The sequence below is a fragment of the Stenotrophomonas sp. S49 genome (assembly GCF_016624905.1).
Taxonomy (GTDB): Bacteria; Pseudomonadota; Gammaproteobacteria; order Xanthomonadales; family Xanthomonadaceae; genus Stenotrophomonas.
In genome coordinates, this window is sequence record NZ_JACVUD010000021.1 from 1 (window position 1) to 52,307 (window position 52,307).

Annotated in this window: 40 protein-coding genes; 20 read left to right on the forward strand and 20 right to left on the reverse strand. The window is 67.8% G+C overall.

From position 1 onward, the window contains the following. The first annotated feature begins 100 nt into the window (after positions 1-100). Positions 101-499: a hypothetical protein gene (locus IAE58_RS06740; protein WP_199933659.1), complete on the forward strand. Its 399-nt coding sequence runs from the start codon at positions 101-103 to the stop codon at positions 497-499. A 217-nt stretch (positions 500-716) separates the two neighbouring features. Here the strand turns inward: IAE58_RS06740 and recD are convergent, their stop codons facing one another. Genes recD through recC form a run of 3 tightly spaced genes read right to left on the reverse strand, consistent with a single transcriptional unit; the run spans position 717 to position 9,522 of the window. Continuing rightward, the gene (gene recD, locus IAE58_RS06745; RefSeq protein ID WP_199933660.1) at positions 717-2,543 is read right to left on the reverse strand and encodes an exodeoxyribonuclease V subunit alpha; all 1,827 of its coding nucleotides are present in this window, start codon (positions 2,541-2,543) and stop codon (positions 717-719) included. Beyond that, complete coding sequence (recB, locus tag IAE58_RS06750; RefSeq protein WP_199933661.1) at positions 2,540-6,184, reverse strand: exodeoxyribonuclease V subunit beta; 3,645 nt, start codon at positions 6,182-6,184, stop codon at positions 2,540-2,542. The genes recD and recB overlap by 4 nt, the downstream gene beginning before the upstream one ends. Continuing rightward, complete coding sequence (gene recC, locus IAE58_RS06755) at positions 6,181-9,522, reverse strand: exodeoxyribonuclease V subunit gamma (protein ID WP_199933662.1); 3,342 nt, start codon at positions 9,520-9,522, stop codon at positions 6,181-6,183. Before recC ends, recB begins: the two co-directional genes overlap by 4 nt. A 194-nt stretch (positions 9,523-9,716) precedes the next feature. On the opposite strand from recC, the gene IAE58_RS06760 reads away from it, so the two are divergent. Genes IAE58_RS06760 through IAE58_RS06785 form a run of 6 tightly spaced genes read left to right on the forward strand, consistent with a single transcriptional unit; the run spans position 9,717 to position 13,807 of the window. Further along, positions 9,717-10,505, forward strand: a complete 789-nt coding sequence (locus IAE58_RS06760) for an ATP-binding cassette domain-containing protein (protein WP_108754905.1) — start codon at positions 9,717-9,719, stop codon at positions 10,503-10,505. Then, positions 10,505-11,254 carry an MlaE family lipid ABC transporter permease subunit gene (locus IAE58_RS06765; RefSeq protein WP_108751406.1) on the forward strand — a complete coding sequence of 250 codons (750 nt, stop codon included), beginning with the start codon at positions 10,505-10,507 and terminating at the stop codon, positions 11,252-11,254. The genes IAE58_RS06760 and IAE58_RS06765 overlap by 1 nt, the downstream gene beginning before the upstream one ends. A gap of 59 nt (positions 11,255-11,313) precedes the next feature. After that, positions 11,314-11,838 (forward strand): outer membrane lipid asymmetry maintenance protein MlaD, encoded by a 525-nt coding sequence (gene mlaD / locus IAE58_RS06770; RefSeq protein ID WP_199933663.1) that lies wholly within the window; start codon positions 11,314-11,316, stop codon positions 11,836-11,838. Continuing rightward, positions 11,835-12,500: an ABC transporter substrate-binding protein gene (locus IAE58_RS06775; RefSeq protein WP_108754656.1), complete on the forward strand. Its 666-nt coding sequence runs from the start codon at positions 11,835-11,837 to the stop codon at positions 12,498-12,500. Before mlaD ends, IAE58_RS06775 begins: the two co-directional genes overlap by 4 nt. Beyond that, on the forward strand, positions 12,490-12,801 hold the full coding sequence (locus IAE58_RS06780; RefSeq protein ID WP_199933664.1) for an STAS domain-containing protein: 312 nt from the start codon (positions 12,490-12,492) through the stop codon (positions 12,799-12,801). Before IAE58_RS06775 ends, IAE58_RS06780 begins: the two co-directional genes overlap by 11 nt. Position 12,802: 1 nt before the next feature. Then, complete coding sequence (locus IAE58_RS06785; protein ID WP_108754657.1) at positions 12,803-13,807, forward strand: VacJ family lipoprotein; 1,005 nt, start codon at positions 12,803-12,805, stop codon at positions 13,805-13,807. Between the two features lie 66 nt (positions 13,808-13,873). On the opposite strand, the gene IAE58_RS06790 is transcribed toward IAE58_RS06785, so the two are convergent. The 3 genes from IAE58_RS06790 to rmuC all read right to left on the reverse strand — a co-directional run bounded on the left by IAE58_RS06790 (position 13,874) and on the right by rmuC (position 16,490). Further along, complete coding sequence (locus IAE58_RS06790; RefSeq protein WP_108754658.1) at positions 13,874-14,419, reverse strand: glutathione peroxidase; 546 nt, start codon at positions 14,417-14,419, stop codon at positions 13,874-13,876. Between the two features lie 64 nt (positions 14,420-14,483). After that, entirely contained in the window at positions 14,484-14,882 is a 399-nt protein-coding gene (locus IAE58_RS06795; protein ID WP_199933665.1) for a hypothetical protein, read from the reverse strand. A 63-nt stretch (positions 14,883-14,945) separates the two neighbouring features. Continuing rightward, positions 14,946-16,490: a DNA recombination protein RmuC gene (gene rmuC / locus IAE58_RS06800; protein ID WP_199933666.1), complete on the reverse strand. Its 1,545-nt coding sequence runs from the start codon at positions 16,488-16,490 to the stop codon at positions 14,946-14,948. A gap of 44 nt (positions 16,491-16,534) precedes the next feature. Between rmuC and IAE58_RS06805 the strand changes: the two genes are divergently transcribed. Beyond that, positions 16,535-17,137 carry a glutathione S-transferase N-terminal domain-containing protein gene (locus IAE58_RS06805; protein WP_199933667.1) on the forward strand — a complete coding sequence of 201 codons (603 nt, stop codon included), beginning with the start codon at positions 16,535-16,537 and terminating at the stop codon, positions 17,135-17,137. A 425-nt stretch (positions 17,138-17,562) separates the two neighbouring features. On the opposite strand, the gene purB is transcribed toward IAE58_RS06805, so the two are convergent. Beyond that, the gene (gene purB / locus IAE58_RS06810) at positions 17,563-18,930 is read right to left on the reverse strand and encodes an adenylosuccinate lyase (RefSeq protein ID WP_199932466.1); all 1,368 of its coding nucleotides are present in this window, start codon (positions 18,928-18,930) and stop codon (positions 17,563-17,565) included. Positions 18,931-19,219: 289 nt separating this feature from the next. On the opposite strand from purB, the gene IAE58_RS06815 reads away from it, so the two are divergent. Next, the gene (locus tag IAE58_RS06815) at positions 19,220-20,659 is read left to right on the forward strand and encodes a class II fumarate hydratase (protein WP_108753557.1); all 1,440 of its coding nucleotides are present in this window, start codon (positions 19,220-19,222) and stop codon (positions 20,657-20,659) included. A 55-nt stretch (positions 20,660-20,714) separates the two neighbouring features. Here the strand turns inward: IAE58_RS06815 and IAE58_RS06820 are convergent, their stop codons facing one another. From IAE58_RS06820 to IAE58_RS06845, 6 genes are all read right to left on the reverse strand, one after another. Next, entirely contained in the window at positions 20,715-21,140 is a 426-nt protein-coding gene (locus tag IAE58_RS06820; protein ID WP_199932467.1) for a hypothetical protein, read from the reverse strand. Positions 21,141-21,281: 141 nt separating this feature from the next. After that, positions 21,282-21,896, reverse strand: a complete 615-nt coding sequence (locus IAE58_RS06825; RefSeq protein WP_199932468.1) for a hypothetical protein — start codon at positions 21,894-21,896, stop codon at positions 21,282-21,284. Between the two features lie 30 nt (positions 21,897-21,926). Continuing rightward, positions 21,927-22,811 carry a DUF2807 domain-containing protein gene (locus tag IAE58_RS06830; RefSeq protein WP_108750042.1) on the reverse strand — a complete coding sequence of 295 codons (885 nt, stop codon included), beginning with the start codon at positions 22,809-22,811 and terminating at the stop codon, positions 21,927-21,929. 32 nt (positions 22,812-22,843) lie between these two features. After that, a complete protein-coding gene (locus IAE58_RS06835; RefSeq protein WP_108756607.1) occupies positions 22,844-23,869 on the reverse strand; it encodes a hypothetical protein in 1,026 nt (341 codons plus the stop codon). Beyond that, a complete protein-coding gene (locus tag IAE58_RS06840) occupies positions 23,866-24,756 on the reverse strand; it encodes an ABC transporter ATP-binding protein (RefSeq protein ID WP_108756606.1) in 891 nt (296 codons plus the stop codon). The genes IAE58_RS06835 and IAE58_RS06840 overlap by 4 nt, the downstream gene beginning before the upstream one ends. Further along, positions 24,753-25,115 (reverse strand): GntR family transcriptional regulator, encoded by a 363-nt coding sequence (locus IAE58_RS06845; RefSeq protein WP_108756605.1) that lies wholly within the window; start codon positions 25,113-25,115, stop codon positions 24,753-24,755. Before IAE58_RS06845 ends, IAE58_RS06840 begins: the two co-directional genes overlap by 4 nt. 608 nt (positions 25,116-25,723) lie before the next feature. Here IAE58_RS06845 and IAE58_RS06850 point away from each other — a divergent pair. From IAE58_RS06850 to IAE58_RS06875, 6 genes are all read left to right on the forward strand, one after another. Continuing rightward, the gene (locus IAE58_RS06850) at positions 25,724-26,311 is read left to right on the forward strand and encodes a glutathione peroxidase (protein ID WP_108757754.1); all 588 of its coding nucleotides are present in this window, start codon (positions 25,724-25,726) and stop codon (positions 26,309-26,311) included. Between the two features lie 96 nt (positions 26,312-26,407). Beyond that, positions 26,408-27,385 (forward strand): FKBP-type peptidyl-prolyl cis-trans isomerase, encoded by a 978-nt coding sequence (locus IAE58_RS06855; protein WP_108753551.1) that lies wholly within the window; start codon positions 26,408-26,410, stop codon positions 27,383-27,385. Positions 27,386-27,408: 23 nt separating this feature from the next. Beyond that, positions 27,409-28,758, forward strand: coding sequence for a UDP-glucose/GDP-mannose dehydrogenase family protein (locus IAE58_RS06860; RefSeq protein WP_108753550.1), 1,350 nt, complete (start codon positions 27,409-27,411; stop codon positions 28,756-28,758). Next, positions 28,751-28,990, forward strand: coding sequence for a SlyX family protein (locus IAE58_RS06865; protein WP_053515402.1), 240 nt, complete (start codon positions 28,751-28,753; stop codon positions 28,988-28,990). Before IAE58_RS06860 ends, IAE58_RS06865 begins: the two co-directional genes overlap by 8 nt. An 11-nt stretch (positions 28,991-29,001) precedes the next feature. Next, positions 29,002-29,685, forward strand: a complete 684-nt coding sequence (locus IAE58_RS06870; protein WP_108756602.1) for a DUF2058 family protein — start codon at positions 29,002-29,004, stop codon at positions 29,683-29,685. A 51-nt stretch (positions 29,686-29,736) separates the two neighbouring features. Next, a complete protein-coding gene (locus IAE58_RS06875) occupies positions 29,737-31,806 on the forward strand; it encodes an acyltransferase family protein (protein WP_199932469.1) in 2,070 nt (689 codons plus the stop codon). A gap of 36 nt (positions 31,807-31,842) precedes the next feature. Here the strand turns inward: IAE58_RS06875 and IAE58_RS06880 are convergent, their stop codons facing one another. The 4 genes from IAE58_RS06880 to IAE58_RS06895 all read right to left on the reverse strand — a co-directional run bounded on the left by IAE58_RS06880 (position 31,843) and on the right by IAE58_RS06895 (position 37,948). Next, positions 31,843-33,168: an amidohydrolase family protein gene (locus IAE58_RS06880; RefSeq protein ID WP_199932470.1), complete on the reverse strand. Its 1,326-nt coding sequence runs from the start codon at positions 33,166-33,168 to the stop codon at positions 31,843-31,845. A 67-nt stretch (positions 33,169-33,235) separates the two neighbouring features. Then, complete coding sequence (metH, locus tag IAE58_RS06885; protein ID WP_199932471.1) at positions 33,236-35,920, reverse strand: methionine synthase; 2,685 nt, start codon at positions 35,918-35,920, stop codon at positions 33,236-33,238. Then, on the reverse strand, positions 35,917-37,011 hold the full coding sequence (locus IAE58_RS06890; protein ID WP_199932472.1) for a homocysteine S-methyltransferase family protein: 1,095 nt from the start codon (positions 37,009-37,011) through the stop codon (positions 35,917-35,919). The genes metH and IAE58_RS06890 overlap by 4 nt, the downstream gene beginning before the upstream one ends. A gap of 7 nt (positions 37,012-37,018) precedes the next feature. After that, the gene (locus IAE58_RS06895; RefSeq protein WP_108750029.1) at positions 37,019-37,948 is read right to left on the reverse strand and encodes a metalloregulator ArsR/SmtB family transcription factor; all 930 of its coding nucleotides are present in this window, start codon (positions 37,946-37,948) and stop codon (positions 37,019-37,021) included. A gap of 163 nt (positions 37,949-38,111) precedes the next feature. On the opposite strand from IAE58_RS06895, the gene IAE58_RS06900 reads away from it, so the two are divergent. Next, positions 38,112-39,260, forward strand: a complete 1,149-nt coding sequence (locus tag IAE58_RS06900; protein WP_199932473.1) for an acyl-CoA dehydrogenase family protein — start codon at positions 38,112-38,114, stop codon at positions 39,258-39,260. A 236-nt stretch (positions 39,261-39,496) separates the two neighbouring features. Then, positions 39,497-39,784, forward strand: a complete 288-nt coding sequence (locus IAE58_RS06905; protein WP_199932474.1) for a hypothetical protein — start codon at positions 39,497-39,499, stop codon at positions 39,782-39,784. A gap of 147 nt (positions 39,785-39,931) precedes the next feature. Here the strand turns inward: IAE58_RS06905 and IAE58_RS06910 are convergent, their stop codons facing one another. The 3 genes from IAE58_RS06910 to IAE58_RS06920 are packed head-to-tail and all read right to left on the reverse strand — an operon-like array spanning position 39,932 to position 45,018. Beyond that, positions 39,932-43,102 carry a multidrug efflux RND transporter permease subunit gene (locus tag IAE58_RS06910; RefSeq protein ID WP_108750025.1) on the reverse strand — a complete coding sequence of 1,057 codons (3,171 nt, stop codon included), beginning with the start codon at positions 43,100-43,102 and terminating at the stop codon, positions 39,932-39,934. Positions 43,103-43,117: 15 nt separating this feature from the next. After that, positions 43,118-44,362: an efflux RND transporter periplasmic adaptor subunit gene (locus IAE58_RS06915; protein ID WP_199932475.1), complete on the reverse strand. Its 1,245-nt coding sequence runs from the start codon at positions 44,360-44,362 to the stop codon at positions 43,118-43,120. Continuing rightward, positions 44,362-45,018: a TetR/AcrR family transcriptional regulator gene (locus tag IAE58_RS06920; protein WP_199932476.1), complete on the reverse strand. Its 657-nt coding sequence runs from the start codon at positions 45,016-45,018 to the stop codon at positions 44,362-44,364. The genes IAE58_RS06915 and IAE58_RS06920 overlap by 1 nt, the downstream gene beginning before the upstream one ends. Before the next feature lie 262 nt (positions 45,019-45,280). Between IAE58_RS06920 and IAE58_RS06925 the strand changes: the two genes are divergently transcribed. From IAE58_RS06925 to IAE58_RS06935, 3 genes are all read left to right on the forward strand, one after another. Beyond that, positions 45,281-50,257, forward strand: coding sequence for an NAD-glutamate dehydrogenase domain-containing protein (locus IAE58_RS06925; protein ID WP_108753540.1), 4,977 nt, complete (start codon positions 45,281-45,283; stop codon positions 50,255-50,257). A gap of 197 nt (positions 50,258-50,454) precedes the next feature. Continuing rightward, on the forward strand, positions 50,455-51,228 hold the full coding sequence (locus IAE58_RS06930) for an NAD kinase (protein ID WP_199932477.1): 774 nt from the start codon (positions 50,455-50,457) through the stop codon (positions 51,226-51,228). A gap of 49 nt (positions 51,229-51,277) precedes the next feature. Further along, complete coding sequence (locus IAE58_RS06935) at positions 51,278-52,225, forward strand: 5'-nucleotidase (protein WP_108750020.1); 948 nt, start codon at positions 51,278-51,280, stop codon at positions 52,223-52,225. Positions 52,226-52,307: the final 82 nt, after the last annotated feature.

The window sequence follows — 52,307 nt, forward strand, 5'->3', positions numbered from 1 at the left end:
CCCCCCCCCCCCCCCCCCCCCCCCCCCCCCCCCCCCCCCCCCCCCCGGGGCCCGGGCCCCCCCCCCCGGCGGCCTTTCGCCCCGACAACAGGACGGTTCAATGAGTTACGACATGATGGTCTTCGAGGCCAGCGCGGCGCCACGCGAGGCGGCGGCCTTCATCGCCTGGTTCGAGAAGCAGGTGCAATGGGGCGAGAAGCACGAGTACGACGACCCGGCGGTCAGCAGCCCGGCGCTGCAGGCCTGGTTTGCGGACATGGCGCGGGAGTTCCCGCCGATGAACGGCCCGCTGAGCAACGATGATGACGACCGCGCCGAAGTGACTGATTACAGCATCGGCCGGCAGGTGATCTACGGTGCCTTCGCCTACTCGGTGGCCGAGCGCGCGCATGGCCGCGTGCAGGACCTGGCCGAGCAGCACGGCGTGGGCTTCTTCGATCTCAGCGCCGATGAAGCCGCGATCGTCTTCCCCGATGGCCTGGTGCTGATCGCGGAATGAACGTGGCGGCAGGGCGGCGCCCTGCACCGGCCGAATCAACATCATCGTCATCGGCGCAATGGGGTCAGAGCCCTTTCCCTGTGGCAAAGGGATCCGACCCCGCCTTGGTAGATCCACGCCATGCGTGGATGCGCTTGTAGAGTCGAGCCATGCTCGACTCAGATCCATCAGCCGAGCATGGCTCGGCTCTACAGGGTATGCGCCGGCGCAACCCCGGTCATGCGCCCAGCCGCCAGGCCAGGCCGCCCAGGCGGCTGGCGTGGCGCTTCAGCGCCGCCACCAGCACGTCTTCGCTGCCGGCCAGGTGCAGGCGCTGGCGGGCGCGGGTCAGGCCGGTGTAGACCAGTTCGCGCGAGAGCACGCGGCTGTCCTGCCGCGGCAACTGCAGCCAGACCTCATCGAATTCCGAGCCCTGTGCCTTGTGCACCGTCATCGCGAAGGCGCTTTCGTGCGCCGGCAGTGCGGCCGGATGGAAGGCGCGGGGCTGGTCGAGCGTGTCGCCGGGGAACCAGGCCGCCATCGCGCCCTGCGGGTCGCGCAGGCAGATGCCGATATCACCGTTGAACAGCCGGTGCCGATAGCTGTTTTCGGTGATCAGCAGCAGACGGCCCTGGAAGTAGCCGGGCGTGTTGCCGGCCAGCAGCTGTTCAATGCGGCTGTTGAGACCGCGCGCGCCCTGCGGGCCTTCGCGCAGCGCGGTGAGCACGCGCAGGCGACCGGCCTGCTGCAGCGCGCGGCCGGGGTCGGCGGCGTCGGCCAGCGCGCGCCAGTGTGACAGCAGGTGCTCGCGTTGGCCGCGCAGCGGATCGGCATCGTGTTCGTGGAAGCTGACGCCCGACAGGCTGCCGTCGCGCAGCAGCGACAACGCGGTGCAGGCATCGCCCTCGCGCACGGCCTGGGCCAGCGGTGCCAGCTGCAGCGCATCACTCTGCCGATAGCCGCGCTGCAACTGCACGCGGCGGCCGGCGAAGGCGCTTGGCGGCGCCTGCGGCTGCAGGGTGGGCGCGGCCAGCAGGCCGTGCAGGGCCTGCGCGTCGTCGGCACGGGTGCCGCTGCCATCACCACTGGCGCGCAGGATCGCGCTGAGCACATCGCCGGCTTCCACCGAGGGCAACTGGTCCGGATCGCCCAGCAGGATCAACCGCGTACCGCTGGCAATGGCATCGACCAGCTTGGCCATCAGCGGCAGATCGATCATCGAGGCTTCGTCCACCACCACTACATCCACCGGCAGCGGATTGTCGGCGTGGTGGCGGAAGCGCGGCGAATCGGGAATGACGCCGAGCAGGCGATGCAGGGTCGTGCCGGTGCTCGGCAATGCCGCACACAGCGCCGGGTCCAGCCCTGCTTCCTGCAGCCGCTGCACGGCCAGGCGCAGGCTTTCGGCCATGCGCTCGGCGGCACGCCCGGTGGGCGCGGCCAGGGCCACCTGAGGTGCCGGTTGCCCCGCCTGCAGGGCCTGCGCGGCCAGCAGCAGCAACAGGCGGGCGATGGTGGTGGTCTTGCCGGTACCTGGGCCGCCGGTGACCAACGCCAGCGGGTGGCGCAGGGTCACCCCGGCCGCACGTGCCTGGTGGTCTTCCTGCGTGGCGGCGGCGGGGAACAGACGCGCGAACAAGGGCGCCAGCGCGGCCATGTCCGGCGCCGGCAGCGGGTGCCGGCCGATGCGCTGCAGCCCGGCGGCCAGCTGCCGCTCGTATTCGCGGTAGCGGCGCAGGTACAGCAGGCCGTTTTCCAGCACCAGCGGAGCCTCATCGGCAGCGGCATCCGGGTCATCGGGCTGTGCCACCCAGGGCGAGGCCTGCAGCTGGGCCAGCCACTGCGGCGGCGGCGGCCACGCGGTCACACCCTCGATCAGGCGACCGGGCTGCGCCGGATCGAAACCGGCATGGCCCTGCGATACCGCCAGCGAGGCCAGCGCCGCAGCCACCGCCACGGCATCGGGCGTATCGTCGCGCAACCGCACCAGGCTGGTGGCCAGGGCATGGTCGAGCGTTCGCAGGTGGCGGCCCACGTACAGCTGTTTCAGCAGGCTGGTGCTCATGCGCTGGCTCCGATGGCACGCGCGGCCAGTGCGGCATGGGCGGCGTCGCCACCGGCAAACAGCGCGTCCAACCCATGCACCAGCTCCGGTGCGAAGCGGTCGACATGGACCCCGTTGCCATTGCCGTCCAGGCCGCGGCAGAACAGGTAGCGGATGCCGCCCATGTCACGCGCGTAGTCGTAGGCGCGGCCCAGGCGGAAGCGCAGCCAGCGGTGCAGGGCCACGGTGTAGATCAGCGCCTGCAGGTCATATTCGCTGTGGCGCATGGCGATCTGCAGCAGGTCCGGACTGTAGCCCGGCAATCGATTGGATTTGTAGTCGAGCACGTACCAGCGCCCATCGCGCACATAGGTCAGGTCGATCTTGCCGGTCATCAGCCCTTCCAGCCTGCGGCGCAGGCCGAAGCCACGGCGTGCGCTGGCAATGCCATGGGCGTGCAGCAGCTGCAGCAGCGCCGGCACACTGGTCGGTTCAATGGCGAAGTGGAACTCGATTTCTGCGCGGCGTTCGCCCTGGCCCAGGCTGTGCAGGGCACCACCCTCGGGAAGGCCAACGGTGAGCGTGTGGCCCACCAGCGGCACCAGCACGGCCACGCCATCGTCCAGGTCCTGATCGGCATAGCCTTCATCGTGCAGCGCCTTGCGCAGCAGCGCGGCCTGCCCTTCGGGCGCGGGCTGGTCTGGCGTCCAGCTACCCCACGCAGCGAAATCGACGTTTTCCAGCGCCTCATGCAGCACGTTGCCAAAACGACTGCCCATGAAGCGCGGGTCCGGCGGCACGCTATCGGCATCGACGGCGGCCGCTTCGGGTAGAGCCGGTTCCAGCGGCAGTTCGGCGCCGGCCGGTTCATCGGCGGCCGGTGCCGGCAGTTCAGTGGCGGCCGCTTCGACATCGTTGCCGGCATCGGCGTGCGCCAGCTGGGTGAAGCTGTAGACCCACCAGTCGTGTGGTACGCGCCGGGTCAGGCTGCGCACGGCCGGCAGGTCGCCTTCCTGTTCGGTCGGCAACTGCGGCAGCCGCAGCACCGGCGCGCTGTCGTCGATGCAGACATCGGCATGCGTGCGCAGGGTCTGCAGATCGCCCAGCAGCGGCGCCAGGCGGGTCTTGCCCAACCCGGCAAGGTCGCCGATGGCGATCCACAGCGCGTGCTCGGCGCGGGTCAGGCCCACGTACAGCAGGCGGGCGTCCTCGGCGCGCTGTTCGCGTTCGCGCTGGCCGCTGGCGGCCTCCCAGGCCTCGTCCTTGTCCAGCTTCCAGTGCAGCTGGCGCTGGCCGTCCAGGTGCACGGTGCAATGCGCCGCGTTATTGGGCGCGCCGCCGTCGATGCCAACGAACGGCAGGTACACCAGCGGGTATTCCAGGCCCTTGCTCTTGTGCAGGGTGATGATCTGCACCCGCCGCGCATCCGATTCCAAGCGCAGCAGCTGCTGTTCGTCGTTCTGGTCGGCATGGACCATCTGCGCCTGCAGCCAGTCCAGCAGACCATGCATGCCCAGTGCCTGCGCCGAGGCTTCCTGCAGCAGTTCGCCCAGCTGCAGATAGTTGGTCAGCCGGCGCTCGCCATCGATCAGCGCCAGCAGGCGTTCGCCCTGCGCGGCACAGACATCGGCCACCACGGCGAAGGGGCCGCCGCGTTGCCAACGCTCGCGCCAATGCAGCAGCTGGGTCTGGAAGCCACGCTGCAGGTCGCCTTCGCGCTCCATGCTGGCGATAGCGCTGGCGGGCTGGCCCAGCAGCACGGTCGCCAGCGCGGCGCGCAGCCGCCCTTCGTCGGCCGGCTGCAGCAAGGCCAGCAGCAACGCGCGCAGATCGCGGGCCTCTCGGGTGGCGAACAGGCTCTGCTTGCCGGCGGCCACGGCGGGAATACCCACCGCGGCCAGCGCGCGCTGCACCAGCGTTGCCTCGCGGTGCGAACGCACCAGCACGGCGATATCGCCGGGCTGCACCGGGCGGCCACGCAGCAACGCCGCGCCCGCGCGGGCGTCGGCCAGGGTCTGATGGATGGCGGCCACGCAGGCCTGGGTGGCCGCCGCGCGCGAAGCGTCGGCGCCCATCGCCTTGTCGCCGTCACTGCGCAGCACGCGAAGGGTCAGCGCTGGCGCCGCTGCACCATCACGCAGGTAATCGTCATCGCTGCGCACGCCACCGGGGCGCACCGGCTCGAAGCCGATACCCGGCTCCAGGAAGGCCTCGTCGCCGCCGTTGTCATACAGCGCCTCCAGTGCGCGCAGCACCGAGGGCCGCGAGCGGAAGTTCTGATCCAGCGGCGGCGCCGGCTGCGCGGCCTGCTTGGCCTTCAGATAGGTGTGGATGTCACCGCCGCGGAAACCGTAGATGGCCTGTTTCGGGTCGCCGATCAGGAACAGCGCCGGTGCCAGGCCCAGGGTCTGCACCTCGGCCGAATCACCGAACACCGTGTGGAAGATGCCCCACTGGCGATCGTCGGTGTCCTGGAATTCATCGACCAGGGCGATGCGGTACTGCTGGCGCAGCTTGCGCACCAGGTCCAGCCGCTGCGGCCCCTCCAGCGCCTGGGCCACGCCGTCGATCAGGTCGTCGTAGGTCTGTACCCGGCGCGTGCGCTTGAGTGCGGCCAGGCGCTGGGCGGCCTCCTCGCGCAGGGCATGCAGGAAGTTCAGCGCGGTGCCGCGCAGCCATTGCTCACGCTGGTCCAGCAGCGCCACGTAGCGCTGCAGCGGTGCCTGCAGCGGCGAAGACGGCGTGCGATCGACGAACTTCTTGTTGGTCTTGGCCGCCAGCGCATCGGGCAGCAGGGCCGGCAGACGCTCGCTGGACAGCAGTTCGGTGGCATCGCCGCGCTCGCCCCAGGCCAGCAGCTGCCGGCCCAGCGGGTGCAGCCAGCCCAGCTTGTAGGACACGCCGTTGATCCATTTGTTGTCGACCGCTTCGCACAGATCCAGGAAGAACTGTTCGCCATGCTCGCGCACGGCAAGCGACAGTTCTGCCGCCGCGCTCTGCAGGGCCGGGCGCGGGTCGTCCACCGCCACCACCTGCGGGCGCGGGTGCAGCGGTGGCGAGGCCAGCAGCGCACGCAGGTCCGACGCCAGCGCATCGGGGTGCGACCACAGCCAGGTCAACGGCTCCAGCGTGGCCGGGTCGTTGGCATGCACGCGCCACAGGTCCGCGGCCAGTTCCTCCAGCAGTTCGCGGTCGCTGGCCAGCAGTTCCGGCGGATCGAAGGTATGCCCGCTTTCCAGTGCGTATTCGCGCAGTACGCGCGTGCAGAAGCCATGGATGGTGAAGATCGAGGCCAGGTCGATCTCGTCGGCGGCGACCTGCAGGCGGCGTTGCAGGGCGGCCGCACTTTCGCTGCCGCCATCAAGATGCCGCTGCAGCACCTGCCGGGTCAGCAGCGCGTCGGGGGCCTCGTCGGCGGCCGGCGGCAGGTCCACCAGCCGCGCGGCCAGGGCCAGGCGCTCGCGGATTCGCTTGCGCAGTTCCTGGGTGGCCGCATCGGTGAAGGTCACCGCCAGGATCTGGCCGATGCGCAGGCGCTGTTCCACCACCAGGCGGGTGAACAGGGTGGCCAGGGTGAAGGTCTTGCCGGTGCCGGCGCTGGCCTCGATCAGGCCGATACCGTGCAGCGGCAGCAGCAGGTAGGGATCAACGGGGGCATTCATGCGTCGGCCTCCTTGCTGGTGCCAGCGGGACCGCGCCCGTCACGTACCGCACCGAACACGATCTGGCTGTTGCGCAGCAGATCGGCATAGCTGTCGTCATCGGCAAAGGGATCGGCACCCCGCAACAGCAGTTGCCAGGCATCGCTGTTCGCTTCGCCCCAACTGCGGTCGCTGCCGTGCCATTGCTTCCAGCCTTCGCTGCGCTGTTTTTCCACGGGCGCGGTGAACAGCACCCAGCCGGTGTACGGGGCGAAGCGCAGCGGCTCGCGCAGGCCGCGCTGGCGCAGCTGCAGCAGCGCACGCAGGGCAGCGCGGGCCGAGGACACGCTGAGCGCGGGCAGCAGGTGCGGGCCGGGGCCGGCGTCACCGCCATCGTGGAACTGCACCAGCGGCAGCGCATCGCCGGCGGCGTTGGCCAGCAGCCAATCCAGCCCCTGGCGGATGACCGCATTGCCGTTGAGCGTGCCGGCACGCAGGCGCACCAGTCCCTCCGGGTGGCGGTCGGCCACCCGGCCGTGCAGGCGCACGCCATCGATATCCACGTCGTAGCGGCGGCTTTCCAGCGGCTGCCCCCGCATCCAGCCCAGCATCGCGCTGGCATAGGGGCGGGTCTTGAGCTGTTCGGCTTCGAACTGGCGTTCGCCCAGCGCACCAGACGGCAGCAGGCCACGCGCGCGCAGGCGCGGGTACAGCGGCTCGGCATCGCCGCTGAGGGTGGCGCGCACGACGGCGGCCTGCACGCTGCGCTTGTCCGGCCCGCGCGAGGACAGCACCAGCGGTTCCAGGTCATCCACCTCGTCGACCTCGTCGGCCAGGCGCAGGCCCAGTGCCTGGGCCAGGAACTGTCCGGCCGGGTCGCACAGGAAGCGGCGCAGCGCATCCAGTGGCACCTCCGCTTCCACCGTATCGTCCAGCGGCGGTGGCAGCGGCGCGTCGAACCACGCGGGCAACCCGCTGCGCTGGCCGGACAGGCGCCCGGCGGCGGGGTGCCACTGCCGGCGGTAACTGAAGCGACGCCCATCGCCTTCACCGAACGCGGCCGGCGAGAACGGCTGCAGCGCGTGGCGCACGGTGAAGTCACGCGTGACCGTGGCGGGGTCCTGGTGGTAGGCGGCCGCGGCGTCGATCAGTTCACTGACCAGCACCGAAGGTTCACGCACGCTGCCATCGCGCGGGTCCGCACCCAGGTAGCTCAGATAGAACACGTCCTGGGCGGCGGCGAACAACTGCAGGAACAGGAAGCGGTCATCCTCGCGGGTGGAACGGTCGCCCGGGCGGCGGCGCGGCGTATCCAGTTCGGCGGTGAGCTGGTTCAGGCCCGCAGCCGGGTCGCGGCGCGGGAAGTCGCCATCGTTCAGGCCCAGCACGCAGATCACCCGGAACGGCAGCAGGCGCATCGGCACCATGCGGCCAAAGCTGATGCCACCGGTCAGCAGCGGCGCGCGGGTATCGGCTTCGGACAGCGCTCCGGCGAAGTGCGCACGCACGACCTCCGGTGGCACCGCGTGGTCGAAGCCGGCGCGGGTGGCATCGTCGGCGAACTGGTTCAGCAGCTTGCGCAGGCGCTCCAGCGCGCGTTGGCTGTTGGGTGAGGTGGGAGCTTCGGGCAGCAGCGCATCGAGCAGGGCCAGCAGACGCTGGCGCCACTGTGCCGGGGTGAGCGTGTCACCCAGCCGCCGCTGGTACACCGCCAGCACCCGCAACAGGCGCAGCAGCCGGTCCAGCGCGTCCAGCGCGCCGCCTTCCAGTTCGGTCCATGGCGCCACACCGGCCAGATCGACGTCGCTGCCGGTGGCGTGGCCCAGCAGCAGCCGGTCCAGCGCGAACTGCCAGGTGTATGCGTCATCGCGCGGCGCCTGCATCTGCCCGCGGTGGTTGGCATCGATGCCCCAGCGCGCGCCGGCCTGCTGCAGCCAGCCGTGCAGGCGGTCGAAATCCACCGCCTCCAGGCCGGCAGCCTCTGCCAGCGGCGCGCTGGCCAGCAGATCCAGGATCTCGTTCAGGCCGAAACGCGATACCGGCAGGCCCAGCAGGTGCACGAACACATCGGCCAGCGGCTCACCGGCCAGCGGGCTGCTGTCGGCCAATGCATAGGGAATGTGGTCTTCTTCGCCGCTGCGGCCGCCGAACACTGCTTCCAGGTACGGCACGTAGGGGTCGATGTCCGGCGCCAGCACCGCGATGTCGCGCGGCTGCAGCGGGGGATCGAAGCGCGGGTCCTGCAGCAGCGCGCGCAGCTGGTCGTGCAGCACCTGCAGTTCGCGCAGCCGGGTGTGGCAGGCGTGCACCTGCAGACTCGGGTCATCGCGGTGCAGGCCATCGCGCAGCTCCCCCGACGGCAACGCGCGGCGGTGGAACAGATCGCACTGCAGGCGGTGCAGCAGACTGTCGGCCAGGCCGCCATCGGCCAACGTGGGCCGGGTGTCTTCTTCCGGGTCGGAATAGGCGGCGATCTCGCCGGCCGGATGCACCACCTCGTAACTGCCCAGCACCGCCATGAAGTCGCGGCCGGCCGCGCCCCAGGCTTCCAGCAGGCGGTTTTCGCCGGCGGCTTCGCCGAAGGGGTCCGGCGCACCGCTGCGCAGACGCTCGGCCAGCGTCTGCAGGTCGCCCCAGTACGACTGCACCGGGGTCGGCATATAGAAGTGCAGCTCGCCCACGCGCGACTGGGTGGCCATGACCCGCAGCACGTCCGGCGAGATGTTCAACGTGGCGAAGGCCGACAGGCGCGGCGGCAGGCCCTGCGGCAGCGGCTTGCCCGCGCCTTCGTAGCGATCCAGGTAGTCCTGGATGCGCCGCGCGCGGTAGCCCTGGCCATGGGCGATGGCCCGCCACAGGATCGCCTGCGGATCGTCCGGGTCGGCACCGGCATCCCAGCGCAGCAGCCAGTCGCGGCGCCAGGCCTGGTATTTCTCGAAGACCGCGGCCAGTTCGCCGGCCAGCGCCCAGGGCTTCAGGGTGTCGCCCCCGGCCAGGTAGGACTGCAGCGCGCGCATCGCCGGCTGGGCCAACAGCGACGGATCGCGCAGGGCGCGGTACAGTTTCCAGTGCAGCCCGGCCGCATCCAGGTCGTCGGCTTCACCGGGCACGTTCGCGTTGAGGGCGCGGGCAACGAATTCGCCCGGGGTGAGGAACTCCAGGTTCGCCGCTACGCCATACTCGGCCGCCAGGGTGGCCTGCAGCCAGCGGCGCATGGCCACCTGGGGAATCAGCACCACCTCCGGGGCCAGCAGCGGCTGGCCGGGAACCGGCGCACGCACGTTGCGCGCCAGCAGCGCGGCCAGCACATCCAGGGAGTTGGAATGGTAGAGACGGAAATCGTTGCCGGGGTCACTCATCGTGCACAGTGTGCCGCACGACCGCTGCTATTCAATGGTGTACCGGCAGGACCGGTACGGATTGTTCCGGGGTACCCGGGCATTGTCCCGGCCGCGCCGGTGGCACGGCGTGCCACAATACTGCACCGTCCAGTCCGCTTATGTTCAGCCGGCTGGCCCGATTCTGCCCTGTCGAAAAAACGTTAATGGTGCCCATGTCGGCTTCCGCCTCCAGCTTGGTGCAGTTGTCCAACGTCCGCATCGACCGGAGCGGGCGCACGATCCTGCGCGATGTATCGCTGCAGGTTCCGCAGGGCAGCATCACCGCCGTGCTCGGCCCGTCCGGCAGCGGCAAGTCCACCCTGCTGGCCGCGCTCACCGGTGAACTGCGCCCGGTGTCCGGGCAGGTCACCCTGTTCGGCAAGCCCATTCCGCAGGGCAGCGCCGAACTGCTGGACATGCGCCGCAGCGTGGGCGTGCTGCTGCAGGGCAATGGCCTGCTGACCGACCTGACCGTTGCCGAGAACGTCGCCCTGCCCCTGCGCACACACACCCGCCTGCCGGCGCCGGTGCTGCGCCGGCTGGTGCAGATGAAGCTGCACGCGGTAGGCCTGCTGGCCGCCGCCGATGCCTGGCCGCGCGAGCTGTCCGGCGGCATGGCGCGGCGCGTGGCGCTGGCCCGCGCGCTGGCCCTGGACCCGCCGCTGATGATCTACGACGAGCCGCTGACCGGGCTGGACCCGATCGCCTCGGGGGTGATCATGAGCCTGATCCAGCGCCTGAACCACAGCCTGGGCCTGACCAGCATCATCGTCAGCCACCACGTGCACGAGACCCTGCCGATCTGCGATCAGGTCATCGCCATCGCCAACGGCGGGGTGGTGTTCCAGGGCAGCCCCGAAGCGCTGCAGACCAGCCAGGACCCGCTGCTGCGGCAGTTCCTGCATGGCCAGCCCGACGGCCCCATTCCCTTTGACGCTGCGCCGCGGGCGAGGGTCGCCTGATGCCGTTCGTGCAAGCCACCCGTTCGCTGGGCCGCGCCGGTCTGTTCTCGCTGACCGTGCTGCGCGGTTCGCTGCCCACCCGTGATTTCCTGGCCGAGCTGACCCGCGAGATCTACAAGATCGGCGCGCGCTCGCTGCCGATCATCGCCGTCGGCGGTGCCTTCGTCGGCCTGGTGCTGACCCTTCAGGGCTACCGCACGCTGACCACCTTCGGTGCGGCCGACGCGCTGTCCACGCTGCTGGGCCTGTCGCTGTACCGCGAGCTGGCGCCGGTGCTGACCGCGCTGCTGTTCATCGGCCGCGCCGGCAGTTCCATCGCCGCCGAGCTGGGCCTGATGCGCGCCACCGACCAGATCAAGGCGCTGGAACTGATGGCCATCGACCCGGTGGCCAAGGCCGTGGCCCCGCGCTTCTGGGCAGCGGTGCTGACCGTGCCGCTGCTGACCGGCGTGTTCTGTTCGCTGGCCATCAGCGCCAGCTATTTCGAGGCCGTGCACGTGCTGGGCCTGGACAACGGCGTGTTCTGGTCGGCGCTGCGCAACAGCGTGGACTTCTGGGACGACTTCGGCGTGGCAATGCTGAAGTCGGCCATCTTCGGTGGTACCGCCGCGCTGGTGGCCTCGTATGTGGGCTTCCACGCCGAACCGACCATCGAAGGCACCTCGGTGGCGACCACCCGTGCGGTGGTGAACGCCTCGCTGCTGGTGCTGATGTTCAACTTCGTGCTGTCGGCAATGCTGTTCACGTAACCCTTTCCACCGGCGGTGCGCAGGGCGCGCTGCCACCCAGAGACGATCAGGTATTCCACATGGCCATCCGCGGTCCCAGACTTGAATTCTCCGTCGGCGCATTCCTGCTGCTGGCCCTGGCTTCGCTCATGGTGCTGGCCGTTGCCTCCACCAACCAGCGTTGGAGCTGGGGCAGCCAGGGCTACGAGCTGAAGGCGCGCTTTTCGCAGGTCGGCCAGCTGCGCAAGCAGGCACCGGTGAAGATCGGCGGTGTGACGGTCGGCCAGGTGGCGGCCATCGATCTTGACCCGGTGAAGTTCGAGTCGATCGTGACCCTGCGCATGGACAGCAAGATCAAGGACCTGCCGGCCGATACCTCGGCTGGCATCTTCACCAGCGGCCTGCTGGGTGAAAGCTACATCGGCCTGCAGCCGGGCGGCGATCCGGACGTGCTCAAGGCCGGTGACGAGATTGTCTTCACCCAGCCGGCGGTCGATCTGATCCAGCTGGTGGGCAAGTACATGTTCAGTGGTGGCGCCGGTGGCGGCACCGACCAGAAATCCAACGAGAGCGCCCCCGCGCCTGCAACGGAACCGCAACCATGAAGACGAAACTGATCCCGGCCCTGCTCGCTTCCTCGCTGCTGCTGGCCAGCCCGCTGCTGGCCCAGGCACAGCAGTCCACCGCACCGGCCGTGGCCGCGCCGCAGGGCCAGGCCGGCAAGGTGGTCATTGATGCCAGCACCCGCATCCTGAACACCCTGCAGCAGCGCCGCAGCGAATTCAGCAGCAACCCGGCCAGCCTGCGCAGCTACATCGACAGCGAGCTCAACCGCACCTTCGACCGTGACTACGCCGCGCGCCTGGTGCTGGGCACGCACGCCCGCGGCGCCTCGGACGCCGACATCAAGCTGTTCGCCGATGCCATGGCCGACAGCCTGATGCAGCGCTACGGCTCGACCCTGCTGAACATCCAGGGCAAGCCCAGCTTCCGCCTGAAGGGCGAAAGCCCGCTGCCGGGCAACCGCGGCGTGCGCGTGGCCACCGAACTGGTGCGCGCCGGTGCCGAGGGCACCCCGGTGGAGTACTGGATGCGCAACGTGGGCGGCCAGTGGAAGATCTTCGACGTCAACATCGAAGGCATCTCCTACGTGCAGACCTTCCGTAACCAGTTCGACGCGCCGCTGCGCCAGAAGGGCATCAAGCAGGTGGCCAGCGAACTGCGCAGCGGCAGCATGCAGGCCGGGCCGGCGGGCAATGGCAAGTAAGCCGCTGGCGCTGCTGGAAGGCGACACCCTGCGCCTGCGCGGGGTGTTGGACCGCGCCGCGGTCATCGCCCTCTGGCCGCAGTTGCAGGCCCTGCCGGCCAAGCTGGCACGGCTGGAACTGGGCGACGTGGAACGCGTGGACAGCGCCGGTCTGGCGCTGCTGGCCGAACTGGCCGCGCGTGCACGCGCACAGGGCCATGCCCTGGCCATCGCCGGCGCACCGGCCGGCTACAACGAACTGAGCGCGGCCTACCGGCTGTCGCCCACCCTGGATTTCACCGCACCTTCTGCTGCGAGCTGACATGAACGTCGTACGCGCCATCTCCCTTCTTCTTGTTGCCGCCGCGCTGAGCGCGTGCGCCGGCAAGCCCGCGCGCAGCGACGCGCCCGTGGCCGACACCGTGGTGCCGGCCGCCGCCAGCGAACCTGTGGCCAGCGATGCCGTGCCGGCGACCGATGTGGCGCCGACCACTGACAGTGCGACCGCCGCACCGGCTACCGCCGCGACCGCAGCCACGCCGCCGGCCGGCCAGGCGGGCAGCGCTGGCAACACCACCGCCGCAGCCGGCGACGATGACGACTTCGATGCGCTGTATGGCAGCAATGCCGCCACCGCCGATGCCTCGGCCTACGACCCGTGGGAGCCGCTGAACCGCAAGGTGCATGCGTTCAACAACGCGGTTGATCGCGGCGTCGCGCGCCCGCTGGCCACCGCCTACACCCACGTGGTGCCGCGCTTTGCCCGTACCGGCGTCAGCAACTTCTTCAGCAACCTGCGTTCGCCGCTGACCATCACCAACCAGCTGCTGCAGGGCCGACCGGGCGATGCGTGGGACACCCTGGGCCGCTTCCTGATGAACAGCACGCTGGGTATCGGTGGCCTGTTCGATCCGGCCAGCAAGGCCATGGTCCCGCGTCGCAATGAAGACTTCGGGCAGACCCTGGGCGCCTGGGGCTGGCGCCGTTCGCGCTACGTGGAACTGCCGTTCTTCGGCCCGCGTACCGTGCGCGATGTGTTCGGCCTGGCCGGTGACATTCCGCTGTCGCCCATCCGCACCATCGAGGAAGACAAGGTGCGTATCGGCCTGCAGGGCCTGCAGCTGGTGGACACCCGCGCACAGCTGATGGCGCTGGACGATATCCGCGACAGCGCAGTGGACGAGTACGCGCTGACCCGCGATGCCTGGCTGCAGCGCCGCAACTACCAGATCGAGAACGATCTGCGTGGCAAGCGCGAGCGTGGCAGCGACGATGCCAATTCGCCCATTCCGGTCGATGCCATGCCGATGCCCCAGTGGAGCAACTGATCGCTGCGACCGGCGCATGAAAAAACCCCGCCTTGGCGGGGTTTTTTTCTGGCTGCTGCCCTGGGGTCAGGCGGCCAGGGCGGCCTCGACCGCTTCGCGCAGGCGCGCATCATCGGCGGCCACGTCCGGTGCGAAGCGGGCGATGACCTGGCCATCGCGGCCGATCAGGAACTTCTCGAAGTTCCACAGCACCGCCGGCGCCGGCAGGGTGGGAATGTCCTTGCCGGTCAGCAGCTCGCGCAGCGGACCTTCGCCGATGGCCTGCGGCTGGGCGGCGGTCAGCTGCTGGTACAGCGGGTGGATGTCCTCACCGGCCACGCTGATCTTGGCGAACATGGGGAAGCTGACGTTGTAGGTCAGCTGGCAGAACTGCTGGATCTCGGCTTCACTGCCCGGTTCCTGGCCGAGGAAGTTGTTGGCCGGGAAACCCAGCACTTCCAGGCCCTGCGCCTGCTTGTCGGCGTACAGCGCCTGCAGGCCTTCGTACTGCTTGGTCAGGCCGCACTTGGAGGCCACGTTCACCAGCAGCAGTACCTTGCCGTTGTAGTCGGCCAGGGAAGACGGCTGGCCGTCGATGGTGGTGAGGGAAATGTCCTGGATCGGGGTGCTCACGCGGGTGCTCCGGCAATGGCGGGAAAGGTCTGCCAGCATAGCGCCGCGCGCGTGCTGCGCGCGCTCAATCCACGCAGATCGTGCCCTGTGCCTTGCCCGCTTCGATGCGCTGGCGGCAACCGAAGTTCTGGCTGACATCGCGCTGGCAGGTACCCGTGGCGACCACGCCTGCCTCGGTTTCGCCGGTGGCCAGGCACTGGCCAATGCAGTCCTGCTTGCCGCTGCAGGTCTTGCCCGCGTCGGCATAGGGAATCACGCACTGCACGCGCTGCAGCCGGCCCAGCGGCTGCAGGGTGCCGCCGGCGGCGCGGCAGTCGACATCGCGGGCTTCCTGGTAGGCCTGGCTGGCTTCAGCGGTATCGGCCGCGGCCGGCTGTGCCGCCGCATCGGTCGCCGACGGGGTGCTGCTGCAGGCGGCCAGCAGCACGCCCAGGACAAGGCTGGCAAGGAAACGAAGGCGCATGGTTGGACCTGCTGGCGGTAATCGAGGCCGCCAGCATACGCACCACGCGGTGCAAACGGTGTGTCAGCCCTGCCCCGCGTCGTTGGCTTCGGGTGCTTCATCTGCGGCCAGGCCATCGGGCAACAGCTGCCGGCTCTGTTCGGCCGGCAGCGATTCCACCTCGCGCAGCTTGCGCGCGATCGCCCGCGTGCGCACGCCGGTCTGGTCGATCTGCTTGCTGGCCTGGTCCAGCTTGGCCTTCACGTTGTCCAGCACATCGCCGAACTTGCCGAACTCGGTCTTCACCGCGCCCAGCAGGCTCCACACCTCGCTGGAGCGCTTTTCGATGGCCAGGGTGCGGAAGCCCATCTGCAGACTGTTGAGCAGCGCGGTGACCGTGGTCGGCCCCGCCACCACCACGCGATGGTCGCGCTGCAGCAGGTCCACCAGCCCGGGGCGGCGGATCACTTCGGCGTACAGGCCTTCGGTGGGCAGGAACATCACCGCGAAATCGGTGGTGTGCGGCGGCACGATGTATTTCTCGCAGATGGACTTGGCCTGGATCTTCACCGCCCGCTCCAGCTGCGCGCCCTGCACGCGCACCAGTTCGGCGTCGCCCTGCTCCTGTGCATCCAGCAGGCGTTCGTAATCTTCGCGCGGGAACTTGGAATCGATCGGCAGCCACACCGGTGCATCGTCAGCGGCGCGGCCGGGCAGGCGCACGGCGATATCGACCATCTCGCCACTGTCCGGGCGCACCTTCACCGCGCGTGCGTACTGTTCCTGGATCAGGGTCTGTTCCAGGATGTTCTCCAGCTGCACTTCGCCCCAGCTGCCGCGCGTCTTCACGTTGGTCAGCACACGCTTCAGGTCGCCCACGCCGGTGGCCAGCTGCTGCATCTCGCCCAGGCCGCGCTGCACCTGTTCCAGACGCTCGGACACCAGCTTGAACGACTGCCCCAGGCGGGTTTCCAGCGTGGACTGCAGCTTCTCGTCCACCGTCACCCGCATCTGTTCCAGCTTCTGCGCGTTGTCGGTCTGCAGCGCGCGCAGCTGCTCTTCCAGGGTGGCGCGCATTTCGGCAATGCGCTGCTCGTTGCGCTGGGTCAGTTCCTGCAGGCGCAGGCCCAGGCTTTCGGTCAGCCGCTGCTGCGACTGCGCGCCTTCTTCGCGGCCCTTGCGCGCATCATCCACCAGGGTCTGGCGCAGCGCGCCCAGCTGGGTATCGGTGCGCGTGGTCAGTTCCTGCAGCTGCTGGCCGAAGGCATGGATGCGCGCTTCCTGTTGCTGGCCGAAGACTTCCAGCTGCGCACGCAGCTCCTGCAGGCGCTGGCCCAGCAACGCACCGCTGCGCTGCTGGCTGTCGGCCGCTTCGGCGCGCGCCTTGCGGGCGTCTTCGCCCAGCGCTTCGCGCAGCAGGTCCAGGCGCTGGTCGGTGCGGGTCGAGAGATCGGTCAGCGCGCGGGCGAAGCCATCGAGCTGTTCACGCAGTTCGCTGCGGCCACTGCGGGCCTCGTCGCGCACGGCCTGTTCCAGGCGGTCATGGGGGGGCCGGCGCAGCAGGGCGACCAGCTGCAGGACAAGGATGGCCAGCAGGAGGCTGCCAACGATGAGGAATTCAGTTTGCATGCCACCAGTGTAGGCTGGCCCCGTCTCAAACGCTGCGCCTGACCATGCTGGAACTGTACGGAAAGCCGACGTCGATCAACGTGCGCAAGGTGCTGTGGCTGGCGGCCATGCTGGGCCAGCCACTGCGGCACCACGTGGCCCCGGCGGCCGAGCTGCTGCGCGGGCTGAACCCCAACGTGCAGGTGCCGGTGCTGCGCGAGGGCGACTTCGTGCTGTGGGAATCCAACAGCATCTGCCGCTACCTGGCCGCGCGTGCCGGGCGCGATGATCTGCTGCCGATGCAACCGCAGGCGCGGGCGCGGGTGGAGCAATGGATGGATTGGCAGGCCACCGATCTGAACACGGCGTGGCAGGCGGTGTTCATGGCCCGCGTGCGTGGTCATGCCGACTACCCGGACGATGCGCGGGCGGAGGCCAGCCTGGTGCAGTGGAACGGGCTGATGGCGGTGCTGGATGCACAGCTGGCGCAGCATGCCCACGTGGCCGGTGATGCCTTCACCCTGGCCGACATCGTGCTGGGGCTGTCGACCCAGCGCTGGCGCTGCACACCGGGCAACAAGCCGGCGCTGGCCAACGTGGCCGTCTGGTTCGAGCGTCTGCGGCAGCAGCCAGGGTTTGCCGAGCACGTCGACAACGGCGTGGCCTGAGGGGTGGGTGTTTTTTGCAGCGCTTGCAGCCCTGCACCTGCCGTAGAGTCGAGCCATGCTCGACTGAAGCAACGTCAAGAGCTGGGTATCCGTGGGATGGCGGGGCGGGCCCGGCTCTGGTAGGTGTCGACCTTGGTCGACACACGAGCGAAGCGACCGGCTTTTGTTCTTTTTTTTTCTTTTCCGTGGCTGACCGCACACGGGAACTGTCAGAGGTCGGGCGGGTTGGGTTCGCGGGACCGCAGGCGCCATGGATGGCGCCTACGAGCCTCCAGGGATGGATTCACGGCGTGTCCCGCGAACCCAACCCGCCCCGCCAAGCGAGGCAATAACCCAGAGCCGCCTTTGACGTTGCTGTTGCCTTTGCCGTGGCAGTACAAGCCTGCCGCAGGCAGCGCCGCGGCCGCCGCCGCAAAGGAAACCCCTTAGATCTTCTTCGCCAGCGACTCGGCCAGGCCGGTGTAGCTGCCCGGGGTCATCTCCAGCAGGCGCTGCTTGGCATCGGCCGGCAGCTCCAGACCCTGCACGAACGTACGCATCGACTCGGCGGTAATGCCCTGGCCACGGGTCAGCGCCTTCAGCTGCTCGTACGGGTTGGGCAGGCCGTGGCGGCGCATCACCGTCTGCACGGCCTCGGCCAGCACTTCCCACGCCGCATCCAGATCGGCATCCAGGCGCTGCGGGTTCACTTCCAGCTTGCCCAGGCCCTTGGCCAGCGAATCCAGCGCTACCTGGCTGTGGCCGAACGCAGTGCCCAGCGCACGCAGCACGGTGGAATCGGTCAGGTCACGCTGCCAGCGGCTGATCGGCAGCTTGGCGCTGAAGTGTTCGAACAGCGCGTTGGCAATGCCGAAGTTGCCCTCGGCATTCTCGAAATCGATCGGGTTGACCTTGTGCGGCATGGTCGACGAGCCCACTTCGCCTTCCTTCAGGCGCTGCTTGAAGTAGCCCAGCGAGATGTAGCCCCAGATGTCGCGGGCCAGGTCGATCAGGATGATGTTGGCGCGACGCGCCGCATCGCCGATCTCGGCCACGTTGTCGTGCGGCTCGATCTGGGTAGTGTACGGGTTGAACACCAGGCCCAGACCGGTCACGAAGCGCTCGGCGAAGGCCGGCCAGTCCACGTCCGGGTAGCTGGCCACGTGCGCGTTGTAGTTGCCCACCGCGCCGTTGATCTTGCCGGTCAGCTCCACGGCGGCAATCTGTGCGCGCTGGCGCTCCAGGCGTGCCACCACGTTGGCCACTTCCTTGCCCAGCGTGGTGGGCGAGGCGGTCTGGCCGTGGGTGCGCGACAGCATCGGCTGGCCGGCCTGGGCGTGGGCCAGCGTGCGCAGCGTGGCGGCGATGCCGTCCAGCGAAGGCAGCAGCACCTCGCGGCGCGCCTGCTCCAGCATCAGCCCGTAGCTGAGGTTGTTGATGTCTTCGCTGGTGCAGGCGAAATGCACGAACTCCAGCGCCGGGGCCAGCTCGGCGTCGTCCTTCAGCTGTTCCTTGATGAAGTACTCGACGGCCTTGACGTCGTGGTTGGTGGTGCGCTCGATTTCCTTCACGCGCGCGGCCTGGGCCGGGCTGAAGCCGGCGGCCAGGGCGCGCAAGCGGGCGATGGCGCCCTCGGAGAACGGCGCCAGTTCGACGATGCCCGGCTCGGCGGCCAGCGCCAGCAGCCATTCCACCTCGACCACGATACGGGCCTTGATCAGGCCATATTCGGAGAAGATCGGACGCAGGGCGTCGACCTTGCCGGCATAACGGCCATCGAGCGGGGACAGGGCGAGCAGGGCGGAATCGGACATGTCGGCAGGGCTGGGGCAGGCGGCGGGGGCCATATTCTACGACGCGGGGCCTTTGCATGCTCGGTAGCGCCGGGCCATGCCCGGCCGATGGCGGCCGCGCTGCGCGCTCGCCGGGCACGGCCCGGCGCTACCCATGTAAACGGCCCTGCGGACGGAACGATCTGGCCCGTCCTCGTCATCCCAGGCTTCGGACAAGAGAGTATCGTTACCGCAGCCGCCAGCCCGGGAAGCGACACCCTGCCAGCCGCCGCTTCCCTTTCCCCAACAGAAGTAGTGCGGAGTCGATGCAATGAGCAAAGCTGCAAGCAAGGGTGGAACCGCCGGGTTCCGTGTTGAACATGACAGCATGGGTGAACTGCAGGTACCTGCCGACGCCCTGTGGGGCGCGCAGACCCAGCGCGCGGTGCAGAACTTCCCGGTGTCGGGCCAGCGCATGCCGCGCGGCTTCATCCGTGCCCTGGGCCTGGTGAAGGGCGCCGCCGCCGGCGTCAATGCCGACCTGGGCCATCTGCCCAAGGGCGTGGCCAAGGCCATCCAGTCGGCCGCGGCCGAGGTGGCCCGCGGTGACTGGGACGCGCATTTCCCGATCGATGTCTACCAGACCGGTTCGGGCACCTCCTCGAACATGAACGCCAACGAGGTCATTGCCACCCTGGCCAATCGCGGCGGCAAGGCCGGCAAGGCCAGCGTGCACCCCAATGACCACGTCAACCAGGGCCAGAGCTCCAACGATGTGATTCCCACCGCGCTGCGGGTTTCGGCCGTGCTGGCCGCGCAGGAGCACCTGCTGCCGGCGCTGGCGCACCTGCGCAAGGTGATCGACCGCAAGGGCCGCAGCCTGCGCAAGGTGGTCAAGACCGGCCGCACCCATCTGATGGATGCCATGCCGCTGACCTTCGAGCAGGAGTTCGGCGCGTGGTCGGCGCAGCTGGCCTCGGCCCAGGCGCGCATCGACGACAGCCTCAAGCGCCTGCGCCGCCTGCCGCTGGGCGGCACCGCCATCGGCACCGGCATCAATGCCGATCCGCGCTTTGGCGCGCAGGTGGCCAAGGCGTTGAAGCAGCAGACCGGGGCGAAGTTCGACAGCGCCGACAACAAGTTCGAAGGGCTGGCCGCGCAGGACGATGCGGTGGAATTGTCCGGTCAGCTCAATGCGCTGGCGGTGGCCCTGATCAAGATCGCCAACGATCTGCGCTGGATGAACGCCGGCCCGTTGGCCGGTCTGGGCGAGATCGAACTGCCGGCGCTGCAGCCGGGCAGCTCGATCATGCCGGGCAAGGTGAATCCGGTCATTCCCGAGGCGACCGTGATGGCCTGTGCGCAGGTGATCGGCCACCACACCGCGATCACCGTGGCCGGGCAGACTGGCAACTTCCAGCTCAACGTGACCCTGCCGCTGATCGCAGTGAACCTGCTCGATGGCATCGGCCTGCTGGCCAATGTGTCCACCCTGCTGGCCGACAGTGCCATCGACGGCCTGAAGGTGCGCCAGGACCGCGTGGCCGAAGCGCTGGCCCGCAACCCGATCCTGGTGACGGCGCTGAACCCGATCATCGGCTATGAGAAGGCCGCGGCGATTGCCAAGCGCGCCTACAAGGAACAGCGCCCGGTGCTGGAGGTGGCGCTGGAAGACAGCGGGCTGGCCGAGGCCGAGCTGCGGCGCCTGCTGGACCCGACCGCGCTGACTGCCGGTGGCATCCAGGCCGGTGGTGGTGGCGCCGGCGGTTGACCGGTCGGTTGCGTACGCAAACGGGAAACGCCGCCCTGGGGCGGCGTTTTTCGTTTCAGCGACGGTCGGCGACGATGTTGCCGAAGGTGTCGGTGTAATCCTTGAATTCGGGGATGGTCTGCACCAGGTCGGCGGGGATGACCTCCAGCCCTTGCGGGGGCTGGATCTTCACCGGCTGCATGTCGGGGTCGGCCGGGGCGGCCACCAGAGTGTTCTGGCGCAGCACCTGCAGCTTGCCGAACATGATCTGCAGCATCTGCCGCTGGGTGTTGTCCAGCGGAATCTGGATCTCGTCCATCTTCATCGTGCCGTCGGCCAGGATGATGATGTTCGGCGCGGGCTGGCGGCGCACGGTCACCATGGTCTGGCTGACCGAAATCTTCGGCTTGCCGCGTTCGGCGCGGTGGTTGCGGTACTCCTGGTCGCAGCCGGCCAGGCCCAGGCAGAGCAGGGCGGTCAGCAGCAGAAACAGCTTCTTCATGGCGGTCGATCGGGGCAAACGGGGTGCCTAGTGTAATCCCGCCCGGCCGCGGCGGGGGGGGGGGGGGGGGGGGGGGGGGGGGGGGGGGGGGGGGGGGGGGGGCCGCGGCGGGGGGCGGCCGGCCGGGTGCGACGAAATGTCTCAGGGTGCGCGCACGACCACGTTGTCCTTGCCGCAGTCGTCCACGTCGCTCTGGTCCATCGTGGCGTAGGGCTGGAAAGCCGGCAGGTCGCGTGCCAGCGCCTGCTGGCTGGCCAGCATCGCCGGCAGGCGGTTGCACAGCTGCTTGGCCTGCGCTTCGATCTTGGCCGCTTCGTCGTTGATGCGCTTTTCGATGCCCTCGCTGTCGCCGCTGAAGACGCCCTTCAGGGCTTCGCCGGCGGCATTGACGCCCAGCCGCGCACCGGCCACGCCGATGTCCATGCCATCGCTGGCGATGCCGGCGATGTGGCCGCGGTATTCCTGCAGCTGGCGCCGCTGCGCTTCATTGGTCGGCGACTCGGTGCCGCCGATCAGCAGGCGGCCGTCCGGGGTGATCTCGGCGCGGGCCTGGCCCTTGCCGGAGATCTTGATGTTGCCCTGGGCGATCTCGCGGCGCGCCTTGTCGGTGGCGTCCTTGATCTCCTTGCCCACCGTGCTGCTGGCCTCGGCCACGGTCTTGCCGGCGCTGTCGGTGGTGGACGATGGGGACGTACCGCCGCAGGCCATCAGCGGCAGGCACAGAAGCGTAGCGGGCAGCAGGCGCAGCAGGTTCATGACAGTTCCCTTCGGTTGAATGAGGTGGAATTACTTGCCGCGCGGCAGGGTGACGCTGCCGCCGATATCGCGGTGGCGCACGTCGCCACTGCCGCTGTGCTGCACGGTCAGGCTGCCGCGGGCGCCATTGACGGTGATGTCGCCCGAGCCGTGGCTGCGTACGCGGACGTTGCCGCCCACCTCGCTGATCTCCACGTCGCCGGAGCCGACCACGCCCACCTCGACATCGCCCTTGACCCGCTGGAAATCGATATCGCCGGAGCCCACGGTTTCCAGACGCACGCTGCCGCCGACGTCGAACAGGTCCAGATCGCCCGAGCCGACGGTGCCGGTGCGGGCATCGCCGCGGATGTTGCGCGCCTTCACTTCGCCCGAGCCCAGCGACAGCAGCTCCAGCGAGCCGGCGCCGTCGATGTCCAGGTCGCCCGAACCGACGGCGGCATGCACGCTGCCGCGGGTGCCGCGGGCACGGCCATCGCCGGAGCCCACGTCCATGCTCAGCGACTGCGCGTTCTCAACGCTGCCATCGCCGGAGCCGATCTTGAACTGCAGCGGCAGGTTGTCCGGTACGCTGCCGCCGATGTCCAGCCAGGCGTAGCTGTTGCCGAGCGACAGCGCCGAGCGGCCGTCGCGGCGCAGGCTGACCACCAGCTTGTCGCCCACCCGCTGCTGGTCCAGCACCAGCTGGTCCAGCCAGTCGGCAGTGGAGGCGCAGGCGCGTCCTTCCAGCTGGCCGCCGCCACTGCGGGCGACGACCTTCAGGTCATGCTGGTTCACTTCGAACACCACCGCTTTCACCCCGGCCGTTTCCAGCTTCAGCGCACGCGGCGCCGAATGCTTGCAGTTCGGGGCATCGGCAGCCAGCGCCGACAGCGGCAACAGCAACAACGCAGAGCAGGCAAGCAGGGTACGCATATGGGTGCCTCCAGTAGTGGTAGAGGGGAGCGTCAGATTTCGCCAGCGCGCCTGCGCAGGCGGATGGCGATGAAGATGAAGGCCACGCCGAACGCCGCGCCGATCCACAGATCGGGCATCGCCAGCGACTTCAGCTGCTGGGCAGGGTTCATCAACGAGACGATCGTATCCAGGCTCTTGTGTTCGTCGCTGGCGCCAAGGCGGTACAGCAGATCCACGCCTGGAACGGTGCCCAGCAGCAGGCGGCCGACGATGTGCTGCCAGAACCAGCCGGTGCTCATGTCGAACAGGTGCATCACCTTGGTGGTGCTGACGATGATGCCGGCGAACAGGGGCAGCATCACCGCCCACAGGAACGGCTTGCTCTTGGCCCAGGCCGAGCAGAGCAGCAGCCAGCCGGCAGTGGGCAGCGCCCACAACGCGTAGACGGGGATGGCCGCGAGCAGGCCGGCGGACAGGGTGAGCGGGCTGGCCGGGCCCCAGATCAGGGTGGTAGGGCTGCCGCCATGGGTCAACGCGACCAGGCTGATGATCAGCAGGAAGCCGAACATGGTGGCGATGGCAGCCAGCGTGGCTACCAGCGGGGCCACGACCAGTGCGCTGAGCACCTTGGACAGGACGGTCTGGGTATCGGACAGCGGCAGCGACTTCCAGAACAGGATGCTGCGGTCGCGGCGATCGTCGTACAGCGCACCCAGGCAGTAGAAGAACACCACGAAGGCCAGTACCAGGAAGGGCCAGGTCGAGCTGAGGATGAGGGTCAGGTCCAGGCCGTTGCCCAGGTCAGCCATGTCCTTTGCGCTGATCTGGCGGGTCAACAGGCCCAGGTCCAGGCCGTTGATGTTCACGTCCTCGCCGTCGATGTGCAGGCCGCCATCGCGCGCGGCACGATGCAGGGCGAACAGGCCCAGGCCGATGCCGATGCCGCTCATCAGCAACGAAACAATGCCGGCGATAACCGGGGCGTACAGGAAACCACCGCGGTTTTCCCAGTATTCGCGCTTGAGCAGCCAGCGCAGCGTGCCTGCGGGGCTGACCGGATGATTGACGGCATTCATGCGTAGGTCCCCTTCATGACAGCAACGAACAGATCGGCCAGGCCCGCAGTGCGGGTTTCGCCCAGGGTGGAAAGCTGGCTGCGCGGCACGCCGTCATACAGCAGCACGGTCTTGCCGAAGGCCTGGCTGCGCTCGTCGATCGGCTTGAGGGCGCGCGCGGTTTCCAGCTGTTCGGCGCCCACCAGCAGTTCGGTATAGCGCTCGCCCACCTCGTCCATTTCGGCGCTGAGCACGATGCGGCCGTCACGGATGAACATCACATCGCTGAGGATGTGTTCGATCTCTTCCACCTGGTGGGTGGTGACGATGATGGTCTTCTGTTCGTCGAAGTAGTCTTCCAGCAGGCGCTGGTAGAACTCCTTGCGGTACAGGATGTCCAGGCCCAGGGTCGGCTCGTCCAGCACCAGGATGCGGGCGTCGATGGCCATCACCAGGGCCAGGTGCAGCTGCACGATCATGCCCTTGGACAGCTCGCGTACGCGCTGCTTGGGCTGCAGTTTGGTGTTGGCCAGGAAGCGTTCGCAGCGGGCGCGGTCGAAGCGCGGGTGTACGCCGGCGACGAAGTCGATCGCCTCGCGCACGCGCAGCCAGCGCGGCAGCACCGCCACGTCGGCGATGAAGCAGATCTCCTTCATCAGCTCGTCGCGGTGCAGGCGCGGGTCACGGCCGAGCACGCTCAGCTCGCCCTCCACCGAGGTCAGGCCCAGGATGGCCTTCAGCGCGGTGGTCTTGCCGGCGCCATTGGGGCCGATCAGGCCGACGATGCGCCCGGCGGGGATGTCGAAGGTGGTGTTGTCGAGGGCGAGGGTGTTCTTGTAAGCCTTGCGCAGACCCTTGGCGGTAATCACCGCTGGGCTGGATTCAACGTTCACGACACTGGCATTCATGAGGATTTCCCCTGGGGCAGCAATTCGTTCAGGCTCAGGCCCAGGCGCTGGATGCGCTCCAGGACCGCCGGCCATTCTTCGTTGAGGAAGCGGTCGCGCTCGCTGCTGCGCAGCTGCGTGGCCGCCTGCTCGGTCATGAACATGCCCAGGCCGCGGCGCTTTTCCACCAGGCCTTCATCGGCCAGCTCCTGGTAAGCGCGCGAAACGGTGATGGGGTTCAGTTGATAGTCGGCCGCCACCTGGCGGACCGAGGGCAGGGCATCGCCCGGCTTCAGGATGCCGTCGAGCATCATGGCAATCACGCGCTCCTTCAGCTGGCGGTAGATGGGAGCGCCGTCGCTCCACTGGATGTCGCTCATGGTCAGCTCCGTGGGGTCAGCGGCTGTGCGAACGAGAAATACGGCATGGACAGGGAGCTGTGCAGCCGACGCGGGGGGGAGGGTTCGGCGGTCCCTGCCGGGGTGGAGATCGCGTCCTGCGTGGAATCGGGGGAGGGGGAGGATTCTGCAGGCGGTGCCGGCAGCAGCAGCCACGTCAGCACGAACAGAGTTGAAACAGCGGTGACCGCGGGAGCGGTATGGCTGCGACGCATCCGGATGTTCATGGTTCCCCCTGTCTCAGCTGACTGGTGTTGTATGCAACTATAACACCGGCACGCCTATGTGCAACCCCTGACACACCCCAACTGATGGCAGGGGCCATGAATGGCCGCGGTTGCGGGTCCAAGTTGTTGATTTCATTGAAATGGCATCGGCGGGCGCGGTTCTTGACCTGGGCCCGGCATTCATACATGTGTAGGGCGTGTCCAGCAAGCGCGCGCCAATCGGCCCCGGCTACGTGCCGCCTCGGCGGGCAACGCGCATGCCCGGCGCCCGCGACAGTGCGCCGGCAGGCCGGTGCTATAGTTCGGCCGATCCCCGGTCTGCAAGGGCCGGGCCCCTGTTGCAGCTACCGTGGAATGTCCCGCATGCCTGTGTTTCTCACTGCTCCGCGCCGCCTGCGCGGCCTGTCCCTGCTGGCTGTTCTGGCGCTGGGCCTGGCGGGTTCCGCCAGCGCCGTGGCGGCCGACCTGTTGGACGTGAATTACCGGCCGCTGGCCGGCAAGCAGCAGGTGAACCTGCTCAAGCGCTACCAGGGCCAGGTGCTGCTGGTGGTCAATACGGCCAGCAAGTGCGGCTACACCCCCCAGTACGAAGGGCTGGAAGCGCTGCAGAAGCAGTACGCCAGCCGCGGTTTCGCCGTGCTGGGTTTCCCGTCCAATGACTTCAAGGGGCAGGAACCGGGCGACGAGAAGCAGATCCAGGATTTCTGCACGCTCACCTATGGGGTGAAGTTCCCCATGTTCGAGAAGGTGCACGTGGTGGGCGAACAGGCCACGCCGCTGTACCAGCGCCTGACCGCCGCCACCGGCGTGGCCCCGGGCTGGAACTTCCACAAATACCTGATTGGCCGCGATGGCAAGGTCATTGCCCAGTTCGCCAGCAAGGTGACCCCGGATGATCCGCAGCTGGGCGCGGCCATCAGCAAGGCGCTGGCCGCACCGGCACCGCGTTGATCACCGGCACGCATGCCTCGACATCTCCGGCATGCGTGCGACAATGGTTCTTTTCGCGCCGACGTCGGCGCCCAGACACTTCCAGGAATGCAGCGAATGAAGATGGGAATGCGCGGCGCCGCGGCGTCGGTTCTGATTCTGGCGATGGGTACCTCTGGTGTCGCCCTGTCGCAACAACCGGCCGCACCGGCGGCCGCCAAGGAGACCGCAACCTTGAATTCCCCCAAGCAGAAGCTCGGCTACGCCATCGGTCTGGATGTGGCCAAGTCGTTCGCGCCGATCGCCGATGAAATCGACGTGGCCGCCCTGCGCACCGCCGTGGAGCGTTCGTTCGAAGGCCTGCAGCCGCAGATCACCCAGGACCAGGCCAAGGCCACCGATGCCGCCCTGCGCCAGGTAGTGATGGCCCGCAATGGCCAGCAGGTGCCGGGCGTTGCGCCGGGCTCGCAGCCGCCGAAGGTGGACCGCGTGAAGGTCGCACAGATGATCGGCTCGTACTCCATCGGCCCGTCGCTGGCGCAGCTGAAGGACGATATCGATACCGCCTCGCTGTTTGACGCGATCAGCACCGGCCTGACCAAGGGCCAGGCGAAGATGACCGAAGCTGACGCAACCGCCACCATCCAGTCGTTCATGGGTGCCAAGCAGGCCGAGATGCAGGCCAAGGCCGCGCAGGCCGCGCAGACCAACCGCAGCGAAGGCAATGCCTTCCTGGCCAAGAACAAGACCCAGCCGGGTGTGGTGACCACCCCGTCGGGCCTGCAGTACCAGGTGATCCGCCCGGGTAGCGGCGAGCGTCCGCTGCCGAGCAGCAAGGTGCGCGTGAACTACGAAGGCAAGCTGCTGGACGGCACCGTCTTCGACAGCTCCGCCGGCCGTGGCCCGGCCGAATTCGGTCTGGACCAGGTCATCAAGGGCTGGACCGAAGGCGTGGCGCTGATGCCGGTGGGCTCGAAGTACCGCTTCTGGATCCCGGGCGAACTGGCCTACGGTGAGAACGGTACCCCGGGCGGCCCGATCGGCCCGAACGCCACCCTGACCTTCGACGTCGAGCTGCTGGGCGTCCTGCCGTAAGCGACCACGGAGCCAGCACGGATATGCGCGTTGCGATTTTCGGTACCGGGTACGTCGGTCTGGTGACCGGCACCTGCCTGGCCGACGTAGGCCACCAGGTGGTCTGCGTCGACATCGACCAGGCCAAGGTGGATGGGCTCAATCAGGGCATCATCCCGATCTACGAACCCGGCCTTGAGCCGATGGTGAAGGCCAACCATGCCGCGCTGCGGCTGTCCTTCACCACCGATGGCGCCAGCGCCATCGGCCACGGCCAGGTGGTCTTCATCGCGGTGGGTACGCCCCCCGACGAAGACGGCAGTGCCGATCTGCAGTACGTGCTGGCGGTGGCCCGCACCATCGGCCGCCACATGGCGGTGCCGACGGTGGTGGTGAACAAGTCGACGGTGCCGGTGGGCACCGCCGACAAGGTGCGCGCGGCCATTGCCGAAGAGCTGGCGGCGCGCGGTGCGGACATCGCCTTCGATGTGGTGTCCAACCCCGAATTCCTGAAGGAAGGCGATGCGGTGGCCGACTGCATGCGCCCGGACCGCATCATCATCGGTGCCAGCAGCGCCGACTCGGTGGCGGTAATGCGCCGCCTGTACGCACCGTTCAACCGCAACCACGATCGCGTGGTGGAAATGGACGTGCGTTCGGCCGAGCTGACCAAGTACGCGGCCAACGCGATGCTGGCGACCAAGATTTCGTTCATGAATGAAATCGCCAACATCGCCGAGCGCGTGGGTGCCGACGTCGAACAGGTCCGCCAGGGCATCGGTTCGGACCCGCGTATCGGCTGGCACTTCATCTATCCCGGTGCCGGCTACGGCGGCTCGTGCTTCCCCAAGGACGTGCAGGCGCTGGCGCGCACCGCCCAGCAGTACGGCCTGGAGCCGAAGCTGTTGAACGCGGTCGAAGCGGTGAACGATGCCCAGAAGGGGCACCTGTTCGCGCTCATCCAGCGCCACTACGACAAGGGCGAGGACGAAGGTGTGCGCGGCAAGACCTTTGCCGTATGGGGCCTGGCCTTCAAGCCCAACACCGACGACATGCGCGAAGCCTCCAGCCGCCGCCTGCTGGCGCAGCTGTGGGAAGGCGGTGCCACGGTGCGTGCCTACGACCCGGAAGCGATGCACGAATCGCAGCGCATCTTCGGTGAGCGCGATGACCTGGTGTTCTGCGCCAATGCCAGCGAAGCGCTGGAAGGCGCCGATGCACTGGTGGTGGTGACCGAATGGAAGCAGTTCCGCAGCCCCGATTTCCAGATGCTGCGCGAGCGGCTGAAGGATGCGGTGGTGTTCGACGGTCGCAATCTGTACGACCCGGCCGAGGTGGAAGCCGCCGGCGTGGCGTACTACGGTATCGGCCGGGGGCGTTCGCTGCATGTCTGAGCTGCCCACCGAACGCGAACAGGCGCTGGAAGCGCGCCTGGTCGAGCTGGAAATGCGCGTGTCCTTCCAGGAACACGCGCTGGCCGAACTGAGCGATGCATTGGCCGACGCCCGCATGCAGGGCACCCGCAACGCCGATGTGCTGCGCGTGCTGCTGGAAGACCTGGGCAAGGTGCGCAACGCACTGAATTCTTCTGATCCGGCGAGCGAACCGCCGCCGCCGCACTACTGATCTGCATTCCTATGAGCGATACCCTCCGCGACCAGCTGATGGGCCTGGGCTTCAAGCCGGCGCCCAAGCCCGAGCGCAAGAACGATGCCCCCCGCCGTGATGGCCGCCCGCAGGGCAAGGGCGGCAATGGCAATGGAAAGCCGCAGGGCGCAGGCAAGGGCGAGCACAAGCCCGGTGAGCGCCGAGGTGGCCACGGCCACGCTGGCGCAGGCAAGCCCGGGCAGTCCCGTGGGCCGGGCGCGCAGGGCCCGCGCAAGCCGCGCTCTGCCGAGGAAATGGACCTGGCCAAGGCCTATGCCATCCGCGCGCAGAAAGAAAAGCAGGAACGCATTGAAAGCGAACGCCTGAAGCAGGAAGAAGCGCGCGTGCGCCGCGAGGCCAAGGCCAAGCTGGAAGAACTGCTGAAGGACAAGAGCCTGAATGCCGAGGCGGCCGATATCGCCCGCCACTTCCCGTATGGCGGCAAGATCAAGCGCATCTACGTCACCCCCGAACAGCTGACCGCGCTCAATGCCGGTGAACTGGGCGTGGTCCAGCTCAATGGCCGCTACCTGCTGGTGACCGCTGAAGTGCTGGCGCAGTCCGAGGCGGTGTTCGCCGCGTCGGTGGCGCTGAAGGTCGACCCGAACGCGCCGGCCGAGGAAGACCCGTACGCCGATCCGCAGTACCAGGTGCCCGACGACCTGGTCTGGTAACGAACGACCGCCGTGGCGCCCCCTGCGGCAGCAGCGGCAGGGGGGAGACGGATGTCCACTGATCCAAGCCGCGGCTACGTGCCGCACATTGACGGCCTGCGCGCGATTGCCGTGCTGGCCGTCATCGTGTTCCACCTCGACCCGGTCTGGCTGCCGGGTGGCTTCACCGGGGTGGACGTGTTCTTCGTCATCTCCGGCTTCGTCGTCAGTGCGTCGGTGCATCGCCTGCCGGCCCTGTCCTGGCGCGCCTCGATGCTGCGCTTCTATGCGCGCCGGGTACGCCGCATCGCGCCTGCGCTGGTGGCCTGCCTGCTGGCGACGGCCGTGGCCAGCGTGTTGTTCATTCCCGATTCCTGGCTCAGCGAAGCATCCGACAAGACCGGGTTGATGGCCTTCTTCGGGCTGAGCAACTGGGTGCTGGCGGCCGTTGGCAACGACTACTTCGCGCCCAAGGCCGAATTCAATCCCTATACGCACACCTGGTCGCTGGGCGTGGAAGAGCAGTTCTACCTGCTGTTCCCGCTGCTGTTCCTGGCTTGGGCCCGCGGCCCGCGCGGCCGTTGGCTTAGCCTTGCGTTGTTCGCCGCGGTAAGCGTGGGGTCTTTGCTGCATGCGGCCCTGCTGGGGTTGCGTGATACGCCGCCGGCCTGGGCGTTCTATGCCACCAGCACCCGCTTGTGGCAGCTGGGCGTGGGCGTTCTGCTGTTCCAGCTGCTGCATGTGGCCGATCGTGGTGAGCCTGGCAGTGCTGCACGGTTGGGCCGTTGGCGCTGGGCGTGGTCAGCGTTGGCCCTGCTGTCGCTGGGCGCACTGGGCTGGGCGCTGTGGACGGCGCGTGCCGGGCGCTCGCCGTGGCCGGACGGCGTGCTGCCGGCGCTGTCCACCGCCGGCCTGCTGCTGGCCCTGCACCAGCACCCGCAGGTATGGATCGCGCGGCTGTTGGCCAGTGCGCCGATGCGGCGGATCGGCCTGCTGTCTTATTCGCTGTACCTGTGGCATTGGCCGGTGTTCGTGCTGATGCGCTGGACCGTGGGCCTGGAAACCGCCCTGCAGATGTCCGTGGCCAGTGCGCTGGTGGCGTTGCTGGCATGGATCTCGTGGCGCTGGATCGAGCAGCCCTTCCGTGGCCCCAGGTGGCAGCACCTGGCACCCGGGCGCTGGGTGGCCGCCGGCGTGCTGACCCTGCTGCTGGCCGGTGGCCTGCAGGCGTTGCTGTACTGGCAGTCGCCCCTGCTGTCACTGAGCACGGTCAGCCGCCATCCGGCGGACTGGTACCCCGATGGCAAGAGCGTGGCGGCTGATTACCCTGGGTGCGCGCTGCAGGTGGGCAAGCACCGCTACCCCGGTGGCAGCGCACGCACCTTCGCCCGCGGCGACTGCCCGCGTGCAGGGGCCGTGCAGGGGGCGGCGCAGGTGTTCCTGGCCGGAGATTCACACGCCATGGCCTACCGCGAGCTGCTGCAGCGGCTGGCGTTGGAAACCGGCTCGACGGTGTCGTTGTACGGCCGCGGTGGCTGCCCGCAGATCAGCCTGCAGCAGTGGCGGGGCGCCGGCGCGGGCTGTGCCGAGCACGATGCGGCCGTGCGCGCGGACATCGCCGCGCGTGCGCAGCCGGGTGATGTGGTGGTGCTGGTGTCACTGCGGGTACCGCGCCTGTCCGACCAGTACGTACTGTTCGACGCGCAGGCGCAGTTGGCCGGCGAACGCAGCGCGCAGGCTGCGGCCGGCCGTACTGCAGAGGTGGCCGAGGCCATCGCGCAGTGGATGCCGCTGGCCCAGCGCGGCGTGCGTATCGTGATCGAAGCGCCCAAGCCGGTGCTGCCGGCGCCGCCATACCGGTGTTCCGACCGCTTCAATGCAGGCAATCCGGTCTGCCGCAACGGGCTGGATATTGCGCGGGCGGACATGGAAGCGCTGCGCGCACCGATGCTGGGCAGTCTGCAGCAGGTGGTCGATGGCCTGCCAGGCGCAGTGCTGTGGGATCCCTTGCCCGATCTCTGCACGGCCACGACGTGCGCGGCGCAGCGTGATGGCCGACCGTTGTTCTTCGACGGCGACCATCTGAGCGGTCATGGCAACCGCGTGCTGCTGCCGTCCCTGCAGCGGGTGCTGCAGCCCTAGCGCCGGGCCGCGCCCGGCACACGGGGCCATCGGCCATCAGCGCTCGATCGCGTGCCCGGCCTGCCACACGGCGTGGATGTGCTGGGTATTGCTGATGTCGGCCAGGGGATCGGCATCAAGCACCAGCAGGTCGGCACGCTTGCCGGCGGCAATGCGGCCGCGATCGTCCATGCCCAGCAGCGCGGCGGCGTCGGCGGTGGCGGTCTGCAGGGCCTGCGCCGGGCTGAAGCCGGCCTCGGTCAGCAGCTTCAGTTCGCGGTGTTCGGCAAATCCAATCACCCGCTGTGGCATCGCCCCGGCATCGGTGCCGAAACCGAACTTCACCTTGGCCGCGCTCAGCCGGCGCAGGTTTTCCAGGTTCATCGCCACCGCTGCGCGCGCGCCGGGAATGTTGGCCCCGGCCAGCTGCTCGCGCTGCCACTGCGGCTGCTGCCAGCGCGCGCGCACCGCAGCGGGCAGGGCATCGCGCAGGAACGGCTGCTGCAGTGCCTGCGGGTTTTCCGCATACCAGTAGTTGGCTTCGTCGATGTTCACCGTGGCGATGTACCAGGTGCCTTGGTCGTGCATCTTCCGCGCCAGCATCGGGTCCACCGCGCGATCGCGGATACCGTGGGCGATGATGTCCACGCGGGCATCCACCAGGTCGCGCGCCTGGTCCAGGTCGTGGATGTGCGCGGCCACCTTCAGGCCACGCGCGTGGGCTTCGGCAATGGCGGCGCGGTAGATCTCCGGCGCCATCATCGGGAACTTGCCGCCCAGCGAATCCACCCAGAGCTTTATCACGTCCACGCCGTCGGCCTGCTGGGTGGCGACGGCGGCGCGGGCTTCCTCGGCATTGCGTGGCCGCGCCACCGGGTCGCGGGCCAGGCCCATGGCGGCCGCCGGCGGTGCACCGGCATACGCACCGATGCCGGCACCAGCGCCGTACAGCTGCGCGCCCAGCGTGGGCGAGGCGTTCACTTCCTTGCGGATATCGAAGAAGGCGGGGCCGTTCATGCCCAGCGCGGTGACCGTGGTGATGCCGTAGCGCTGGAACTGGCGCAGGTCGCGCACCACATTGTCGCGCGTGTAATAGCGATCACCGTGCTGCAGGCCTTCGGTGTTGCCCACGTGCGCGTGGTTGCTGACCAGGCCGGGCAGCAGGGTCTTGCCCTGGTAGTCGATGCGCCGGGCCGCGGTGGCGGCGGCCGGCAGCGGCGTGCCGACATGCACGATGCGCTCGCCGTCGATCAGGACCGGGGTGATGCCCAGGTCGCGGCGGCCGTCGAACACCCGGGCGTTTTCCAGCAGGATCGGCTGCGCGGCGGCAGGAACGGCGGCGGTGGCGGCAAGCAGCAGCGCCCACAGGCGGGTCGGTCGCATCGGCAACTCCGGTCAGGGGGAAGCCCGAGGGTAACCGATGGGCCGCCCGCAGGCGTGTGGGCCGGGTCTATTCGGGGTCGTAATCCAGGTTCGACGCCAGCCAGCGCTCGGCCTGTGCACGCTCCACGCCCTTGCGCCGCGCGTAGTCGCCCACCTGTTCACGGCTCAGGCGGCCGACCACGAAGTACTGGCTCTGCGGGTGGCTGAAGTAATAGCCCGACACGGCAGCGGTGGGCAGCATGGCGAAGCTTTCGGTCAGTTCCATGCTGGCGTGGGTTTCGGCCTGCAGCAGATCGAACAGCCGGCGCTTCTCGCTGTGCTCGGGGCAGGCCGGGTAGCCCGGAGCGGGGCGGATACCGCGGTACTGCTCATCGATCAGCGCTTCGTTGTCGAGAGTCTCGGCATGGTCGTAGCCCCAGAACTCGGTGCGCACGCGCTGGTGCAGGCGTTCGGCCAGCGCTTCGGCGAAGCGGTCGGCCAGCGCCTTCAGCAGGATCGCGTTGTAGTCATCGTGGTCGGCCTCGAAGCGGGCCACGTGTGCATCGATGCCGATGCCGGCGGTGACCGCGAATGCGCCAATCCAGTCCTGCCTGCCGCTGTCGGCCGGGGCGATGAAATCGGCCAGGCAGAAATCGGGGCGCTCGGCCGGCTTGTCCACCTGCTGGCGCAGGAAGTGCAGGGTGGTCTCAGCAGACGGGTGCTGCACGCGGACATCGTCGCCCACGCTGTTGGCCGGCCACAGGCCGAACACCGCCTTGGCGGTCAGCCACTGCTCGTCCACGATGCGCGCCAGCATCGCCCGCGCATCGCGGTACAGATCGCTGGCCTGGGGGCCGACGATCTCGTCGGTCAGGATCGCCGGGAATTTGCCGGCCAGTTCCCAGGCCTGGAAGAACGGCGTCCAGTCGATGTAGTCGACCAGCTCGGCCAACGGGTAGTCATCGAACACATGCAGGCCGGGCTGCTTCGGCGCAGGGGGTGTGTAGTTGTCCCAGTCGCCCCGGAACTTCTGCCCGCGTGCATGTTCCAGCGTGACCAGTCGCTTGGCGTCACCGCGGTTGCGATGGCGGGCGCGGATCTCGGCATAGTCCGCTTCGTTGGCGGCCACGAAGGCATCGCGCAGGTCGCGCGAGATCAGTGACTGCGCCACGCCAACCGCGCGCGAGGCATCCTTCACCCACACGGTGGGGGCCTGGTAATGCGGGTCGATCTTCAGCGCGGTATGCGCGCGCGAGGTGGTGGCGCCGCCGATCAGCAAGGGCAGGTCGAAGCCCTGCCGCTGCATTTCGCGGGCGACGTGGCTCATCTCCTCCAGCGACGGGGTGATCAGGCCGGACAGACCGACCAGATCGGCGTTGTGTTCGCGCGCGGCGTCGAGGATCTTCTGCGCCGGCACCATCACGCCCAGGTCGATCACTTCGAAGTTGTTGCAGGCCAGGACCACGCCGACGATGTTCTTGCCGATGTCATGCACATCGCCCTTCACCGTGGCCATGATGATGCGGCCGTTGCTCTTGGCGGTATCGCCGCTGCGTGCCTTCTCGGCCTCGATGTACGGCAGCAGGTAGGCCACCGCTTTCTTCATCACGCGCGCGGATTTGACCACCTGCGGCAGGAACATCTTCCCGGCCCCGAACAGGTCGCCGACGATGTTCATGCCATCCATCAGCGGGCCTTCGATCACGTCCAGCGGGCGGCTGGAGCCCTGCCGCGCCAGTTCGGTGTCTTCCTCCACCCAGGCGTCCAGGCCGTGCACCAGCGCATGCGCCAGGCGCTGTGCCACCGGTTTTTCGCGCCAGGACAGGTCCTCGGCCTTGGCCGCGCCCTTCTTGCCCTTGTAGCGCTCGGCGATCTCCAGCAGGCGCTCGGTGGCGTCGCTGCGGCGGTTGAGGATCACATCCTCAACGCGTTCGCGCAGGTCCGGTTCCAGCTCGTCGTAGATCGGCATGGCGCCGGCGTTGACGATGCCCATGTCCATGCCGGCGGCAATGGCGTGGTACAGGAAGACCGAATGGATGGCCTGGCGTACCGTCTCGTTGCCACGGAACGAGAACGACACGTTGGAGACGCCGCCGGAGACATGGCAGTGCGGCAGGGTCTGCTTGATGATGCGGGTGGCTTCGATGAAGTCCACCGCATAGTTGTCGTGCTCTTCGATGCCGGTGGCCACGGCGAAGATGTTCGGGTCGAAGATGATGTCCTGCGGCGGGAAGCCGATCTCATCGACCAGGATGCGGTAAGCGCGGGTGCAGATCTCCACCTTGCGCGCGCAGGTGTCGGCCTGGCCGGTTTCGTCGAAGGCCATCACCACTGCGGCGGCGCCGTAGCGCAGCACCTTGCGCGCGTGCTCGCGGAACAGGGCTTCGCCTTCCTTCAGCGAGATCGAGTTGACCACGCTCTTGCCCTGCAGGCACTTCAGGCCGGCTTCGATCACGCTCCACTTCGACGAATCGACCATCACCGGAATGCGCGCGATGTCCGGCTCGGACATGATCAGGTTCAGGTAGCGGGTCATCGCCGCTTCCGAATCGATCAGGCCTTCGTCCATGTTCACATCGAGGATCTGCGCACCGCTGGCCACCTGCTGCCGGGCCACGTCCACCGCTTCTTCGTAGCGGCCTTCCTTGATGAGCTTGCGGAACTGCGCGCTGCCGGTGACGTTGGTGCGCTCGCCCACGTTGACGAACAGCAGGTCCGGGGTGATGACCAGTGGTTCCAGGCCGGACAGGCGGGTGTAGGGCGTGGTGCTCATGCGGCCTGCTGCTCCTGTGCTCCGGGCACCGCGCGCGGTGGCAGCCCGGCCACGGCCTGGGCGATGGCACGGATATGGTCCGGGGTGGAGCCGCAGCAACCCCCGACCAGGTTCAGCAGCCCATCTTCGGCAAAGCTGCGCAGCGTGGCGGCCATTTCCTCGGGCGTTTCATCGTATTCGCCGAAGGCATTGGGCAGGCCGGCGTTGGGGTGCGCGCTGACGTAACAGGGGGCGACCTGGGCCAGGGTTTCCACATGCGGACGCATCGCGTCGGCGCCCAGCGCGCAGTTCAGGCCGATCGACAGCGGCCGCGAATGCGCCAGCGAGGCGTAGAAGGCTTCCGCGGTCTGCCCGGACAGGGTGCGCCCGGAGGCATCGGTAATCGTGCCGGAGATCATGATCGGCAGGCGCGCACCGCGTGCATCGAAGGCCTCTTCGATGGCGTACAGGGCGGCCTTGGCGTTCAGCGTGTCGAAGATGGTTTCGACCATCAGGGTGTCCGCGCCGCCATCGATCAGGCCATCAATGGCCTCGCGATAGGTATCGCGCAGGGCGTCGAAGCTGGTGTTGCGGAAGCCGGGATCGTTCACATCCGGGCTGATCGAGGCGGTGCGGCTGGTCGGGCCCAGTACGCCGATCACGAAGCGCGGCTTGTCCGGGGTGGTGGCCTGCACCGCATCGCAGCAGGCGCGCGCCACGGCGGCACCGGCCTTGTTCAGTTCGTACACCAGGTGTTCCAGGTGGTAATCGGCCTGGCTGACCGAGGTGGCGTTGAACGTATTGGTTTCCACCAGATCCGCGCCGGCCTGCAGATAGGCGGTGTGGATGTCGGCGATGACCTGCGGCCGGGTCAGCAGCAGCAGATCGTTGTTGCCCTTCAGGTCATGCCCTTCGGGTGTGCCATGGTCGCAGCCGGGGCCGTGGCTGTGGTCGTAGCCATCGGCGAAGCGTTCGCCGCGGTAGTCCGCTTCCTGCAGGCCGTGGCGCTGGATCATCGTGCCCATCGCGCCATCGATGATCAGGATGCGCGCGCGTAGGGCGTCGAGCAGGGCGTTGGCACGTTCGGGATGCAACCACGGCAGGCTGGACACGGCGACCTCAGGGCTTGTTGGCGATCAGCGAGATGACTTCAAAGTGCGGCGGGCGCTTCTCGCGCGTGACTGTTTCCAGGCTCGATACCTGCAGTCCCGCCTTGTCCACGAACTTGCGCAGTTCCTTGTCGCTGAAACCGAGGTTGACGTGGCCATAGGCTTCCACCGCCGCCTTGTGTTCGTGGCGGGCCAGGCTGCACAGCAGCAGGCGACCGCCCGGGCGCAGCACGCGGGCCGCCTCGGTCACCGCCTGTGCCGGCTTGCTGGCATAGGTCAGCGCGTGCATCAGCACCACCAGGTCGAAGCTGCGGTCCTTGAAGGGCAGGGCGTGCATGTCGCCTTCGCGCACTTCCACGTTGGGCAGGCGGCGCAGGCGCTCGCTGGCCGCGGCCACCACGCGCGCGCTGGTGTCGATGCAGATGTAGCGCTTGGCATGCGGGGCCACCAGCTCGGCCAGCACGCCATCGCCGGAGGCGATGTCCAGCACGTCGCCGGTTTCCAGCAGCGGCAGCGCGGTGCGCGCCAGCGCTTCCCAGGTGCGGCCCGGGGAATAGTGGCGTTCCATGTCGCCGGCCACGCTGTCGGCCCAGTTCTGGTCGGCGGCGCGGTGGGCCAGCACGGCGGCCACGCGTTCAGCATCCTGGCGCAGCAGCGGATCATCGCTTCCATTGCTCAGGGCATGCCACAATGCACGCTGCGCCGGGTCCAGCTGGGCCTCGTCGAAGCGGTAGTAGGCCGACACGCCCGAGCGGCGGTCGCGCACCAGGCCGGCTTCCTTCAGCCGCGCCAGATGGGTGGACACCCGTGGCTGCGCCAGCCGGGTAATGGCCGACAACTCGGCCACGGTCAGCTCCTCCTGCTCCAGCAGCGCCAGCAGGCGCACGCGGGTGGCGTCGGCGAACACCTTCAGGCGGGTCGACCAGTCTTCCAGATCCATAATATCTACCTATCGCGATATAGAGATATATTCGCCGACGGGTGCTGTCATGGTCAAGCAGGTGCGTGCGGCGAGTCAGCCGCCGATGCCCGCCCGCAGTTACAATCGGCACATCCGCGGGCGCCTGTTGCGGCCCCCGTCATCATGTACCTGGGAGGGTGTTGTGGATTTCAGCTTTACCGAAGAGCAGTTGATGCTGCAGGACGTGGCGCGGCGCATCGCGCAGGAAAAGATCGCCCCCAGCGCGGAGCACCATGACCGCACCGGCGAGTTCCCCCTTGAGAACATCCGCCTGCTGGGCGAAAACGGCCTGATGGGCATCGAAGTGCCGACCGAGTACGGCGGCGCGGGCATGGACCCGATCGCCTACGTGCTGGCAATGGTGGAAGTGGCCGCCGGCGATGCCGCGCATTCGACCATCATGTCGGTGAACAATTCGCTGTTCTGCAACGGCATCCTGACCCATGGCAGCGAGGCGCAGAAGCAGAAGTACGTGCGCGCCATCGCCGAGGGCGAGGCCATCGGCGCCTTCGCGCTGACCGAGCCGCAGTCCGGTTCCGATGCCACCGCCATGCGTTGCCGCGCGGTGAAGCAGGCCGATGGCACCTACGTGATCAACGGCAAGAAGAGCTGGATCACCTCCGGTCCGGTGGCCAAGTACATCGTGCTGTTCGCGATGAGCGAGCCGGACAAGGGCGCGCGCGGCATCACCGCCTTCCTGGTCGACACCGACAAGGCTGGCTTCGGCCGCGGCAAGACCGAGCCCAAGCTGGGCATCCGTGCGTCGGCCACCTGCGAGATCGAGTTCAACGATTACGTGGCGCAACCCGAAGAGGTGCTGGGCCAGGAAGGCGAGGGCTTCAAGATCGCCATGGGCGTGCTCGACGCCGGCCGCATCGGCATCGCCTCGCAGGCGATCGGCATCGCCCGCGCCGCCTATGAAGCCACGATCGAATACGTGAAGGACCGCAAGGCCTTCGGCGCGGCCATCGGCACCTTCCAGATGACCCAGGCCAAGATTGCCGACATGAAGTGCAAGCTGGACGCGGCGCTGCTGCTGACCCTGCGCGCGGCGTGGGTGAAGGGCGAAGGCAAGCGCTTCAGCAACGAGGCGGCCATCGCCAAGCTGACCGCCTCGGAAGCGGCGATGTGGATCACCCACCAGGCCGTGCAGATCCACGGCGGCATGGGCTATTCCAAGGAAATGCCGCTGGAGCGCTACTTCCGTGATGCCAAGATCACCGAGATCTACGAAGGCACCTCGGAAATCCAGCGCCTGGTGATTGCCCGCAACGAGACCGGGCTGCGCTGAGCCCCGCGCAACCGTGAGCGGGAACGTGCCAACCCCGGTTGGCGCGCCCTGGCCGCCTGCTTGGTAGGTGCCAACCTTGGTTGGCACTGAATGGCGGCTTGGTAGGTGCCAACCTTGGTTGGCACGCATCGACGAGCGCCAACCAAGGTTGGCGCCTACCGGAAGTCCCGACAACTGCGACACAACGCGCGCCGCCATGGTCAAATGCGATCCGCTTTTCGTTCTGGAGACGTTGAATGATCTATCGCGGTTGGGGGTTTCTGACCCTGGTGACGCCGATTGCAGCGATCCTGCTGCTGGCGTATTTCTTCCCGCACGATGGCCCGAAGGGGAATATTCCGCTGCAGCAGGTGCTGCTGGGCGCGGGCCTGGGTGCTGCGCTGAACGTGCTGCTGGGGCTTTGGTTGAACCGCGCGCCGCGGCAGAAGGGTGAGGCCGCGCCGCATCATTTCTTCTTCGTGCCGATGCAGTGGGTGGCGCTGCTGATCGTGGTGGTGTGCGGCGCGATCGCGTTGCTGCGCTGAAGCGCGGCGAGTGCCGACCAAGGTCGGCACCTACCCGAAGCGCCTGCACCCGGTAGGTGCCAATCTTGGTTGGCACGCATCCCGGTAGTCACCAACAAAAAGGCCCCGGATCGCTCCGGGGCCTTTTCATTTCACTCTACCGCCGGATCAACGATCCGGACGGTGTGCCGATTCGGCATCACGCTGGCGCTCCATGAACTCCTTGGACGGTTCATCCAGCTTGTCGCCCAGCATGCGGCGCACCACCACGAAGAACACCGGGATCATCAGCAGACCCAGCAGGGTGGCAAACAGCATGCCGCCGATCACGCCGGTACCGATGGCGTGGCGCGAGTTGGCGCCGGCACCGGTAGAGATGGCCATCGGGATCACGCCCATGATGAAGGCGAACGAGGTCATCAGGATCGGGCGGAAACGCAGGCGGGCCGCTTCGATGGTGGCATCGCGCAGGGTCTTGCCCGCCGCACGCTGCTCCACCGCGAATTCCACGATCAGGATCGCGTTCTTCGCGGCCAGGCCGATCACGGTGATCATGCCGATCTTGAAGAAGATGTCGTTGGGCAGGCCACGCATCATCGACAGGCCGATGGCACCCAGCACGCCCAGCGGCACCACCAGCAGCACCGCCACCGGAATCGACCAGCTTTCATACAGGGCGGCCAGGCAGAGGAACACCACCACCACCGACAGCACCAGCAGCAGGGTGGCCGCGTTGCCCGCCAGGATTTCCTGGTAGGACATGCCCGACCAGTCGTAACCGTAGCCGGCCGGCAGGTCGTTGTTGACGATGTCTTCCATCGCGGTCATCGCTTCACCCGAGCTCTTGCCCGGTGCCTGCGAACCGACGATGTTGATGGCCGAATAGCCGTTGTAGCGGCTCAGCGACGGCGGTGCCGACACCCACTCGGAACTGACCACGGTGCTCAGCGGGATCATCGCGCTGGTGCCATCGGCATTCGTGGTCAGGCTGGACGGGCTGTAGAAGCTCTTCAGCGATTCCTGGCCAGTACGGTACGGCGCGTCGGCCTGCATGGTCACGCGCTTGATGCGGCCCTGGTAGAAGAAGTCGTTCACGTACACCGGGGCCAGCATCAGCTGCACCGTGCTGTACACGTCCGACACCGACATGCCCATCGACTGCGCCTGCACGCGGTCCACGTGCAGCTGCAGCTGCGGGGCGTTTTCCAGGCCGTTGGGGCGCACGCCGGCCAGCTTGTCGGTTTCCTGCGCGGCCTTGCCCAGCAGCATGTTGCGCGCCTGGGTCAGCTGTTCGTAGCCCTGGCCACCACGGTCCTGCAGCCACATGTCGAAGCCGCCGAACTGGCCCAGACCCTGCACGGTGGGCAGGTTGACCACGAAGATCTGCGCTTCCTTGATGCCGTAGAACGCGCCGTTCATGTTCTGGATGAACTCCGGAACGGTGACCTTGCGTTCGTCCCAGGGCTTGAGGCGGATGAAGCCCATGCCCACGTTTTCGCCGGAACCGACGAAGCTGAAGCCGGCGATCTGCATCAGGCCTTCGTAGCCTTCCTGCTTTTCCAGGATGCCGCGCATCTGGGCGAAGACTTCGTTGGTCTGGCTCTTCGGCGAACCCGGCGGCAGCTGCACGATGGCCAGTGCGTAGCCCTGGTCTTCTTCAGGCAGGAAGCTGCCGGGCATGCGGGTGAACAGGAAGCCGCACAGCGCGGTCAGCACCACGGCCAGGATCATCCAGCGCGGCGCATGCTTCACCGCCGAGGTGATGTGGCCGACGTAGGTGTGGCTGATCTTGTCGTAGTACTTGTTGAAGGTGCGGTAGACGATGTTCGGGTGGTCGTTGTGGGTCGGCTTCAGGAAGGTGGCACACAGGGCCGGGGTGAAGCCCAGCGCCAGGAACGCCGAGAAGCCCATCGAAATGGCGATGGTCAGTGCGAACTGCTTGTAGATCTCACCGGCGGCGCCGCCCTGCAGCGCCGAGGGAATGAACACTGCCGCCAGAACAACGGTGATGGCCACGACCGCGCCGGTGATCTGGGTCATCGCCTTCTGCGTGGCGGGCTTGGGCGCGAGGCCCTCCTCGGTCATGATGCGTTCGACGTTCTCGATCACCACGATCGCGTCATCGACCACGATGCCGATCGCCAGCACCATCGCGAACAGGGTCAGCTGGTTGATCGTGAAGCCGATCATCCACATGCCCAGGAAGGTACCCAGCAGGGCCACCGGAATGACCAGGGTGGGGATGATGGTGGCGCGGAAGTTCTGCAGGAAGATCAGCATCACCAGGAACACCAGCAACACCGCTTCAAACAGCGTCTTGACCACTTCCTCGATGGAGATCTTGACGAAGGTGGTGCTGTCGTACGGCGAGAACCAGCTCACGCCCGCCGGGAAGCTGGGCTGCAGTTCGTCCATCTTGGCGCGCACCGCATCGGCCACGTTCAGGGCGTTGGCGCCCGGCAGCAGCTGGATGGCGAAGGCGCCGGTGGGGGCGCCGTTGTACTGGGTGTCGAAGCCGTAGTTGTTGGCGCCGAAGCCGATGCGGGCGATGTCCTTCAGCAGCACGCGCGAGCCATCGGCGTTGGCACGCAGGATGATGTTCTCGAACTCTTCGGGCGAGCTGAAGCGGCCTTCGGCCGAGACCGTGGCGGTGAAGTGGCCATCGGGCGAGGGGTCCGAACCCAGCGAACCGGCAGCGAACTGCACGTTCTGGGCGCGCACCGCCGCCAGCACCTGGCTGGCCGACAGGCCGTAGCCCTGCATCTTTTCCGGGTTCAGCCAGATGTTCATGGCGTACTCGGAACCGAACTGCTGGGTGCTGCCGACGCCGGGGATACGCGAGACCTGGTCGAGCACGCGCGAGCCGACGATGTCGTTCAGCGCATCACGGGTGATCGACGGGGTTTCCGAACGCAGGCCCACCACCATCAGGAAGCCGGCGTTGGCCTTGGCCACCACCACGCCCTGCTGGGTCACTTCGGTGGGCAGGCGCGGCGTTGCCAGCGACACCTTGTTCTGCACCTGCACCTGGGCGATGTCCGGGTCGGTACCGGTTTCAAAGGTCAGGGTGATCTGCGCACGGCCATTGGACGAAGACGACGAGCTGAAATACAGCAGATGATCGATACCGGTCAGCTGCTGCTCGATCACCTGGGTGACCGATTTTTCCGTCGTGTCCGCGCTGGCGCCCGGGTAGGTGGCCGACACGGTCACCTGCGGTGGGGCGATGTTGGGGTAGGACTCCACGCCAAGGTTGAGGATCGCGATCACGCCGCTGAGCGAGATCAGGATCGCCACCACCCAGGCGAAGACCGGATGTTCGATGAAAAATTTAGGCATGACGGAAGGGTCCCGTTACTGCTTGTTCGATTCGGTGGCAGCCGGTTCGGCCTTGTCGGCCGCTTCGGCCGGGGCCTTGTCGGCGGCCGGTGCGGCACCGGCGGCGGCCGGCTTGGCGCTGGCATTGGCGTCCTGGCCCGGGGTCCAGGGCTTGGCCGTGGCCGGTGCCCCTTCCTTGACCTTCTGCACGCCGGCAACGATCACCTTGTCACCGGCGGCCAGGCCGTCGCTGACCAGCCAGTTGCCGCCCTGGGCACCGTCGGTCTTCACGTTCTTGCGCACCACCTTGCCGTCGGCGCCGACCACCATCACGAAGCCGCCCATGGTGTCGCGCTGCAGGGCCTGCTGCGGAACCAGGTAAGCGTTGTTGCGGTCACCCAGGTTGGCCTGGAAGCTGACGAAGGCGCCCGGCAGCAGGATCTGCTGCGGGTTCGGCAGCACCGCACGCAGGGACACCGCACCGGTGGTCGGGTCCACGGTGGTGGACGAGAAGTCCAGGGTGCCCTGTTCGCCGTAGGTGGTGCCGTCGGACAGCTTCACCGCCACGGTGGCCTTGCCATCGCCGGACAGCGCCAGCGCGCCCTTGGCCTGCTGCGCGCGCAGCAGGCTCAGTTCGTCCACGCTCAGCGAGAAGTTCACGTACAGCGGGTCCAGCTGGTCCACGGTGGTCAGCAGGGTCACATCGCCCTGGCCGACCAGCGCGCCTTCGGTCACCTGCTGCTTGTTGGCCACGCCGCTGATCGGCGCGGTCACTTCGGCATAGCCCAGGCTGATGCGCGAGGACGATACGGCCGCTTCGGCCTGCTTCACCGCGGCCAGCGCGGTGCGCTCAGTGGCCTGGGCGGCGTCCAGGTCGGACTTGGACACGTACTGCTGCGGGGCCAGCGAGCGGGCGCGGTCGGCGGCGACCTTGGCGTTGGCATAGGTGGCGCGGGCCGAGGCCAGCTGGGCCTCGGAAGCATTCAGTTCGGCGCGCAGCGGGGCCGGATCGATCAGGAACAGGGTCTGGCCCTGCTTGACCTGGCTGCCTTCCTGGTAGACGCGCTTGAGCAGCACGCCGGGCACGCGGGCGCGCACGTCGGCACTGCGGTAGGGCGACAGGCGGCCGACCAGTTCACGCTGCAGCGGCAGGGTCTGCGGCTTGGCATCGATCACGCCCACTTCCGGCGGCGGGGGCGTCTGCTGTTCCGGCTTCTTGCAGGCCGCCAGGGCGACAGCGACGGCACACGTCAAGGCAAGGGTGCGGAGTGGGGCGGTCATCAGGAGAAACTCCGGTGTTGGTTTGTAGGCGGGACCGCTGCCGGTTCCGGCGCAAACGCGCGCAGGAAACCGTCAACGGAGAACTCGGCCCAGCGCCTGCGCGCACGCGCGTCATCGCGATGGGGGGTATGGAAGCGTTGTTTGTCGAAATCCTGACCGGCGATCATGCTCAGCAGCAGTTCGGCCATGTAGTGCGGGTCGTCATGCCGGAGCAGGCCACGCCTGCAAACGGTTTCAATCCATTCAGCAAGATGAAGTGTCAGCGCCCCGGCGCCTTCCCGGTACAGCGTACGCGCCTCTTCGGGGAACTGGGATGCATCGGCGGCAATCAGTCGGCAGGCCTGGCCCACGTGGGGCTGGTTGAAGTGCTCCAGGAAGTCGGTGGCGAACTGCAACAGGCTGGCACGCAGGTCGTCACTGCGGAGTGCACGCAGCAGGATGCCGCTGGCATCGCCCACGTGCCGCTGCACGACCCGGCGCAGCAGGTCCTGCTTGCTGCCGTAGCGCGAATAGAGCGTCTGTTTGGAACAGCCGGCCTGCTGGGCCACCGCGTCCATGCTCATCTGCATGCCCTGGCGGCCCAGCAGTTCGCGCACGGCATCGAACACGCGCTCATCGCGCGCGTCCACGGCAACGGGGAGGGGAGTGGGGTTCACGCGGTGGACTATACCGTCCAGTTCAGGATTGTGGAATCGTGCCGATAGTCCTGCCTGTCACCTGCCGCGTGGTTTTCCGTAACACGCTTTGCCGATCCTGTCGGCAGCGGCGCAACGCCCGTGCGCGCCATACCGGTGCGAACTGAATAGGCGTCTAAACCGCAGCAAACCCGAATCTGGTTATTCCGTCCTGCAGCAAGGCCTTTACGCGGGATAGGTCTACAATTTCATTTTCCCAACTGAGCAAGCGCATCGCTCTGCCATGAAACCGCAAAAAACCGCAGCCAAGACCGTGAAAAACAAGACCAAGCCAGCTGAGTCGGAGGTCGCAGTGACCGCTGGTTTCTCCCTGGAGCCGGTGTACACGGCCTTGCGCAAGCGTTACCCCTCTGCCGCGCAGGCCGAGGCAGTGGCATTCGCCGCGGATTTCTACAAGCGCATGGAGTCGGACGAGTTCCCGCACCACAGCGCTGACGAGTGGGCCGCGCTGGCCGCCGACACGCTGGAATTCGCTCGTGCCCGCAAGGCTGGCAAGGCCAACGTGCGCGTGTTCAACCCGACCACCAAGGCCAACGGCTGGGAATCGCCGCACACGGTGCTGCAGATCGTCAATGACGACATGCCGTTCCTCGTCGATACCGTCACCATGACCCTGGCCGAACAGGGCGTGGGCGTGCATGTGCTGGGCCACCCGGTGCTGCGCTTCACCCGCGACAAGGCCGGCAAGCTGGCCAAGGTGGGCGAGGGCGAAGCCGAATCGGTGATGCTGCTGGAAATCGACCGCCAGCCGGCCGATGCCATGGCCGCCATCGAACAGGCCATCAACAAGGCGCTGGATGAAGTGCGCGCCATCGTGCGCGACTGGCAGCCGATGAAGGACAAGGCCCTGGCCCTGGCCGACGATCTGGGCAGCCGCACCCTGCCGGTGGACGACACCTCGCGCGCCGAAGCACAGGAATTCCTGCGCTGGGCCGCCGACAACCACTTCACCTTCTTCGGCTACCGCGAATACCGCGTGGAGAAGCAGGGCAAGGAAGACGTGCTGGCACCGCTGAACGACACCGGCCTGGGCCTGATGCGCGGCAAGGACAAGTCCGCTGCGCGCCCGGTCAAGACGCTGGCCGCGCAGGGCCTGAACACCACGTCCGGGCTGAAGGACGCGCTGATCCTGACCAAGACCAATGCCCGTTCGCGCGTGCACCGCGCCGGCTACATGGACTACATCGGCGTGCTGGAATTCGACGCCAAGGGCAAGATCATCGGCGAACAGCGCTTCCTGGGCCTGTTCACCTCCAGCGCCTACAACCGCCGCCCGTGGGAAATCCCGCTGGTGCGCCAGCGCCACGAACACGTGATGAAGCAGTCCGGCCTGGCCCCGGCCAGCCACAGCGGCAAGGCCTTGCGCCACATCCTGGAAACCCTGCCGCGCGAAGAGCTGTTCCAGTCCAGCGAGGACGAACTGCTGCGCACCGCCATGGGCGTGCTGGGCCTGCAGGAACGCGTGCGCAGCCGCCTGTTCCTGCGCCGCGACAAGTACAGCCGTTTCATTTCCGCACTGGTCTACCTGCCGCGCGAGCGCTTCAACACCGACGTGCGCCTGCGCATCGAGGCCATGCTGAAGGAAGCGCTGCACGGTGAGTACGTGGACAGCTCGGTGGTGCTGGGCGAATCGCCGCTGGCCCAGGTGCACCTGATCGTGCGCCCGAAGCCGGGCGAAATGCTCGACGTCGATACCGCCGAACTGGAACAGAAGCTGGCCCAGGTGCTGCGCAACTGGCAGGACGACCTGCGTGAAGCGCTGGTGTCGCGCCATGGCGAAACCGAAGGCCTGCGCATTGCCGCACGCATCGGCAAGGCACTGCCGGCCGGCTACATCGAAGACAACAGCACGGCCGTTGCCGCCAACGATGTCAGCCAGCTCGACGCGCTGACCGGCCCGGACGACCTGCGCCTGAGCCTGCAGGCCGTGCCGCGCGAAAGCGGCGATGGCCTGCGCCTGAAGCTGTACCGCCAGCTGGACGACATTCCGCTGTCGGACGCGCTGCCGATGATGGAAAACATGGGCCTGCGCGTGATCGCCGAGCGCCCGTACCGCCTGTCGGTGGACAACGCGCCGGTGTACGTGCAGGACTTCGAAGTCGAATCGACCGCCGGCGCCATCGATGCCGCGCGCGTGGATGAAGCCTTCGGCGAGACCTTCGCCCGCGTCTGGCACGGCGATGCCGAGAACGATGGCTTCAACCGCCTGGTGCTGGCTGCCGGCCTGCACTGGCGCCAGGTCGCCATGCTGCGTGGCTACTGCAAGTATCTGCTGCAGACCGGCGTGCCGTTCTCGCAGGCCTATGTGGAAGGCACCTTCGCCCGCTACCCGCTGTTGGCACGCCTGCTGGTGGAGCTGTTCGAAGCCCGCTTCGATCCGGCCACCGGGCATGAAAGCAAGGACGACATTGCCGCTGGCCAGGCCCATCTGAAGGCCCACTTCGATGTGCTGGCCGCCGGCGACGAGGCCACCCTGAAGGTGCTCAAGACCGTGGTCGACGCCCGCAAGGGTGACCGCGATGCGCAGATGCAGGCCGCGCGCGATGCGCTGCTGAAGCTGATGGACCGCGTGTCCAGCCTGGACGAGGACCGCATCCTGCGCTCGTTCATGGGCGTGATCGACGCGACCCTGCGTACCAGCTACTACCAGACCGATGCCAATGGCCAGCACGGCCATGTCATCAGCTTCAAGTTCGATTCGGCGCTGGTGCCGGACCTGCCCAAGCCGCGCCCGTACCGCGAAATCTTCGTGTACGGCCCGCGCGTGGAAGGTACCCACCTGCGCTTCGGTGCCGTGGCCCGTGGCGGCCTGCGCTGGTCGGACCGTCGCGAAGACTTCCGTACCGAAGTGCTGGGCCTGGTCAAGGCGCAGATGGTGAAGAACACCGTGATCGTGCCGGTCGGCGCCAAGGGTGGCTTCTTCGCCAAGATGCCGCCGGTGAACGGTGATCGCGATGCGATCTTCGCCAACGGCGTGGCCTGCTACAAGCTGTTCATCCAGGGCCTGCTGGACATCACCGACAACATCGTCAACAACAAGATCGTGCCGCCGGTGGACGTTGTGCGCCACGACATGGACGACCCGTACCTGGTGGTGGCGGCCGACAAGGGCACGGCGACCTTCAGTGACATCGCCAACGGCCTGGCCATCGCCCACGGCTTCTGGATGGGCGATGCGTTCGCCTCCGGTGGTTCGGTCGGTTACGACCACAAGGGCATGGGCATCACTGCACGCGGTGCGTGGGAATCGGTCAAGCGCCACTTCCGTGCGCTGGGCCGTGACAGCCAGACCCAGGACTTCACCACCGTCGGCGTGGGCGACATGTCCGGCGACGTGTTCGGCAACGGCATGCTGCTGTCGCGCCACATCCGCCTGCTGGCCGCGTTCGATCACCGCCACATCTTCCTGGACCCGAACCCGGATGCGGCCACCTCGTTCGTCGAGCGTGAGCGCATGTTCACCGTGCCGCGTTCCAGCTGGGCCGACTACGATGCCAAGCTGATCAGCAAGGGCGGCGGCATCTATCCGCGCAGCCTGAAGTCGATCGAGATCACCCCGCAGGTGCGTGAAGCACTGGGCCTGGACGAGAACGTCAAGGCGCTGTCGCCGAACGATCTGATGAGCGCGATCCTGAAGGCACCGGTGGACCTGCTGTGGAACGGCGGCATCGGTACCTACGTGAAGGCTGCCAGCGAACAGCACAGCGATGTCGGCGACCGCGCCAACAACGCGCTGCGCGTGAACGGTGGCGAGCTGCGCTGCAAGGTGGTGGGCGAGGGCGGCAACCTGGGCATGACCCAGCTGGGCCGCATCGAAGCCGCCCAGGCCGGCGTGCTGCTCAACACCGACTTCATCGACAACTCGGCCGGTGTGGATACCTCCGACCACGAAGTCAACATCAAGATCCTGCTCAACGATGTGGTGCGGGCCAAGAAGCTGACCGTTGAACAGCGCAACAAGCTGCTGGCGTCGATGACCGACGAAGTGGCCGACCTGGTGCTGAACGACAACTACCGCCAGAACCAGGCGCTGAGCCTGATGGAGCGGATGGCCGTCAAGCGCCTGGGTTCCAAGCAGCACTTCATCCGCACGCTGGAACAGCAGGGCCTGCTGGATCGCCAGATCGAGTTCCTGCCGTCCGATGCCGAGCTGTCCCAGCGCAAGGCGCGTGGCCAGGGCCTGACCCGTCCGGAACTGTCGGTGCTGCTGTCCTATTCCAAGCTGGTGGCGTTCGCCCAGCTGCTGGATTCGGACATTCCCGAAGACCCGTACCTGTCCAAGGAACTGCAGCGCTACTTCCCGACCCCGCTGCAGAAGAAGTACGCCGACGCGATGGAGCGTCACCGCCTGAAGCGCGAAATCATCGCCACGGCCGTGACCAACCAGACCATCAACCGCATGGGCGCCACCTTCCTGATGCGCATGCAGGAAGACACCGGCCGTTCCATCGCCGAGGTCGCCAAGGCCTACACCATCAGCCGCGAAACGCTGGATGCCCGCGCGCTGTGGGCGCAGATCGACGCGCTGGACGGCAAGCTGCCCGAATCGGTGCAGATCGACGCACTGGAAGTGATCTGGAAGCTGCAGCGTTCGTTCGTGCGTTGGCTGCTGTCGCGCCCGGGCCCGATGCCGGGCATCACCGAGGCGGTGAACCGCTACCAGGGGCCGTTCAACGACATCCGTGTCGCATCGGGCGTGCTGCCTGATTCGCAGCGTCCGACCTACGAAGCCCTGGTGGCCGAGTGGAAGGAGAAGGGCCTGCCGTCGGCACTGGCACAGCAGCTGGCGGAACTGCACTTCCTGGAGCCGGCGTTCGACATCATCGAACTGGCCCGTACCCGCAAGCTGAAGCCGGTGGACGTGTCCAAGATCCACTTCCGCCTGGGCGATGCCCTGCAGCTGCCGTGGCTGTTCGAGCAGATCGACGCGCTGGAGGTCAATGGCCGCTGGCATGCCGTGGCCCGTGGCGTGCTGCGCGACGAGCTGGCCCACCACCACCGCAACCTGGCCGGCCAGGTGCTGGCGACCAAGGGCGGCAGTGCCGAGGCCAAGGTGTCGGCGTGGATCGGCCGCGACGACAACAGCCTGCGCTTCACCCTGTCGATGCTGGCCGAACTGGCCGAGCAGAAGACCCTGGACTACCCGACTGTTTCGGTCGCAGTGCAGCGCCTGGGTCAGCTGGCGGCACATGGTGCGTAACTGAAGTAGTGCCAGGCCACGCCTGACATGCATGAACCGGAACGGCCCCGCGAAAGCGGGGCCGTTCTGCGTTGGGGGCCGCCGTTCGCCGGGCCCGGCGCTACCAGCGTGCGGGATTGCAGGTAGCGCCGGGCCATGCCCGGCGAGCGCAGCGGCGCTCGGTTATGCTCTTGAACAGCCTTCCCCCGGATCCACCCATGAGCGACACCCCCCGCATCGCTTTCCTGGCCAGCACCACCGAACCTGCGCAGATGGCCCGCGCGGCCATGGTGTCGCGCTATGGCGACCACGCGCCCGACCAGGCCGATGTGTTGTGCCCGCTGGGCGGCGACGGTTTCATGCTGCAGACCCTGCACCGCCATGGCCACCTGGGCAAACCGGTGTTCGGCATGAAGCTGGGCACGGTCGGCTTCCTGATGAACCAGTACCGCGGCGACGATGACGTGCAGGCCCGCATCGCCCGCGCCGAGCCGGCCAACCTGCGCCCGCTGGAAATGATCGCGCTGACTGAATCGGGCACCAGTACCGGCTCGCTGGCCTACAACGATGTGTCGTTGCTGCGGCAGACCCGCCAGGCCGCGCATATCGGCATTGATCTGAACGGCCAGGAGCGCGTGGCCGAGCTGATCGGCGATGGCGTGCTGGTGGCAACCCCGGCCGGCAGCACCGCCTACAACTATTCCGCGCACGGCCCGGTACTGCCGCTGGGCTCCCACACCATCGCCCTGACGCCGTTGGCCCCGTACCGGCCACGCCGCTGGCGCGGCGCCATCCTCAAGGCCGACACCGAAGTGCGCTTCCGCGTACTGGACCCGTACAAGCGCCCGGTGAGCGTGACCGCCGATTCGCACGAGACGCGTGATGTGGTGGAAGTGACCATCCGCGAATCCAGGGACCGCCGGGTGACCCTGCTGTTCGACCCCGAACACAACCTGGAAGACCGCATCCTGAGCGAACAGTTCGTTTTTTAAGGGACAATACGCCGCCGGCCCCCGCCGTCCGCTGCAAGGAACCCCCGCCATGGGCGACAACACCCCCCGTTTGCTGACCGTCGCGGTAACCTCGCGCGCGCTGTTCGATCTGGAAGAGAGCCACGCGCTGTTCGAGAGCGATGGTGTGGCGGCCTATGCCGAATACCAGCGCCAGCACGAGGATGACATCCTGGGGCCGGGTGTCGCGTTCCCGGTGGTGCGCAAGCTGTTGGCACTGAACCAGGGCGCCAGCCCGGAAAACCCGCGGGTGGAAGTGATCCTGCTGTCGCGCAACTCGGCCGACACAGGCCTGCGCATCTTCAATTCCATCCAGCATTACGGGCTGGGCATCATCCGCGCCACCTTCACCGCCGGCGAGCCCACCTGGCCGTATGTGAAGCCGTTCGGCACCGATCTGTTCCTGTCGGCCAACCCCGAATCGGTGCGCAGTGCGCTGCGCCATGGCATTGCCGCCGCCACCATCCTGCCCAAGCCGCCGGGTGAAACCGCCGCAGCCGCCGAAGACCAGGTGGTGCACAGCGAGCGCAACGCCGGCCAGCTGCGCATTGCCTTCGATGGCGACGCGGTGATCTTCGGTGATGAAAGCGAGCGCATTTCGCGCGAGCAGGGCGTGGAAGCGTTTGGCCGCCACGAGCGCGAGCGCGCGCGCGAGCCGCTCAGCGGCGGGCCGTTCCGCGGCTTCCTGTCGGCGCTGCACACGCTGCAGGAAGTGTTCCCGGCCGGTGAGAGTGCGCCGATCCGCACCGCGCTGGTGACCGCGCGTTCGGCGCCGGCGCACGAGCGGGTGATCCGCACCCTGCGCGAATGGGGCGTGCGCCTGGATGAAGCCCTGTTCCTGGGCGGCCGGCACAAGGGCCCGTTCCTGCAGGCCTTCGGCGCAGACATTTTCTTCGATGATTCACAGCACAACATCGACAGCGCCCGCGAACACGTGGCCGCCGGCCACGTGCCGCACGGCGTCGCCAACGAAGGATGACGTTCGCCGGGGGGGGGGGGCGGCCGGGCCGCGGGGGGGGGGGCGGGGGGCGGGCGGGCGGGGGGGGGGGGGGGGGGGGGGG

Coding starts and splice junctions, on each gene's coding strand:
- IAE58_RS06915 (WP_199932475.1), bottom strand. CDS start 44,362: ATGACCGCCCCACTCCGCACCCTTGCCTTGACGTGTGCCGTCGCTGTC.
- IAE58_RS06935 (WP_108750020.1), top strand. CDS start 51,278: ATGGGCGACAACACCCCCCGTTTGCTGACCGTCGCGGTAACCTCGCGC.
- IAE58_RS06825 (WP_199932468.1), bottom strand. CDS start 21,896: ATGAACCTGCTGCGCCTGCTGCCCGCTACGCTTCTGTGCCTGCCGCTG.
- recD (WP_199933660.1), bottom strand. CDS start 2,543: ATGAGCACCAGCCTGCTGAAACAGCTGTACGTGGGCCGCCACCTGCGA.
- IAE58_RS06840 (WP_108756606.1), bottom strand. CDS start 24,756: ATGAATGCCAGTGTCGTGAACGTTGAATCCAGCCCAGCGGTGATTACC.
- IAE58_RS06785 (WP_108754657.1), top strand. CDS start 12,803: ATGAACGTCGTACGCGCCATCTCCCTTCTTCTTGTTGCCGCCGCGCTG.
- IAE58_RS06865 (WP_053515402.1), top strand. CDS start 28,751: ATGTCTGAGCTGCCCACCGAACGCGAACAGGCGCTGGAAGCGCGCCTG.
- IAE58_RS06905 (WP_199932474.1), top strand. CDS start 39,497: ATGATCTATCGCGGTTGGGGGTTTCTGACCCTGGTGACGCCGATTGCA.
- IAE58_RS06765 (WP_108751406.1), top strand. CDS start 10,505: ATGCCGTTCGTGCAAGCCACCCGTTCGCTGGGCCGCGCCGGTCTGTTC.
- IAE58_RS06830 (WP_108750042.1), bottom strand. CDS start 22,811: ATGCGTACCCTGCTTGCCTGCTCTGCGTTGTTGCTGTTGCCGCTGTCG.
- IAE58_RS06875 (WP_199932469.1), top strand. CDS start 29,737: ATGTCCACTGATCCAAGCCGCGGCTACGTGCCGCACATTGACGGCCTG.
- IAE58_RS06870 (WP_108756602.1), top strand. CDS start 29,002: ATGAGCGATACCCTCCGCGACCAGCTGATGGGCCTGGGCTTCAAGCCG.
- mlaD (WP_199933663.1), top strand. CDS start 11,314: ATGGCCATCCGCGGTCCCAGACTTGAATTCTCCGTCGGCGCATTCCTG.
- purB (WP_199932466.1), bottom strand. CDS start 18,930: ATGTCCGATTCCGCCCTGCTCGCCCTGTCCCCGCTCGATGGCCGTTAT.
- rmuC (WP_199933666.1), bottom strand. CDS start 16,490: ATGCAAACTGAATTCCTCATCGTTGGCAGCCTCCTGCTGGCCATCCTT.
- IAE58_RS06835 (WP_108756607.1), bottom strand. CDS start 23,869: ATGAATGCCGTCAATCATCCGGTCAGCCCCGCAGGCACGCTGCGCTGG.
- recB (WP_199933661.1), bottom strand. CDS start 6,184: ATGAATGCCCCCGTTGATCCCTACCTGCTGCTGCCGCTGCACGGTATC.
- IAE58_RS06740 (WP_199933659.1), top strand. CDS start 101: ATGAGTTACGACATGATGGTCTTCGAGGCCAGCGCGGCGCCACGCGAG.
- metH (WP_199932471.1), bottom strand. CDS start 35,920: ATGAGCACCACGCCCTACACCCGCCTGTCCGGCCTGGAACCACTGGTC.
- IAE58_RS06805 (WP_199933667.1), top strand. CDS start 16,535: ATGCTGGAACTGTACGGAAAGCCGACGTCGATCAACGTGCGCAAGGTG.
- IAE58_RS06910 (WP_108750025.1), bottom strand. CDS start 43,102: ATGCCTAAATTTTTCATCGAACATCCGGTCTTCGCCTGGGTGGTGGCG.
- IAE58_RS06850 (WP_108757754.1), top strand. CDS start 25,724: ATGCCTGTGTTTCTCACTGCTCCGCGCCGCCTGCGCGGCCTGTCCCTG.
- IAE58_RS06780 (WP_199933664.1), top strand. CDS start 12,490: ATGGCAAGTAAGCCGCTGGCGCTGCTGGAAGGCGACACCCTGCGCCTG.
- IAE58_RS06860 (WP_108753550.1), top strand. CDS start 27,409: ATGCGCGTTGCGATTTTCGGTACCGGGTACGTCGGTCTGGTGACCGGC.
- IAE58_RS06820 (WP_199932467.1), bottom strand. CDS start 21,140: ATGAAGAAGCTGTTTCTGCTGCTGACCGCCCTGCTCTGCCTGGGCCTG.
- IAE58_RS06845 (WP_108756605.1), bottom strand. CDS start 25,115: ATGAGCGACATCCAGTGGAGCGACGGCGCTCCCATCTACCGCCAGCTG.
- IAE58_RS06815 (WP_108753557.1), top strand. CDS start 19,220: ATGAGCAAAGCTGCAAGCAAGGGTGGAACCGCCGGGTTCCGTGTTGAA.
- IAE58_RS06760 (WP_108754905.1), top strand. CDS start 9,717: ATGTCGGCTTCCGCCTCCAGCTTGGTGCAGTTGTCCAACGTCCGCATC.
- IAE58_RS06775 (WP_108754656.1), top strand. CDS start 11,835: ATGAAGACGAAACTGATCCCGGCCCTGCTCGCTTCCTCGCTGCTGCTG.
- IAE58_RS06925 (WP_108753540.1), top strand. CDS start 45,281: ATGAAACCGCAAAAAACCGCAGCCAAGACCGTGAAAAACAAGACCAAG.
- recC (WP_199933662.1), bottom strand. CDS start 9,522: ATGAGTGACCCCGGCAACGATTTCCGTCTCTACCATTCCAACTCCCTG.
- IAE58_RS06930 (WP_199932477.1), top strand. CDS start 50,455: ATGAGCGACACCCCCCGCATCGCTTTCCTGGCCAGCACCACCGAACCT.
- IAE58_RS06880 (WP_199932470.1), bottom strand. CDS start 33,168: ATGCGACCGACCCGCCTGTGGGCGCTGCTGCTTGCCGCCACCGCCGCC.
- IAE58_RS06795 (WP_199933665.1), bottom strand. CDS start 14,882: ATGCGCCTTCGTTTCCTTGCCAGCCTTGTCCTGGGCGTGCTGCTGGCC.
- IAE58_RS06855 (WP_108753551.1), top strand. CDS start 26,408: ATGAAGATGGGAATGCGCGGCGCCGCGGCGTCGGTTCTGATTCTGGCG.
- IAE58_RS06895 (WP_108750029.1), bottom strand. CDS start 37,948: ATGGATCTGGAAGACTGGTCGACCCGCCTGAAGGTGTTCGCCGACGCC.